We start from the raw sequence: 53,637 nt of genomic DNA on the forward strand, positions 1-53,637 counted from the left end.
ATAACTTGGTGTTTCATGAACTTCATCAAAAGTCGAGATTGTCTATTAAAGAAGTAAATGAAGTGTTAAAGGCGTACGGGCTTTACAGCTCACAGTATTCAATTTTATTTTGTTTAAAGCGATTCGGTTCGATGACGCAAACAGAGATTTGGCAGTATTTAAATGTCGAAGCGCCAACGGTTACCCGCACGTTAACAAGACTTGAAAAAAGCGGATGGATTGTGCGAAAAGCAGGCAGTGATAAACGAGAGCGCATCGTTTATTTATCTCCTCAAGCGAAGAAAAAGCTTCCAGAAATTCAGCAAGAAATTGAACGTTTGGAAGAAAATTTGCTGATTGCTTTATCCGACAGCGAACAGGATCAGCTTATTTCGTTATTAAAGAAAATTTGTAAATCTACAGAAAAGGGTGAAATGAATGACGAACCAGCAGGAGCCAATCTGGACTAAAAGCTTTATCAGCATTGCGATTACCAACTTTTTTATTTTTGTCGTGTTTTATGCATTGCTGACGCTGCTGCCGATTTATGTATTAGACGCCTTGGACGGCACGAGTACGCAGGCAGGGCTTGTTGTTACCATCTTTTTATTATCTGCGATTATTGTTAGACCGTTTTCAGGGAAAGTCATTGAAAACATTGGAAAGAAAAAAACGCTTGTATTTAGTACCCTCATTTTTGCGCTTTCTTCCTTCTTATATATGTTTATCCACCATTTTAACATGCTTTTATTACTGCGCTTCTTTCAAGGAATTTCATTCAGCTTAGCGACAACCGTCACCGGAGCGATTGCAGCGGATTTAGTTCCCGCTAAACGACGAGGAGAAGGGCTTGGCTACTTCGGAATGTCAATGAACTTAGCTGTAGTTGCAGGGCCGTTTTTAGCATTAACGCTTCATCAATACATGGCATACAACATTATTTTCCTTGTATTTGGCGTGATTATGCTCGTTGGCTGGCTGTGTGGAATGATGGTCAAAAATCTTCAAGAAAACGCTGCTTCGCCAGTGAAGAAATCATTTTCACTGAGCGACTTGTTTGAAAAGAAATCCATGCCGATTTCATCTGTAGGTATTCTCGTTTCTTTTTCGTATGCAAGTATTATTTCGTTTATTTCTGTGTACGCACAGTCGCTTGGATTAATTAAAACAGCAAGCTTTTTCTTTGTCGTATTCGCAGCTGCGATGCTGATTTCACGACCGTTTACAGGAAGATTATTTGATAAATCTGGCCCAAACATTGTGATTATTCCATCGTGTATTGTCTTTGCGATTGGTCTACTTAGCTTAAGCTTTACACATTCTTCTTGGATGCTGCTGTTTTCAGGTGCGTTAGTAGGACTAGGGTATGGAACGCTGCTTCCTAGCTTCCAAACGCTTGCGATTCAAGCGGCGCCTGCTCACCGAAGCGCATATGCAACTGCTACATTCTTTACGTTTTATGATAGCGGGATTGCAGTTGGTTCGTTTGTATTAGGAATTGCAGCAGGCGCTTTAGGCTATTCGAAACTGTACTTTGCGCTAGGAATTTTTGTTCTGTTAATTACGCTTTACTATAAGTGGATTGCAAATTTACGTCAAAAACAAAAAGTAGCAAATATCCAGGTGGGCATGAAATAAAAAAGCTCGGCGTAATATGCGCCGAGTTTTTTTATGGATTTTTTACAGGACTTTGGAAGGGAAGCATATTTAAGTCAAAAGGTACTAGCCAATTCCCATCCATCTGCACCATACTTTAACAGGGGAACCATTTAAATATAAAACTTCTTGGATGAAATAAAAAACAAAGGAGAACAAACATGAAAGTAATGAAACCTCTTATGGTCACAGCGTTAGGGCTTAGTCTTGCCACTTTTTATGAAGGCGCTTTTCCTACAGAAAAAGCTGTGCAAGTACAGGCTGCTACAGATGAAAACGTGATTGCTGGTAAAGCAAAAACGTATGAAGGAGCCGATTATACATCTGGAGGAGAGACGCTAAGCGAAGGGTTTGACAGCTCTGGCTTCGTTCAATATGTGTTTAAGCAAGCGCTGGATACAACGCTGCCTCGTTCCGTGAAAGAACAGTCAGAGCTTGGGACAGACGTTGATAAAAACGAGCTGCAAGCGGGTGATGTATTGTTTTTTGACACTAATGAAAACGGTGAAGTGAACGTAGCCGCTATTTATATCGGAGACGATGAGATGATTTATGCATCTTCTTCAGACGGAAAAGTCGTGGTGAAAAACATTTCAAGCAGTGATTATTGGTCATCACATTTCGCCAAAGCAAAGCGCATTACAGGAGCACCGGAAATTGCAAAAGATAATGAAGTCATTGCAGAAGCATTAAAACATCTCGGCACGCCATATGTATTTGGAGGCGAGTCGCCAACAGATGGTTTTGACTGTTCCGCATTTGTTGCCTATGTATTTCAACATGCATCGGACGTCTACCTTCCGCGATCAACCGATCAGCAGTGGCAAGTTGGAGAAGAAGTTGCACGGGCAGATTTAAAGCCAGGAGACGTTATCTTTTTTAAAGACACGTATCGTGAAGGGATTTCACACGTAGGCATTTACGCAGGCGGCAATCAGTTTATTCACGCCAAGCGCAGCGAAAATGTGACGGTTGATTACCTAACAAGCAGCTACTGGACGTCTAAGTACGCCGGAGCAAGGCGCTACGATGGCTTATCGCTGTCAAAAGACAATCCATTTGTGACGGAATCTCTTAAATATGTAGGAGAAGTACCTTACGCACAAGGTGGGACAAGTCCTTCTACAGGCTTTGATACAGCTGGTTTTGTTCAATACATTTATAAAGAAGCAGCTGGAAAAGACATTCCGCGCTATGCAAGTCAGCAGTGGGAAGCAGGAGAAACCATTTCACAATCTGACTTGAAGCCGGGAGATCTCGTCTTTTTTGAAGGAAGTTCACTTATTCCATCTATCTATATTGGAAATGACTATGTCGTTCACGTATCCACATCTGAGGGCGTGAAAATTACAAACTATAAAGTAGACAGCTACTGGGCGCCTAAATACTACGGAGCAAAGCGCATGCCATAAAGGTAAAAAACTAAGACAGTCTGGGGCTGTCTTGGTTTTTTAATAGGTAGCCAATTGTTTTTGTATATCTTTGATTCGCTCTAGCGTTATCCCTTCCCGCTGCTCGATGGCTAAAGGATGATCGGTTGGTTCTAATTCAATGAGAGGTCTCGTTCCAACAGGTCTTGTATGCACATTTGTTTTTAAATTTAACGTTTCAGGATAGCCTGGAATTGAAACTGAAAACCAGCCGAAATAAGGCGGTTCATGTTCTCTTTCGTCACTTTCCCATAAATTTATCATTCGATGAAAATTTTCTTCGCTTAAAGAAACCCAAATGTTCCAAATGAAAGGGTCTTCTTCATTAAGAACGGGAATTTCAACGCAGCCTCTGACGAAAAAATGTTCTTGATTCATGATGCAAATCTCTGAATATAGTTCAAAGTCGTTTTGTTTTTCATCTTCTGACGCCTCATAATAGTAAAAAGGAGCTTCACTTGTATAACTCATAGGCAAAGCGGGCGGAGGGTGTTCACAGGTTAAGTCTTTATAGTGAAGTTTGTTCGTTTTCTTTTTGCCGTATAATCGTCTTCTTCGCATATCATTTTAGACTCCTCAGATAAAAGTATCTTCATTATAATACAAATAATACAAAAAAATGGCTGCTTAAGCGTATAATGTATAAAAAAGTTTGATTCCCCGTATCTTTTGAACTTCCTTTAATCGTTTAGTAAATAGAGAGTGCAAAAGGAGTGAAAACCATGTCACATTCAAAAAAAATTGAAAAACAAACAGAAAGCTTTGATGAGGCTTGCTGGAACGAGCATTACCCAAAACTGCAGCAGTACTGCCGCTTTTTAGCACAAAATGTGTGGGACGGAGATGATATCGCGCAAGAAACGTTTTTAAAAGCTCAGCGATATAAAGGCGAAGAGCACAATTTGTCTTCTGCGCTGTTAAATAAAATTGCGTACCACCACTGGATTGACCTGCTGCGAAAACGAAAGCGTGAAGGAATAGTCGAAGAAAAAGCTTTGGAACAACAAGCCGATAAGCATGCGTTTGATAGTAAGGGACACTCGGTCGAACTGCTGCTTAGTCAATTTACGCCGAAGCAAGCGGTTATCTTTTTCTTAAAAGAAGGCTTTCGCTATCAGCTGAAAGAGATCGCTTCGATTTTACAAACGTCAGAAACAGCGGTAAAAAGCAATTTACATCGTGCTAAGCAGCGGTTAGAAAAAGACAGTGAGCCGTTTTCTACAGATTCTTTTTGGAATGAACAAGAACGCAAAAAGCTGTCAGAGCTGTTTTACAAAACGTTAGAATCGCAGGATCCAGCTCTTTTGATTCAAGCTTTACCTTCCTTAAAAAGCATCATCCAAAAACCGACGTATACTCCGACATGCACTCTCTGCATGGCTGCATAGCCATATTACGTGTGATAGGGAGGATATATATGAGTACCATTCCATATGTAATTGAACAAAGTAACCGCGGTGAACGTTCGTATGATATTTATTCAAGGCTGTTAAAAGACCGAATTATTTTAATTGGTGATGAAATCAATGATCATATTGCTAACAGCGTGGTCGCGCAGCTCTTATTTCTTGCGGCAGATGATCCTAAAAAAGATATTTCACTGTATATTAACAGCCCCGGAGGTTCGACTTCAGCAGGGTTTGCGATTTATGATACGATGCAGTACATCGAGCCGGACGTTCAAACGATTTGCACGGGCATGGCCGCTTCTTTTGGCGCACTGCTTCTCCTAGCAGGAGCAAAAGGAAAGCGCTATGCGCTTCCAAATAGTGAAGTTATGATTCATCAGCCTCTAGGAGGAGCTAGAGGGCAGGCGACTGAAATTGAAATTAGCGCCCGGCGGATTTTAAAATTGAAGCAGCATATTAATGAAATCATATCAACACGAACGGGGCAGCCGGTTGAAAAAGTGGCAAACGATACGGAACGAGATTATTTCATGAGCGCTGAAGAAGCAATGACTTACGGAATTATTGATGGTATTCTGTTGCCGAAATAAAGAGGTGATAAGGAAGCATAGACGGCAGCGTCTATGCTTGCTTGTCTATAGAAATAAGAAAAAAGACCTTAGTATTATCTTTATTTTTCTTTAAAAGGTAGGTATTATATAAAATATAACAGATTTTAGAAAGAAGGTTTTACACATGCAAGAAGTGATTGGAGTAGAGCAGCGGTCTCTGTTTCAAAAAGTATTAGTCACATTTATTTTTTCGTTATTTATTTCAACAGTTGGCTTATATGTAGGTCAATATGTGCCGCCGGCTTATTTCCTTCCATTAGCGATTGCTGAACTTGTGATGCTGGTTGCCGCATTTATGTTACGAAAGAAAAAAAGCGTAGGATATGGCTTTACATATGCTTTTTCATTTATATCAGGCATCACGCTGTTTCCGATTGTCAGCTACTATGCATCAGTAGCGGGAGCGCAAGTCGTTCTTTATGCGTTTGGAAGCACGTTCGTTATTTTTACGGTGATGGGTGTAATTGGCGCAAAAACGAAAAAAGATCTAGGGTTTTTAGGCAGCTTTTTATTAGTGGCGCTGTTAGCATTAGTGTGCATCAGTATTTTCTCGCTGTTTAGTCCCTTAACAACGCCTGGACTCATGGCATTCTCAGTGATTGGTACCATCGTTTTCTCACTTTACGTACTATATGATTTTAACAAAATGAAGCATGGTGAAATTACAGAAGAGCTTGTTCCACTGCTGGCACTATCTCTTTATTTAGACTTTATTAATCTATTCATCAACTTGCTTCGCTTTTTTGGTATTTTAGGCAGCGATGATTAATAAGAAATAGGCTGGGACAAAAGTGTTCTAACTGAAGGGCGATCCGAACGGTGAAGATTCTTGATGGAGAATCAACTTCGTTCGGATTTTTTATTGGTAGGATGAGCGTAGGTGTCATCCATTTAGATGCTTCTAGCTGTTGATTGGAGGGCAAGGCGGAGACTCCTGCGGGAGAAGTGGAATAGGTGAGACCCCGCCCGCAGGAGCGGAAGCGACGAGGAGGCTCAGCGGCCGCCCGCGGAAAGCGAAGCCTTGCACGGAAATCAACAGCGGTATAATAAGCAGTCCACCTCATGTATCCAATCTGTTGATCTTTAGATGGGATTGATGTAGTTATATCACAATCTCTTTTTTTGTTTTAGTTATTCTCCGCCATCCCCATCTCCATCCTCGCTAACGTCATCCTCTGTTTTTTCATAGTTTGGTCCGGTAGCGTAAAGTTCTTTCAAAAACTTTTCAAGCCACGTGGAGCCTGTAGCGACCGCGCCGTTTTTAGCATGAATAAATTCACTGATTGTATATATTTCAACGACTTGCTTTCGGTATTTACGAAATAAAAATGCGCTGGCAACAACGCCAATACTGATGATTACATACGTATTCATGGAATCCTCCTTATAAAAGGGTTAGTGTTACGTATGACGCATAGTAAAAGAATATGCATAAGACGTTGTAACCAAACAGATTGATGTAAATCATAATTGTGACGATTTTTCATGGTTTCTCTTATGGATATTTTTGGTATTATATATTTGTGATGAAAAATAAGATGAGGAGAAGAGCGAGTCTTAAGAGGAGGGGAAGTATGAATAAAGTAGTTCTTACATCGTTATTCTTTTTCTTACTAGTTGGTTGCAACCAAGAAAAGGTCAATGTATCTACACCTAATGATGAACAAGTTCCAGTGTCAGGAAGCATTGTGGTTAATGACAAAGAGTATGAAATGCGAGTAGGAGAATATGAATGGAACGGTGACGATGGTGCGCACATAACCAAAACGGATTCTTACTCACCAAAAGAGGTTGCTAAAGAATTTGATGACCTCACGCTAGAGAAAGATACCAAAGTTACAATTCTACTAAAAAACAATCCAAAACTTACAATTTACCAACTAAACAAAAATAATCAAAAAGAAAAAATTAAAATAACGGATAATCATATTGAAGTGTCTTCAAAGAGCGGTTACTATCTTTACGAAGTATCGGGTAAATGGCCTCATGGAAAGGCAACTTATTTATTTGATGTGAATGTGAAATAGCGAACTGATCGGATATTTGGGAGTTATAGTGAACTGCTATACATGCATGAATTTAAAAGAAGTTCGTTTAGTGGTGCGAGCCTTTGAAAAAATGGTAGTATAGAGCAGGTACATAGAGAACGCAAATTTTTTGGAAGGATGCATGCTAGTGGTGAATTTTAACGAGTTTTTTACCATTTCTTCGTATGAAGTAATGGAGCATTCGAGTCGAAAAGAAAACGGAAAGAATATAGATGAATATGAAGTGATGTTGTATAACGAAAACGTTAGTCAAACAGAAAATGTGATGATTAAATTTAAAAAGGTGAGCGATGAAATAGCAGTGGAAAAAGTACAAACTCTCTCTTACTTTAATCAACAGCGTCCTAAACACCCCTGTAAGATTTGCGGCAGTGAAGTGATGGTAAAAGAGAACAGCACTGAAGAACTGGATGTTTACGCGCATAATTGTTCATTTAACGATGAAGAAATAGAGGATTGTTTAAGAGAACTAGTACAAAATGAACTTTTGCAGGATGGGTTTACTCAAGAAGAATTTGAACGGAACTATGGAGTTAACTACCGTGATGACAGTAATAAAGAATATGGCTTTTACGACGCGCAGCAACGAAATACTTTTTATACCATCTTTAATGATAGTGTTTATCACACCTCATACGCAGGACCACAAGAGCTCCGCTGCAAGTTTTGCGGGATGGACGAAGAGCTGCTTGTTGTAGACGGAGCCTTTTATCAAAAGTGCGCAGTGCTAACTCCACATACCAATCGAATTATTCATATGATTGAAGCAAGAAAACAAAACGAACCAGACGTAACAAAACGTTGATGAGAGAAAAGGGCCGGAGCTTGAGAAGAACATAAAAAAGAAGCTTCCTTTTGAGCGAAAGGAAGCTTATCAAATTTGTACCTATAGGGTTGAGTGGTGCATAATTAAATAGCTATCGGAATGACCGATGAATCATTAAAGTAAGCAACTTCTGAAAGAATACTGCAGCCTTTCAGCTTTTTGAGCTGAGAAAGCGCTTCTTCTTTACTATCAAACTCATACATTTTTATTTCATCTTTTCTGACATAACATGTAATCACATACATTTTAGAAGTACCTCCACCTATCATGTAAAATTTATTAATAAAAAGCTATAGCAGCTTTTATTCCCTATTAAAATAGCGTAAGTGCGCCTGTGACAATAGCAAGGACAATGAGAACAAGAGACGTTAAAACGGCCCATTTAAATGCAAAGCGCTGATGTTCACCAAGATCAACACCTACCATACCTACAAGTAAGAAAGTAGAGGCAACGAGTGGACTTAATAGATGAACAGGTTGTCCGAGTACTGAAGCTCGCGCAATTTCCATTGGATCAATTCCGTAAGAAGCAGCAGTTTCAGCGAAGATTGGTAAAACACCAAAGTAATAGGCGTCGTTACTCATCACAAATGTAAACGGCATGCTTGTTAAAGCAACGATTGTTGGTAAAAACGAACCGAGTGAATCAGGAACTAAATGAATTAACAGGCTTGCCATTTCGTCCACCATTTTAGTGCCGGAGAGTATTCCTGTAAAAATACCGGCTGCAAAGACAAGGGCTGCAACGGTTAACGCGTTGCCTGCATGAGCCATTAAACGTTCTTTTTGATCCTCAAGTTTTGGATAGTTAATCATAAGAGCAAGCGCAAAACCAATCATAAATAAAACAGAAACGGACCAAATACCAGAAACTAATACGACCATAAGTGCAATGGTTAAAGCTAAGTTAATCCAGATTTTTTTAGGCTGCGTAATATCTTCTTGAGAAGTTAAAGACGCGTCTTCAGCAAAAGCAAGCGAGCTTTTTAATTCAAACTGCTCGATGTCAATAGCACCAAGTCGTCTGCGCTCTTTTTTTCCAAGAATATAGCCTGTAAAAATCACCCACAAAGCTCCGCCAATTAACGTTGGAAGAAGTGGAATAAAGAACTCTGATGCATCGAGGTGAAGGGCGACAATCGCACGAGTAGCCGGGCCTCCCCAAGGTGTCATGCTGCTCATAATACTAAGAGAAAGCATCGCAACCGTCGTTAACACTAACGGGCTCATATTCAGACGTTTATACAGTGGAAGAAGAGCAGAAACCGTAATCATATAAGTAGTTGTACCGTCTCCGTCTAGTGCAACTAAAAGCGATAGAAGAGCGGTTCCAATCACGATTTTGAGCGGATCGCCTTTTACGATTTTTAACAGCTGCTTAATTAATGGATCAAACAGGCCGGCATCAATCATAACGCCGAAGTATAAAATGGCAAACAGCAGCATCGCAGCTGACGGAGCTACTTGTTTTAACCCTTCTAGCATCATGTCTCCGACGCCTTTGCCAAATCCTCCAATCACGGCAAAAAGAAGTGGAATGACCATTAAAGCTACGATAGGAGACATCCTTTTTGACATAATGAGATACGTAAAGACAATAATCATTGTAAAACCTAGTAGTGCTAGCATTCAAACAACCTCCTTTATTTTCCCTCTTTTCTTTGAAAGCGTTTACTTTTAGAGTAAAAAAACGTGACTAACATCTCTCATCCCCATGTATGAGTTGTAGTTTGATTATTAAGAATTTTTAAATCCGCTCTTTACCCCCGCTGATGTTTCTTGTTTTCATGTTAGTACATTTTGAAAAATAAAGGAAATATAGGTTTTTTTAGAAAGTTCATAAAAAAATTTTATAATGATAGTCTAGAAAAAAGCTTGGTCTAAAAGAAAGTTTCTTCCAAGACCCAAACTTTTTTGCTTTTTGCTTTATTTTTCACTTAGCTTTAAAAAATCAATAAATGCTTTCACGACCGCTAGATTCAAATAAGAAGGATCATACATGAGCCAAGTGTTTCGAAGCAAAGGTGATTCATCTCGGTATGAAAGTCCGTATGTATATAAATTGTCGCTGGAGTGAAGACAAATTTCAGGCAAAATTGCAAAGCCTAAATCATTTTTAACCATTTCTTTAGCTGTTTCTTGCCGGTCAACTTCCATTGCCACAAACGGAGGCTCTGAAAACTTGTCATGCCACCAGTCTTGAATGAGATCTTTTAGCGACGTATCGGTTTTATAGTTAATATAAGGCAGGTTCGGCAAGTCATCGATCGCAATTTCTTTTTTTGAAATTAAGCAAAGCCGCTCTTTTGTCAGCAGTGATTTTTCTCCGTTCCACGGATAATTGCCTCGCAAAATACCAACATGAACACGCGAAGAGTCTAATAGATTCATAACTTGCGTACTCCACCCTGTATTTACGCTGAACTGTACATTTGGATAGTGAAGAGAAAACTGTTTTAAAATTTTTGGGAGCTTATGCTGTGCGAAGTTACTCGATACCCCTAGGCGAAGCGTTCCCGTAACGGTTTCGCTCATATTACGCATGCTGTCTTTTGTTTCTTGCAGCTGCTTCCACATATCTTCCGCATAGCGAACAAGATGCTCACCTTCAGATGTAAACTCAATTCCTTTTTTCGTTTTGAAAAAAAGCGTTACGCCAAATTCTTCTTCAAGATTTTTAAGCCGGTAGCTTAAAGAAGGCTGCGATACGTAGAGCCTCTCAGCCGTTCGCGTAATGTTCTTTTCTTCGTGAAGCGTTTTAATTAATATCCAATCTTTTTGATCCATCCCAATTCCCCCTTGTATTTAGATTATAAAAAAATTTTTAAAAAGACAATAAATTTTATGTATTTTACTTATGACCACCTCTATTATACGATAAATGGCAAATGAACCGGTTCTAAATAGTAAAAAAATAAAATGGTTTGATGAACGCCTCGGCGTTTGTTAGTAGGGGAGAAAGGTGATTAAGATGACGCGTATTCCTGTAACGGTTATGAGAGGTGGAACGAGTAAAGGGGTCTTTATCAATCATGAAGAAATGCCTGTGAACAAATCGGATTGGGAACCGTTTTTGCTAGATATAATGGGAAGTCCGGATCAACGTCAAATTGACGGGTTAGGCGGAGCTAATTCGCTGACAAGTAAAATTGCGATTATTAAAAAATCAGATTTAGAAGAAGCTGACGTAGATTACACGTTTGCGCAGGTCAGCATCAGCGAATCTCTCGTTGATTTTAAAGGAAACTGCGGCAATATCTCCTCAGCAGTGGGACCTTACGCAATTGAACAAGGACTTGTACAAGCTGTGGAACCGGTGACCAAAGTGCGGATTTATAATACGAATACTAAAAAAGTAATCGTAGCGGAAGTAGAAGTAGAAAACGGGAAAGTGAAAACAGAAGGAGAATGTATGATTCCTGGAGTGCCAGGTACGGGTTCACCTATTTATCTTTCGTTTGAAAACGGAGAAGGAGCCGTTACCGGAAAACTGCTTCCGACCGGGAACGCTATTGATCTTCTGCAAACATCTATCGGAACAGTAAAAGCATCAATTGTTGATGTAGGAAATCCGCTTGTATTTGTTAAAGCAGCGGATATTGGCCTAAAAGGAACAGAACTTCCACATGAATACACGGACAAACAGCTGAAGCTATTTGAAGAAATTCGCTCCATTGCAGCGGAAAAAGCGGGGCTCGCACCTCAAGACAAAGCAACTAAACTATCACCAGCGGTTCCAAAAATGACGATTATTGCTCCTCCAATGGACCACCGCGACGGGACTGGCAGAGAAAAAGCTGCTTCTCAAATGGACGTATTAATTCGCATGATGTCGATGCAAAAACCGCATCAAACGCTTGCGATTACAGGAGCAATTTGTACAACGGCGGCTATCTATACAAAAGGCACGCTTCTGTCAGAAATGGTTCAACTAAAAGGCGATACGGTTCGACTTGCTCATCCAATGGGAATTATGGAAACCAGTGTAGATCTAAAAGAAGGACAGGTTAATGGAATCAAAGTAGTGCGTACGGCCCGTCTTATTTTTGAAGGATTTGTTTATACAAAGCACGCGTACGATGTATGTTTATCAAGTTAATAACGTTCTCTAAAAAAAACTCTTTCTAGGAAACTAGGAAGAGTTTTTTTGTGTTAGAATATTTTTACTAAATATTGAAAAAAGTTGGTGGTAGTATGAAAAAAAGAACGTATATTGATTTAAGCCACGTCATTGAAGACGGAGTTATCACGCATAAAGGCTTGCCGGCACCGATTATTTGCGACTATTTAAGCCGAGAAGAGTCTAAAAAGCTGTATGAACCAGGGACTGAATTTCAAATCGGTAAAATTGAAATGGTCACGAATACCGGTACGTATATTGACGTGCCGTTTCACAGATATAAAAACGGAGCAGATTTGGCTCAAACGGCTATTGATAAAACAGCCGGACTGGAAGGAATAGTAGTTTCAGTCGACCCGACTTTAACGGCTATTGATGAATCTCATTTTCAGCATATAGACGTAAAAGGCAAAGCGATATTAATTCATACGGGATGGGATCGCTACTGGAATACAGACGATTATCTAGAAAACCATCCATACTTAACAGAAAGCGCGGCGGCTTATTTAGTATCTCAACAGCCCGCTCTTGTCGGAATTGATTCGATGAATATTGACGACACAAAAGGAAAAGCAAGACCAGCTCATACGCTGCTGTTAGGAGCGGACATTGTGATTGCTGAACACTTATGTCGCTTAGATCAACTAACGGAGTCCTTTTTATTTTACGCCGTGCCTCCTAAAATAAAAGGAGCCGGAACATTTCCGGTAAGAGCATTTGCGGAGGTAGAAAGAACATGATCCAATTACATAGATACAGGGAAGTGCAGGAATTTAAAAACCAAGTCGAGCCGTTTTTAGAGAAAAATGAAGTTCTTCACAACTTAGCGCTTGGCATTTTACAAAGCTTGCAGGAAAACAGCAAACCAAATTTTATGGGTGTTATTTTAAAAGACAGCCGTGCTGCGCTTGTGTTACTGCAAACCCATCCTCAGCAAATCATCCTGTCTCAAATACAGAAGCTAACGGATGATGAGCTGAACGAAGTAGCGGAGCTGTTACAAGAAACCGCCGTACCGGGCTTAGTTGGAGAAAGGCAAACGGTTTTATATCTTTCTCAAAAACTAGCAGCGCTAAAAAATCAAGAAGCTTCGTTAAAAATGGATCAACGTATTTACCGGTTAGACAAAGTGAAAAAAGCTGCGGACGCTGACGGAGTTCTGATAAAAGCAAAGTTGGAGCATCTTCCGCTCGTGACGGAATGGATTTGGGAGTTTATGGGCGTCATTGGAGAGCCTGTATCAAAAGAACAAGCTGTCAAAACAGGAGAAGCTTTTATTAAAGCAGAACGGCTATTTTTATGGGAAGTAAACGGCAAGTATGTGTCCATTGCTAATGCTACGCGTCCGACAACCCACAACGTTACGATTAACTTTGTGTATACGCCGCGGGAAGAACGTAAAAAAGGCTATGCATCAAGCTGTGTGTCCACGCTTTCTCAGCTTATGCTAGACAGCGGTTTTCAAACAACAAGTCTATACACGGACACGACAAACCCTACGTCTAACAAGATTTACATGGAGATTGGGTATGAACACGTAGCTGATTCAGCATTAGTTTTATTTCATGAAAAAAAGTAGCAGGCTGTCTGCTACTTTTTCTATTACTTAAGGTTTTTTAACTAAATTAACGTGATTTAACGTTTTGCTATCATCAAAAATAAATTCAAGATCATAGGCGCCGGCGTGATACGTGTATCTCGTTTGAGTCGCACCATCACCTTTTACTTTGCTTGTAAAGTTTGGCTGACCTAATTCTTTCTTTAAGTTAGCTTGCGTGATGGACCCTAAATTTGTTTGACGCTCTACATTTGTACCAAAATAGCGGATTTCGTTAATGACATTATTTTGGTCATAACCAAATGCATATCCAGGGTGACCCATTTCCGCATGATAGTAGTCAAAGTTATTTGATGAACCTTCAGGCGGAGGACCGAACTGATCTCGAACATCTTGACGCAGGCTTTTGCCAATTTTTAAGTCTGCTGTTAATCGCGGCACTTCACCTTGCACCGCCGCATTATAAATTTCGTTAATGTTCTTTACAGCTGTTTGACTTTGACTGCTTGTTTCTTGAGATGTAGCTGCATGTGCTGGTGTATCAAGCTGAGCGACAGGAGCAAATCCAAACGCAGCAATTCCTGTAATCGTCGCAGCAGCAGCCGCTTTTGATAGTCGTTGTTTCATTTTCATGATTTTTTCCTCCTATATATAACGATTTAGCAATCTCAGTCTACCTAAAAGAGAAGGTAGGCCAGAATGGTCAAGGAGTCTTAGTTGAGTTGGTAACTGATATATATAATGTAACACGCCTTTCAGAATATAAACGTCAGGTAAGGTGAAAAGCAAAAAACGATTCATTTATCATAGGTTAAAAGATTTGTTTTTATTCCTTTATTATGTAAAAAAACGTAATATAGGGAGGGTTCTAAGTCTTTATAAAAAACTAGATAATAACTGTAAGTATGATACAATAAATCAAGTATTTGTTAAAAATATAATATTTATTGCTGGAGTTTTGATGTATGGAAAAAAATTTGATGAGAGGTACGCTTTTGTTAACAGCGTCTTCTTTGCTAACAAAGATTTTGGGTTTTATTTATATTATTCCGTTTACAGCGCTAGTCGGAACGTCAGGTTACGCGCTTTATAAGTATGCATACGGTCCATATACCTTGATGCTAAGCTTATCGACAATGGGTCTTCCGCTTGCTGTTTCGAAGTATGTATCGAAATATAACGGGCTTGGAAACTACAGGGCAGGGCAAGATCTATTAAAAGCAGGCCTTCTATTAATGACGATAACAGGCATAATAGGATTTTTAGTCCTCTATACAATGGCGCCTTTGCTCGCTGAGCTAGTGATTAACGGAAAAGATTCCTCAGGAAATAGTCAAAAAGACGTGGTATACGTGATTCGAATGGTGAGCTTTGCTTTAATTATTATCCCGCCTATGAGTCTATTACGAGGCTACTTTCAAGGTAACCAGTCCATGGGACCATCCGCGCTGAGTACAATTATTGAACAAATAGTGCGTGTACTGTTTATTTTAGCAGGAGCATACGCTGTTATTCATCTCTTTCATAGCACGATGACAAAAGCTGTTGGAATTGGTACGTTTGGAGCGTTTATTGGAGGCGTAGGGGGAATAGGGATTCTCGGTGCGACGTATCTAAAGCGCAAGCGGCTGATTATGAAGGAAGTGAACAGCGGAAAGAATAATAAATCTGTTCCGTTCTCTTTAATGTTCAAAGAGCTTGTGACGTACGCTGTTCCGTTTGTATTAGTTGGTTTAGCTATTCCAATCTATCAAAATATTGATACGTTTACGATTAACATGCTTTTTCAATCAATAGGGTATGGACAAGCTAAAGCCGAAACAATCAACTCTGTCATTGGGTTAGCGCAAATTTTAGTAATGGTGCCGGTATCGCTAGCGACTGCCTTCAGCATGTCGCTGATTCCAGGTATTACATCTTCTTTTGTGCAAGGAAATTTACGAGAAGTAAAAGGAAAGATTACAAAAACGCTGCAGCTGCTGTTGTTTTTTACTCTTCCTTCTGCGGTGGGGCTTTGTTTATTGGGTAAGCCGGTATATATGATGATCTTTGGAGCGAAAAACAGTCCTGAAATCGGTGGAGTTGTTTTACAATGGTATGCGCCTGCTGCCATTTTATTTGCTCTTTTTACCGTAACAGCCGCGATTCTTCAAGGAATTAATCAGCAAAAAAAATTAATTTTTGGCTTGGGCTTAGGTATTGTTATGAAGATAGTATTAAACGTACTGTTGGTTTCAAGCTTAAAAGAAATTGGACCTGTTGTCGCGACGTACGGAGGATATGGTGTATCGGTTATCTATAACTTTTATTTAATTGAAAAATCCATTTCTTACCGAGTTCAATCACTAGGAAAAGCCGCGTTGACGCCTGTTTTATTAGTAAGTGTGATGTCAGCCGCTGTGCTTATTGGCAATTATGCTTCTCACTATTTTCTAGAAAATAAGCTGTCTGCATCTTCACTTGCGATTAGCACGTCTTGTATTTCAATAGCTTTAGGTGCTGCTGTGTATCTAGGGCTTGGCGTCAAAACAAGTTTAGGGCAATCTGTTGTGTTAAATAGAAGAAAAAGAATGTAAAGGAGAGAAAGAAGTGTCAAAACGATTTGTACTAACCGTAGCCGCTGGAGGATGTATCATAATCTTCAGCGCGCTGCTGCTACTAAACTGGGAAAAGGTGTTCGGAGACTACCGTCCCATTCAAACAGCAACAGCCGTATTCAAGTTAGAAGTGGGAAGTCAAGATGTAGCAAAGACTACGGATTCAGATAATGTTCTTTACTATATGGTGAAAAAAGGACATTTAGATGAATATATTCAACTGATGGATGAAAAAGGCTATGTGTTAAAAGAGAAAGATATTGATCATAACCGACTTGTTTTTAACAATGGACAAGAGGATGAGCAAATTTACTACAAGCGCTTTGCTAGGAAGTATACGATGATTGATGGAGAAGGGTAAAAGCCTTCACTTGGAATTACTACATACTAAAATCATTAAAAGAAAACACCACCTTGCGAATAAAAGGTGGTGTTTTTTTGTTAGATTATCTCATCTTAGTTTTACTCTTGCTATCCCTGTTACGACCATACTCGTAATAAAAATAACTATGATTCCAATGTTGGTCGGGGTATCAAAAAATGTTTTTGAAACGGCTAAAGCGATAATAAGCCCAATAGCTATGCCAGATAGTTCTTTCATTAATTTCACCGTTAACACCTCTTAACAATATTACTAAGGAAAAGTCTAACATTATTGGTAAAGTGGTTTCAATTAATAACACATTAACCGAAGAGGTATAATAGAACTTATTTGCTACCACTAAACCCTCTTGACCGTCAACAGATTCAGTATAAGTGCTTTGTGAAGAAGTATAGAATGATTCAAGAAGTGAGGTAAAGGCTTTAACTTTTATTTTATATTTTAGTAGACTAAAACCGTATAATCCTATCTGTTTTTGAAGTTTTTTTGCGTGAAAAAGAAAAATAATATTGACAATTGTTGAAAAACTATTAATATTGACTATATTACATAAAACAAATAGCTATTGTTTTCCTTATCAAGAGAGGTGGAGGGACTGGCCCTGTGAAACCCGGCAACCGCTGTCTATGACAGAATGGTGCCAAATCCTTAAGAACAGTATGTTCTTGAAGATGAGGAAGAGACGTTTGGTTAACGAGCTCTTCCTTTATATAAAGGAAGAGCTTTTTTTATATTATAGGGGGAGTAAGTTAAATGAAGAGATTTCTTATTTTAGCAGTTGCGCTTGTACTACTCGTAACTGGCTGTCAGTCAAAAAGTACAAAAAGCAGTGGAAGTGAAGAGAAAGGAAAGAAGCGAATTGCTCTTGTTTTGCCTGAAAAGATTGGAGTTAACCCGTTTTTTCAGCAAATGGATGATGGAGCAAAGCGCGCTGGGAAGAAGTATAACATTGATGTAAAGACAATTGAATCTACGGACCAAGCAGCCATTGAAAGTAATTTGCGTGCTGCGGTAGCCGAAAATTATGACTTGATTATTACATCTTCTTTTGAATCCGAAGATGCGTTGAAAAAAGTAGCTCAAGAAAATCCGCAGCGTCAATTTGCGATTATTGATACAGTGGTCGATTTACCAAATGTAAGAAGCATTGTATTTCGTGAGCAAGAAGCTTCATATTTATTAGGAGCAGCGGCAGGATTGATTACGAAAACGAATAAAGTAGGAATGGTTGCAGCTGATGATATTCCATTATTAAAAAAATGGACGGTAAGTTTTAAAGAAGGATTACAATCAACAAATCCAAAAGCAGAGTTTCTAGTAAACTATGTTGGAAGCTTCTCTGATCCAGCTAAAGCAAAAGAACTTGCTATTTTACAAGCTTCAAAAGGCGCTGATTTTATCGCCGGAGCATCAGCAGTAGGCGACTTGGGTGTATTTGAAGCAGCAAAAGAAAAAGGTTTTTATACGGCAGGACAAGATATTGACCGTACGGAAGTAGATCCTGAGCATATCGTTTTATCGCAGTTAAAAGGATCTGATGCAGCTGCTTATGAAACGGTAGAAGCACTCGCAAATGACAAATTTAAATCGGGCGTAGTGACATACGGCTTAAAAGAAAAAGGTGTTGGGTTAACGTATGTGACTCAAGACAGCAAGACGCCTCTTAGTGACTTTGTAGGACAAGATGTGATTAATCAATTAAAAGAAATTAAAGATTCGATTATTGATGGAAAAACAGTGGTAAAAGATCCGTTAGCAAAGTGAGTTGAGAAGAGAAGTCGAGTAAGGCTGGCTTCTCTTTCTTATTTTTGAAAAAAACCTAAAGGGGAAAGGAGCAATGAATGGAATGAGTGAGCTGCTGCAGTTAACGAATTTAACGAAGAAATACGGTTCATTTTTAGCAAACGATAACGTGTCTTTTACGCTAAAAAAAGGCGAGGTTCACGCGCTGGTCGGAGAGAACGGTGCTGGTAAAACAACGTTGATGAGGATGCTTTACGGAATGGAAAAGCCGAGTTCAGGAAGTATTCAGCTACATGGGAAAACCGTCTCGTTTTCATCTCCTGCGGATGCGATTAAAAACGGAATAGGCATGGTGCATCAGCATTTTATGGTTTTTCCTCATTTTTCAGTGGCTGAAAATATTGTCTTGGGGCATGAGCCAAAGAAAGGTCTCTTTTTTAATAGAAGGCAAGCGAAAGAGGATGTTCAGCAATTAACCCAAACCTATCAGATTTCAGTAGATGTTCATAAAAAAGTAAAGCATTGCTCAATTGGAGAACAGCAAAAGATTGAAATTTTAAAAGTGCTGTATCAAGGAGCAGAAATCATTGTTTTAGACGAGCCTACCGCTGTACTTACTCCTCATGAAGTGAAGGAACTATTAAAAACAATCCGTTTTTTGGCTTCACAAGGAAAAAGCATCATTATTATTACACATAAGCTGCAAGAAGTGATGGAAGTAGCGGACCGCATCACGGTTCTGCGAAATGGTAAAGTAGCCGGCGTCACAAATAAAGAATCTACTAATGCTCACCATTTAGCCAAGCTGATGGTAGGACGAGAATTAAAAGAGCGTCCTGCAAGAGTGCCGTCACAAGGCACCTCTCATTTAAGCGTACAAAATCTCTTTTTAAAAGGAAAAGGACAAAAAAACGTATTGCAAAATGTGTCTCTTCACGTTTCAGCAGGAGAAATTGTCGGTATTGCAGGCGTTTCAGGAAATGGGCAATCAGAGCTGCTTCAAGCAATCGCTGGATTAGTAGAAACAGACAGCGGAAGTATTAAACTTGGAGAAGAAGATCTTACAGGGCAATCTGTGCGTGAAAGAAGAGAAGCAGGAATCGCTCATATTCCAGAAGACCGCTATATGTGGGGAGCCTCTAAAGACGATACGATCGAAGAAAATGCGCTGATGGGCTATCAGTATAAAGCTTCTCACTCGAAAATGGGCTGGCTGAAAAGAAAGATATTCAAGTCGAGCGTGGAGGGATGGATAAATGAATTTTCCATTAAAGCCACTTCATCTAAGCAAAAAGCTGGAGAACTTTCAGGGGGGAATCTGCAAAAATTGATTGTTGCCAGAGAGCTTGGCCAAAACACTTCTTTTCTACTTGCTGCTGAACCAACGCGAGGAGTGGATATCGGAGCAATGGAACGTATTCATGATGCATTGATTCAAAAACGGAATAATGGATCTGCTATTTTACTTGTGTCTTCAGAACTGTCGGAGATTATCTCACTATCAGATCGAATTTTAGTGATGTACGAAGGCAGTATTGTTGGAGAGCTTACAAGGGAAGAAGCAACGGAAGAGAAATTAAGCATATTAATGGCAGGAGGAACGGTAGAAGGTGATACAGTTGCAGAAACTTCTTAAATCATTAATCCAGCCAGTTATTGCAGTCATTTTTGGCTTAGCAATAGGAGGCATTATTATTTCTTTAACTGGTGGTTCGGTTCTTCAAACATATACAGAGCTCTGGAATGGAGCGTTTGGTAATTTTTATTTCTTCACCACTACGCTGGCTCGCGCTACACCTATTCTTTTAATTGCGTTAGGTGTCGGGTTTGCTTTTAGAGCAGGTGTGTTTAATTTAGGTGGAGAAGGGCAGATGGTCGTTGGAGCGATTAGCGCAGCGATTGTTGCTTATTACCTACCGGCTCCAGGGATGGTCAAGCTTATAGCGGCTATTGCAGCTGCTGTTGCGGCAGGAGGGTTGCTTTCTGTTTTAGCAGGCTGGATGGAAGCCGCGTTTAAAATTCAGCTTGTCATTTCGACGCTTTTATTAAATTATATCGCTGTTTTATTTGCAAGTTATTTAGCAGGTCACCCATTTCAAGATAAAACAGGCTCAGCAGCTCTCGCTCAAACGCCTATGATTGAGCAATCGGCGTGGCTTGGAAAAGTGTTTCAAGGAATGCCTCTTCATGTCGGATTTATCATTGCTTTAATCGGTGCGCTACTGCTATGGACAGTGCTTCGCTACTCTGTGTTTGGGTACGAAGTGAACGCATCAGGAAAAAATCCCTTGTTCGGAGCGTATGGAGGCATTCATCAAGTAAAAGTCATGCTGTTCAGTATGTTCATTAGCGGGAGCTTGGCTGGATTAGCAGGAGGGTTTGAAGTGCTTGGTTCACAGTACCGATTTGTAGACGGTGCGCTTACCGTTCCTGGATATGCATGGACTGGAGTGATGGCTGCTCTGTTAGCAAAATCGAATCCAATCGGCATTATTTTTACGTCTCTTTTACTTGCCGCTTTGCAAACAGGAGCGATGGGTCTAGAGCGTAATACAGAAATTCCGTTAGAAATTGCGAGTATTATGCAAGCTGTACTCATTCTATTTATCTCAGCAAAATTTACAAAGCAGTGGTGGAAAGCAAAAAAGAAAGGAGCTGATATTCGTGGAGCTGCTTGATTGGTCACTGTTAAATGCAACGCTGCGAATGGTTGCGCCTATATTATTAGCGGCGCTAGGCGGAATGCTTTGCGCGCGCGTGGGCATATTTAATGTAGGGCTAGAAGGTCTGATATTGATTGGGGCTTTTAGCGGAATTGCCGGTAACTATTATACTCACAATGTCTTTTTTGCGATCGTGATTGCGGCTGGAGCAAGCTTACTTTTTGCGTTGCTGTTTGGGATGATGGTCGTGATATTTAAAGCGAATGAAATTGTTGTTGGGGTGTCTATTAATTTTTTAGCACTGGGCTTAACGACATTTTTACTCCGGACTATTTTTCATACAAAAGGTGCCTATTACGATAAAAACATGCATGGAATAGGCACATGGGATATTCCTTTAATTAAAGACATACCTATAATCGGCGACATTGTTTCCGGGCAGTCACCGCTTGTCTATTTTGCATTTTTAGCAGCTATTGCTTTTTATATCTTTTTTTATCGAACGATTTTTGGTTTTCGTCTTCTAGCAGTAGGCTACAATCAAGTAGCAGCAAGTACGCTTGGGTTAAAAGCAATAAGATATCAGCTGTTTGCGATTGCAGCATGCGGAATTCTGTGTGGGATTGCAGGAGCACAGCTTTCATTAGGGCAAGTCACGATGTTCTCAGAAGGCATGACTTCAGGGCGTGGATTTATTGCACTTGTTGCGATGATGCTCGGTCAGTCTCATCCGATCGGTATTTTAGCATCGAGTATACTTTTCGGTTTAATGGATGCGGTGAGCACACGACTGCAAGGTTTTTCAATACCGACCGAGTTCACGATGATGGTGCCGTATGTACTTACATTAGCAGCGATGTTTTTCCTGCGAGATAAAGGAGTCGAAACGAATCAAACAAGTCAGCAAAGTGCACGCTGATAAAAAAATAAAGAGGTGGTACCTATGAACAAAGCAGACCGTATTAAACGAATGAAAACACCGGAAATTGATCCAAAGTATGAAGGACGAGTGCCTCCGGGTCAGGTAGTAACAGAGCGCTTTCCCATTTTACATGAAGGCGACGTGCCGGAGTATAACTTAGAGGAGTGGACGCTTCGCGTGTTTGGGTTGGTAGACAAAGAAGTGACGCTTTCGTATCAAGATATATTGAACATGCCTCAAACAACGGTGAAATGTGATATTCACTGCGTAACGAGATGGACAAGACTTGATAATGAATTTACGGGCGTGCTGTTTACAGACTTTTTAAAAGCAGTTGGCGTGGAGTTGAAAAGTAAATATATCATGCTGCACGGAGATAATGACTATACGTCAAATATTGAAGTAAAAGATTTACTGAGAGACGATATTCTTCTCGCTCATTCCTTTAACGGAGAGCCGCTTACACCTAAGCATGGATATCCGCTGCGATTGGTTGTGCCGCATTTGTACTTTTGGAAAAGTGTCAAATGGCTTCGAGGCTTTGAAGCTATTGATGAAAACCATCCGGGCTTTTGGGAGCAAAACGGCTTTCATCTTAGAGGAGATCCGTTTAAAGAAGAGCGTTTTTCTGGAGAAGATTTAGGCATTCCAGAAGATGAGTGGGTACATAAAGACTATGATTAATAAAAATGCCTATGCGTGTGCATAGGCATTTTGTTAGCGCTGGCGGTTTAATTCCCACACAACGTGGCGAAGTTCAGGCAAAATCAGTTTGGTCATAGCTAGGCGAACAGCACCGCTTGATCCTGGTGTAGAAAAAACGGCTTTTTCGTTAATCGTCCCGGCAATTGCCCGGCTCATAATCGCTGCGCTGCCAATGTCTTCGGTGTAGCTCAGCATGCGAAACAGCTCCCCAAACCCGACGATTTCTTTATGAATCAGCGCTTGAACGGCTTCAATTGTGACGTCTCGTTTTGTAATGCCGGTGCCGCCGTTTGTGAGAACAACGTCAATGTCCTCAGCACTGCATCCGGTAAGTATCGCTTGTTGAATCGACGTTTGATCGTCTTTTACAATTTCATAAGAAGCGACCTGCATCTCGTGTTCTTTCAGAAGTTGAATCATTAGCGCGCCGCTTTTATCGGTTTCTTTTGTACGTGTATCGGATACCGTAATGATTTTGCAGCGAACGGGCTGAGTTGCTTTGGATTTATGTTCGTGTACGCTCATTATGTACCTCCTTTATGATTCCGTACGCTTATAGTCACCGTTTTTGCCGCCTGATTTTTCAAGCAGATACGTTTCGCCAATAATCATGCCTTTATCAATGGCTTTGCACATATCATAAACGGTTAATGCGCAGGCAGAAGCGGCGGTTAAAGCTTCCATTTCAACACCCGTTGATCCTTCGGTTTTAACCGTTGCTTCTATTACTAAACGGTATTGATCATGGCTTGTATCCCAGTCAAATGAAAGGTTTACGCCTTTTAATAAAAGAGGGTGACACATCGGAATAATGTCAGACGTGCGTTTTGCTGCCATAATCCCTGCTACTTGTGCGACAGCAAGCACGTCACCTTTTCCGATTTTATGTTCTACAATGGCTTCGTGAATTTCTTTGTTAACGAGTATGCTTGAACGAGCTGTTGCAACGCGGCAAGTGATAGATTTTTCGCTAATATCGACCATATTGGCACGGCCTTGGTCATTAAAATGTGTAAAAGAAGACATCGGTGTTTTCATCCTTTTTCAGTAAATTTTGTTGTATGATAGAAATAGTGAGATATGCTATGATTTTACACCATAGCGTAAAAAGTGAACAGACATAAAGGAAGTGAAGAATGTATGTTAGAAAGCAGAACACCTATTTCAATTCCTGAAGCAATTGAAAAAGTTATGACATATAAAAGAAAAGGCAGCATCGAACGCGTATCGATCACCGAAAGCTACGGGCGCTATTTAGGAGAAGATATTATTGCCGACCAAAACGTGCCTCATTTTAATAAATCGCTTTATGACGGCTTTGCGGTTCGAGCACAAGACTGCGTAGAAGTATCAAATGAACATTCTGTAGAGTTCGAAGTTGTAGGTGAAATCGGCGCTGGCTCTGTTTTTGAAGAAGAAGTAAAGCCGTTTCAAGCAGTGCGCATTATGACAGGAGCGCAAGTGCCTCATTCATGTGATGCGGTTGTGATGCTTGAAGTAACGAAGTCGTATGAAAAAGAAGGCAAAACATATATGGCGTTAAGCAGGCCTGCTTCAAAGTGGGAACACATTGCGTTAAAAGGAGAAGAAACAAAAAAAGGAGACGTGCTCGTTTCAAAAGGAACGCGCATTAATCCGGGCGTCACGGCTTTTTTAGCTACGTTTGGCTATGCGGATGTAGCCGTGATGAAGCAGCCGGTGGTTGGCGCGTTAACAACGGGAAGTGAACTGCTTGATGTAAATGAGCCGCTAGAGCCAGGAAAAATCCGCAACAGCAACTCTTATATGGCACTTGCGCAAATCGTAAGAAGCGGGGGAATTCCGAAATATTTAGGAAAGCTTGAAGATGATTTTGACCGCTGCTATGAAGCGGTAGAAAAAGCACTTGAAGAAGTGGATATTTTACTGACAACCGGCGGGGTATCCGTTGGTGACTATGATTATTTGCCGGCTATTTATGAAAAGCTTGGTGCCAATGTTCTGTTTAACAAAATTGCGATGCGACCGGGAAGCGTCACAACAGTCGCAGAACGAAACGGACAGCTGCTGTTTGGATTATCAGGAAACCCATCTGCTTGCTATGTCGGGTTTGAACTGTTTGTACGTCCGATTGTTCGCAGCTTTTTACATTCACCGGCGCCTCATTTACATAAAACAAAAGCGGTGTTAAACGGCCGTTTTAAAGAGCCTAACGCATTCACAAGAATGGTGCGAGGAGAAATTACAGACGAAGGGGGAAGGCTCTTAGTAACGCCTGTTGGCATGGACAAGTCGGGTGCTATTTCGTCTTTAGCTGCGGCGAACGGCTTGATTGTTCTTCCGGGTGGAGAGCATGGATACGATAGGGGAATAGAAGTGGATGTGCTGCATCTTGAAAAAGAAGGTACAAGTTCGCTTTGGGTATAAAAGCAGAAGTCTGCTTATTGCTTGTCCTTTTTTTCAATAAGAATTTGAAGCAGTTCTGTAATTCGATCTAATTTGCTTTCAATGCGCACGAGTAAGTAAAAAGATAGCGCAACTGGAAAGCCTAATTCTTTAATATAACTAACCAAGTTTTCTATAATTGCATACCTCCTTCAATTAGAAGATACACTATAATATGTGATTTCTAAGTATTTGTTCACAGGGTATACGTCCATTTTTAAGACAAAAGTCCTTAAGAAATAAGAAAAAGCAGCCTCGGCATTGGCAAGCGAGGCTGCTTTTTATAAGGGTTCATTCACACGTATTCAAGTATGAACGATTATTGGAATTAAACTATAACATATTTTAAAATATAAATAATACTTTTGATGTGTTCTAACATATGAATAAGAGGTGCACTTTTAATTCATCGATTTAATTGGTCCTCCTAATGAAAAATCAACTAAATGAAGGATGTATAAAAAGTTGCATATTCTATAAAAGTGACTTTTTCAGAACTCTTACTTCCCTAAGGGTTCTCTTTTTTGCTGTGTGCCTAAGAGGGTGGTTTGTGTACACGGTCTTAATCCTGAGATAAATAAATCCAGTTGATTTCATCAAATTCTTCAATACTATAATTTGAACCTATATTCTTTAACATTTTATTGAAGAATTTTAGGTTAACTTCATGATCATACAAATCTTCTTGAATGTATTCCTTAATAATAAAGTTTGTTAAATTTGTATTATTAACAAAGTCTGAAAAGAACGACGTTATAAGGTCTGAATCTTTTTCGTTTAATTTTTCATCATTAATAATCGAAATCCTAAAAACGTTTAAAATCGCGTCAATATCTTCTGCATCCATATAACATAATGGATCTAGTTTTTTATCTTCTTCTGTAAATGGATTTCGAGTGTCTTCAATAACTACATAAGATATAATTCTTCCATTCCTTGATACATGGAAGATTTCTAAATCACGCAATTTTAAATTTCTATGAAGCGATATCATAAGTTCCTCCTGCTAACATGTTGATGTACGATATTTTTATAAATTAGATATTGTTAAATCTGTAGTATTCAGTTTACAGTAAAATAGTCTTGTGTGGTATTAATTAACAAATATATAAACATATACTTTGTTAAGGAGGAGTAGATAAAATGTATTATTTAGAACCAAAAGATTATGATAAGATACATAACATTTTAAAAGCGTCATTTAAGACTCCTACATTTGCTTTTTCTGTCGTTAATCACGTTATTGAAGGATCTGTGTATGTAAATGATCGTATGAGGCCAACGTCAGGATTTCTTAGAATACCTGCAGGTGACTATTATGTATTTGGTAAAGGAAATGATGGGGTGTTTAATAAATCTCTCTATCGTTACTTTGTTGAGAATGTTTATGGTAAGGAAAAACGTTTTACTGTTTTTACTCCATCGACCGACTGGGAGGCTTTTTTTGACGAGACTTTCGAACCATACGTAAAGAAAATGATGCGTTCTAAGTATAGATTTGTTCCTTCAAAAGTTCCTTCTAAGTATAATCTTCCCGATCTTTATGAGTTAAAAGATTTTAACTCCGATGCTTTAAGAAAAAGTAAGAATTTTAATGAATCATATATAGTGGATTACTGGGGATCAGAAAGTCATTTTCTGAAAAACGGATTAGGTGTTTGTGTTATCCATAAAGAAAATATTGTCGCTGAATGTGTGTCGATCTTTCATAGTGGAACAATAGCTGAAATCGATATTGTGACTAATCCTAGCTATAGAGGACAGGGACTGGGAAAGATAGTAGGTCAAGAGTTTGTAAAAAAGTGTTTAGAAAAGAACGTTATGCCTGCTTGGGATTGCGATAATAATAATGAAGCGTCAAAAGTATTAGCTAGTAAACTTGGATTTTCTAATGAAGAGAGTTACGCTCTATATGTATTAAAATGAAAAGCCCTAGAAATATGGTTTTTTTCTTTGTACCAACAACATATTTTAAGTTAACTAAGTCTAATTATGATAGGTATGTTTAAATACTGTTCTAAAGGTATGTTGAAATGTAATTATAAGGAAGAAGAGGTGGATATAGGGATGTTGACGGCAGTAGTTGTAACTGTTTCAATTTTATCTTTAGCTTGGATTGTAGGGGAAAAAGAGCAGCCGAGGAAACAATGATTAGAAGAAAAAGCATCTGAGGTGGTATATATGCAAAGACAGCAAGGCATTACTGTCCTTTTATTAATGTTAGGAATGGCAGCTATTTCTTTAGGGATGGCTTTGAAAAATGTATTTGAGTACTCTCCTACGGTAGGATGGCTTCTAGGAACCGCAATATTAACAGGTAATTCTATTTATACAGGTGTACAAAAGTTTAATTCCATAATCATTTCTTGTTAGGTTTTAATCGTATTTGAAAAGGGTATAGTATCTTTTAGTCAAGCTGCTAGAATAATTGTCGCAAACGTTTGCAATCAATATAGATACACTGTTCTAAAAAAGCTGTCCACCCCAAAACAAAGGGAAGAACATCCAATTTTGACATGCAGGAACGCAAAGCGTAGAATCTTTCTAACAGATAAACAAATTACTATTTTAAGAGGCTTAAAATTTAGGTTGATTTTATATAAGGGAGCGTACATATTTGAAAAATCAGTTTGCTCAATTAATACAGAATAATGAAAGCGTTCATATTTACTACAACATTGACGATATGAAAAGTTACTTAGACAATCTTGTGTCTTATATTGTTTCGGGTATTGAACAGAAGAGACATACTTTAGTTATAGAAAGTGAAAGATTAATTCCATTAATTTTTGAAAAATTAGAGGGAATTCTAACTAAAGATCAATTAACCTATATACATACTATTAATAATTTTGATTATTACTGTTCAAGTGGAAGTTTTCAGCCTGCCATAATCTTTGAACACCTTTCTAGACACTTAGATCCTTTCTATAAAAACAATACATCTTTTCAAATATGGGCTCATGTAGAATGGGGGCAGCAAGAAGGAATTATACCTATTCTAGAAGAGTTTGAAAATGAAGCCGATAAATTAGTAAATAAAGGCGGATTGTATTTAGTATGCGCTTATGATGAAGAGAGAGTACCAGAAGTTCTTAAGCTCGCTTTAATGAAATGCCATCCATACGTAATTTTAGAAAACAAAATTGCGCCATCCCATTTATATGTAATGACAGATGCAGTGTAATTGCTATTTTTGTTGGGATTTGCTCATAAAAACACAGGTGAATAGAGAACAAATAAAGAGCCTTATACTTTAAGGCTCTTTACTTATTGTTTTCGAAAGTTATTATGTTAACTAAAATTGCATCTTGAATAGCTTGTTTAAGTTTGTGAAAACTTATGAACAGAAGAAAAAAGCCTGCATAACTGTGCATGAAATGTCGGATAGCTCTATTCAAATCCTGCTATTCTGATAATAAGGGAGGTCATATAAATGGATTTGCTTAGAAATATGAATAGAGCTTTAGACTATATTGAGGAGAATTTAACCAATGATATCGATTTTAGAGAAGTAGCAAGACTGGCTCTTTGCTCTGAGTATCACTTTAAAAGAATGTTTTCTTTTCTTGCAGGTATTACTTTATCAGAATATATTCGCCGAAGACGACTTACACTTGCAGCATTTGAACTTAAAGATAGTAACATCAAAGTCATTGATGTTGCGATCAAGTACAATTACAGCTCACCAGATTCGTTTACAAGAGCTTTTCAAAATTTGCATGGTATAACTCCTTCCGAAGCTAAAAAGAGCGGCAGTTCACTTAAAGCATTTCCAAAAATGACCTTTCAGTTATCAATTAAAGGGGGAAATGAGATGAATTATCGCATTGAGGAAAAAGAGGCCTTTCATATAGTCGGTATTAAAGAAAGAGTTCCAATAATCTTTCATGGAGTCAATCCAAAGATTGCTGCTATGTGGGAAAGTTTGAACGATGAAACAATACGTGAATTAAAAGAACTTTCTAATGTTACACCACTGGGTTTGCTTAGTGCATCTGTGAACTTTTCTGAAGGGAGAATGGAGGAAAAAGGGCAGCTGGACCATTATATCGGTGTAGCCACAACTAAGGATTGTCCCGATCATTTAGTACAACTTGAAGTGCCAGCTGGAACATGGGCTGTATTCGAAGCAGTCGGACCATTTCCTGACACATTACAAGATGTATGGGGACGAATTTATTCAGAATGGTTTCCGGCCTCAACTTATGAACAAGTAGAAGGACCGGAAATCTTATGGAATGAACATAAAAATGTAACGTCGCCAACCTTTAAAAGTGAAATATGGATACCCGTGTTAAAAAAGTAATGATGACTCCGTAATGGAGAGCAAAGGTAGATCACAAATGTGATCTACCTTTGCTACTTTATAGCTTTCTATCAACTACATTACGTTGACTAAATAAATATGTACCGTCCTTACATAAAAAGCAGAAAAAGCTCCCTATTTCCGTAGGGAGCTTTTCTGCTAGGAGAATGATTTCTCACATAGTCGATACGTTGCGGTATCTTGAGTAGTTTAAGCAAACACTGGAATATTATTCGCTTTTTAACTTACAGCTTTTAATTTTAATCTTGCTTTAGAGTTCAAGCTCCATAAACTAAGTAATACGGTCATTAACCCAAGTATGACGCTAGACCAAAGCACACCGTCTGTTAATGAATAAATAAAGGGAAAAAGAATAAACCATAATCCGGTAATGAGCGAAATCCAATGTTGCCATGAATTCCATCCGGGTTTAGTAACTCCCCAAAAAGACATAATCACTTGAAGGGTTCCAAATACAATACTTGCTGACGTAGCCCCTGCATCGTATGAAAACCCAAGCATCCACGGGGTCATAACAAACCAAATACCAATTACGGCGTTAGCAATTCCTCTTGCTTTCATCATTATCCCTCCTCAAATTATGACACTCGTAGTGATGTCATGATTAAACTATATGTTTGTAAGTAACGTGTGTTGAGTATTCATCAACGCCTGTTGAGATTTTTTCAACTTTTCATGTAGGAACAAGCACTTCTGTTGATGAGTTCTCATAAGATGTTTCAAAATCAAGTATAAGAAAGAGAGTGAAAACAAATGTACTATTGTGTTAATTGCTGCAGATTGCAAAATGAACATCTTATTAAGAGTAAGTTATTTGAAAATGGAGTCTATATAGATCCATTTGTAGGAGAGAAAATCCCTTTAGGTATGTGTGCACATAGATGCAACCATGAGTCATGCGAGCCATGTAAAAAAGAAAAAATTATTAAAAAGATTGTGCCAAAGGAATTATCTAAATTAAAGAAGGCAATAGAGTATTTACCTGCTCATCATCATGGTTCAGAAAAAGTTCCATTTTCACAATAAATAGCGGCATGCCGCGTTCAGTTCCCTTAATAAAACTCAGTTTTTATTCCGTAAGTTGATTCATCACTAGTTGTACAGCTATTGCATCGTCTAAATAACCGATTGGAAAGACGTAGTCTGGAATAATATCGGTAGGCAAAATAAAATACAATAGCGCACTTCCCAATATAGAGCGCTTGGCGGCTGAGGTTTCTTCGCTACAATATTCAAGATACATTTGCTTTAATTGGTCGATGAAAGTACCAACGCTTCCTACTTGCTCTATTTTGGATTGAAAGTTATTTATGATCATGCTGTGTCCTTCGTCTGTCTGTGCATATTGCTTATATTTTGTTAGTTCTTGTTTTACACGTTCAATCGTAAAGTTGGTATCTGCTATATTAAAAGATTTAAGTATTTCTTGAATTTTATCGATGGAGTAATGAATGCCTGTTTCTAGTTCATTTTCTGTATGGTTTGAAGCAGCTTCAGCAGGATCAATCAATGCTTCAAGAGGCGTATTTAAATAGTGTGCAAATTGCTTTAAATGATGTAGATTTGCTTGCTGCTTTCCATTTATAATCCGTGAAATAGTTGCCGTATCAATCCCCGTAAGTGAGCTTAGTTTCCGCATAGATAAAGCATTTTCCTTTAATAAAGACCTTAATAACAGACCAAGGCTTTGTTCATTTTGGATGTTAGACATTGCGATTCACCTCTTTATATTTTTCAACGCGCAGTACTCATTTTATTGAAGGTTTATCAACAATATATGCAACAAGTAAGCAAATTTCCTCAATATTATCATCAAAAGGAGAATACAAAATGGAATGGTTATTCATTTTAGGTTTTGCCCTATCATCAAGTATAGATAACTTTGGTGTAGGAATATCTTATGGAGTACGAAAAATCAGGATAAAATGGCTTTCTAATTTACTAATAGCAGCTATTTGTTTCCTCTTTAGCATGACCGGGATTATGTTTGGCCGATGGCTTTCAACGATTTTACCAGGGGTGTTCCATGTTATTGTAGCCGTCGTATTATTAACGCTAATTGGAATTCGAATTATTTTATTAGTTGGTTCCCAAAAAAATAATGAAATTGATGAATTAGATAGTAGTGGTCAAGAAAACGTACGATATATTGGCTGGGTTGAAAGCAGTGTGCTAGGTGTTGCACTTTCAGCCAATGCACTTACAAACGGTCTAGGAGCGGGTTTACTTGGTTTATCACCTTTAGCTATTTCGCTTACATCAGCATTTGGTAGTTTTATAACGGTATGGCTAGGAGTAATGGTGGGGCAAAAAGCAGCAAATGTTCAAATTGGGAAATTTACATTAGGTCAATTTGGAACGTTAATCAGCGGGATTACGATTTTAATTGTAGCTTTTACTCAAATATTCTAAAAGAAGAGACGCCACTTACTAAAGCAAGTGGCGTTTTTACCTTATATTTTATATTAGCTAAATCTAAATACATTACGTTGATTGAGTTGGTATACCGTACACATTTTATCTTTATATTTAATATGAATCTTCAATTAAAATCTCTATTCCTTAAAATGAAGCTTTTGCGTATCAGCTCTGTTTCATCCTCTGTAACTTCCGGATAGTACCTGGATAAGACATTAGCTAAACTTTCTTTTTTAGGCACGTGTAAAAAACGTGAATATACTTCCGAACCATTTGGTAACTCCTCTTCTTCACATAAGAGGAAGGCATCTAAACTCTCAATCAATTGGAAGTGCACAGTCTGATCATAAACGTTGGTATAGCTTTCTTCACATTCTTTTGCTTTCTTTTCTGCAATTTCATAGGCTTGATCAAATGATGGGGCTTTAATTAATAAAATACTTTCTTCAAATATCTGATGTTCTTCATAATTTTCGTCGATCTTTTCTGTATTAGGTTTACCCACTATTAAGTGCTTATAAAGAACCTTTACTCCATACCATTGGTCACCTAACTCTTCGCTATTAGTTGTTTTCATATCAACTCTCCATTCTTAACTAAAGGAACCATAATAATTAATTTTAACATCGTATTCCTTATCGTCCTTCTTGCTTATATAACTAAGTTGGTATATCGTGTTCATCCACTAACCTATGATAAAATGGAAATATAATCAATATATTCTTTATATTAGGGGGGAGGGACATAGTGATCAACTCACAAATGCTGCAGTGTATTTACTTACTCAGTATTTAAATAATAAAGCGTAATATATATTAGGAGATTTTACGTTAAAACAAACGCATAATTAGTGGAAGTTTGGACAAGGGAGGGAACGCTTATCATCAGTTGGTTTCGCCACTTGCCACAAATAAGCAGGGACTTTTCTGAATGGACGCCTTTTATCCAGAATACGTGGTATCGAAAACACTATATGAAGTTTGTATATTTACTTCAAATTATTATTCTATTGATACCTTATTTCTTTGGAGCAGACTTTACTCACATCAATCTCTTTTATCTTATTATAATGGGTATGATTGTCTTTGCTATTCATGAATGTCTGCACGTTTTAGTCGTATATAAAAAAGGTGATGTGAGCTTGACATTTAGCGGAATATTTTTCTGGCTCAATACAAATGCAACTCTATCTAAAACGAGATATTGGATCTTTATGAGCTTGCCTTTTCTTGTATTATCGATAGTTCCTGCTATTACGTCGTTCTATGTATCAGGAAATATTAGATCCATCCTATTATTTGTATGTTGGATAAATACATTCATTTCTGGCTCAGATATCTATAACTCATTTTTAATTGCGATTAAACCGAAGAACTCGTTTTTTTGCAGAGGTTATTATCAAGTGAAGCAGTAGGACAGGGGTCTAGTTGTACTAATACCTAAAAAAGGAGCACTTATAGTAATTAGATGCTCTTTTTGTGCTGGTAATCCGTTTTATACTAGTCAGTTTCGTATAACCTCCGTTCCAACAGTATTCTAAAATTATGTTAAAATGTAATTATAAGGAATAAGAGGTGGATATAGTTATGGTGACTGCAGTAGTTGTAACGGTTTCTATATTAGCGTTAGCTTGGAGTGCTGGACAAAGAGAACAGAGGGAGTAACTATATGTATTATTTGTATATAGAATCGAGATGATTGGATAAATGAGCAAAAGAAGTGTTTTAGTCAAGTTGATGTTCTTTTTAGGATCATTTTCTATTATAATCTTTGGGTTTATTTTAAAACAGGGATTAACAGGGTTGCTTTTATCTGCTGCCTGTATTATATCCGCAGGGTTTTTAATGAAAACTGGAGTTACAAAAAGAAGGGCAAACTAACATAGCTTAGCTTCTCCTTTTTTTGATAAGTGAAATAATTATAATTATGTTAAAATATAACTATATTTATTTTTTTGGTGGTGAAATAGATGGATAATCGAAGCTTGGGATTATTTTTAGTCGGTATAGGAACAGTCTTTTTGATTTTAGCTTTAACAGTACATATAGCTGGATTATTATATGGTGTTATTTTAGGTAGCAGCATATTATTAAATGTTTCAGGGGCAGGTATACTTATGAAGTTTATAGCCGATGAAAAACTGGCTAATTTGTAGAGATCTTATAAAGTAAGATCTCTTTGTTATGAATCTTACGCTAGAATGTATTTATTAGAAATGTTTGGGGGGTATCCTGTTTTGGAAATGAACTTTTTTTGGTTAGCGTTAGGATTAGCTGCCCTTGGTTATTTTATAGGCGATGGTTTAAAAAATTTTAGTAAACCTCAAAGGAAATCAAAATATCCTTATTTGATTAAAGAAAAAGATCTGCACTATCACTTTCATTTGAGTAAGGGTGAAATTGAAGAACTGTTAACTAAATATCCTGGAGCTCCAAAAATAGAGCTGAAAGGGACTACATATTATCCGTATCATCAATTCGTTGACTGGCTGTCGTCTAATGAAATTTATAAGGTGTAAAGGAGGAGAAGCATTTAGTCTTTAAAGGCTAGATGCTTCTTTTTTTGAAGATTGGATTCTAATGCCATTGCCACTAGAAATAAACGCTATATAAACTACAAACACTAATAAAACGAAACTTTAATTTATTAGTGTTTTTAATTTTATTTAAAAAAACTTTAACTTTATTTAAGTTCATGGTATATTAAAAAAAGGAAGAGGTGGTTATATATGGATAATAAGGATGTTCCTTCATGGATACTGTCGTTAGAAAGTGATGATGTAGAGTTTATAAGAAAATTTGTATTAAATTCAGGCTCTTTAAAACAGCTTGCAAAAGACTACGAAGTGTCCTATCCAACTGTTCGTATACGTTTGGATCGTTTAATACAAAAGATTGAGATAAATGAAGAACACGATAAAGAAGAATTAATTAGCCTTGTTAAAAAGCTTGCTATTGAAGAGCGCATTAGCTTAGAAGACGCCAAGGTGATTATAGAGAAATATAAAGATGAAAAGGGGATTAAGTAATGTCTGAGTGGAGTACAATTGCAGCTATTTCTATTGCAATTTTAAGTCATCATTTTTTATCTACTAGAGCAAACATGTATTGGGGAGCTATCGTTCCAACGGCTTTTCTATCCTATTGTGGATGGAGATTGTTTACAAATCATCAAATACTAATGGATCATCCTGTAAAAGCTCCTTTAGCAATCCTTTTTGTACTGTTTATATTTATTGTGGATTGGGGAACAGGGAGAGATTCTTATAAACAGAAGCAGCAAAATGAATTAAATAAGATGAAAACTCAGGATATATAAAGGAATCTTTGAAAGGGAGATTAAATCATGCCTCATCATTTGTTATTTTTTGTACTGATATGTGCCGTTCATTACTTTTTATCTACTCGAGCAAGTGTATACTGGGGAGCGATTATGCCAACAGCTTACTTAGTATACTGCGGATGGGTATTTACAGCTCACCAAATAAATCACCCAATCAAATTAATTTTATTGCTTTTATTTGGTTTAAGTATATTTCTCATCGAATGGGAAGAAGGAAGAAAGATTTTTAAAAAGAAGCAGCAAGATGAATTAAATAAAATGAAAACTCAGGATATATAAAGTAGCATAAAGGAAAAAAAGCAAAGAGAACATTCTCTTTGCTTTTTTTCTTTATCACGATTCACCATTATAAAGTGCAAAGGTAGAAACGCCTAGAAATATAAGAATATACGTATGTCATCGTTAGCTAGGTTATCTTTGCCTGGAATCGTTGTGGTATATTACATAAACTTTCAATTTTAGGTAATAATATTTACGAAAATAAAGTTTGAGGAGACAATTCATGCGTAAGTATAAAAGAAAATTGATCATTTCTTTAAGCGTGCTAATCTTTCCATGGTTAACCGCGCCTTTTATAGGAACAAAATCATTTGTCCGTTTTTTGCCTGTAGCTACTTTCGCTAACTTATTCATCATTGTGTTTACCGTCATTGCCAATCAGAAAAAATGGTTTAGAAATAACAATCCTTTATTTCCTAAAGCACCTATAGATTTTACTTATATTTTAGGTCCGCACTTAATAGGAACGCTTTGGATATTTAAGCTAACGTACGGCTCTTTTCTAAAATACATACTTGCCAATACGGTGTTAGACTGGTTTAATATTTTCCCTTTTGGCGGTGCTTTGAAAAAAGTGGGCATCTTTAAAATGAAAAAGATGTCGCCAAGCATGTACTGGGGGATGACTACGGTTTTAGCCGTTGTTTTATATGGATATCAGTACATTGTGGAAAAAGTAATTAGGCAAACCAATGATTCTCAGTCAAGATTACAAGTGCTTAAAGCAAATAAAGGAAAAAGGGTCTTCTAATCGCTGAAGATCCTTTTTCCTTTATTTTTAACACTTCATCTGGTTGTTTTATTCTGAATATTTAAATTTATTTTCGAGTAAAGTGCTATACTAGATAGTAATAAAAATAGAAAGAGAGGAAGAAATATGTTTAATCAATATCCGATTGGGAAATTTACTGTGAAAGAAAATATTCAGAAAGAAGATATTCAAGGTTGGATTCATGACATTGGAGATGCCCCAAAGCAATTAGCTGATGCTGTAGAAGGACTGACAAAAGAACAATTAGCTACGCCTTACCGAGAAGGCGGCTGGACATTAAGTCAAGTTGTCCATCATTTAGCTGACTCCCATATGAATGCTTATACTCGTTTTAAATTAGGCTTAACAGAGCAAGCACCTACTATTAACGCCTATGATGAAGTAGCTTGGTCAGCTCTGCCTGATAATGATTTACCGATAGAAGTTTCTCTTCAACTTTTTTTAGCTTTACATAAGCGTCTTCATAAAGTGTTAAACTCACTTGATGAAAAAAAATTGAAGAAAACGATCCACCATCCTGAAAATGGGGAAGTGACGATTGAGCAATTAATAGCCACTTACGCTTGGCATGGAAAACATCATATTGCTCATATTACCACATTAAGAAATCAAAAAGGATGGTAGAATAACATTTAATATATGTCACTTTTGAAAAGAGGCTGGGACAAAAGTATTTTAGTTGAAGGAAAATCAGAAAAATTAACCAATAGTATCGATTGATTTTTCTGATTTTTCATTGTTAGGTTGAACAAAGATTTCATTTATCCTATTTGTTCGTCCGTAGACTCCATTGATTTAGCTATGTCTAAATCTCTTTTTTTATTAATGTCAACAGCGGTGAGTATACTAATTAAGGATGTATGAAGTATACAATAAAGGAATTTAGTTTTTATGCGTAGAATTGTTACTCAACATTAATTTTAGAAAACGGTGATTATAAATGAAATACGGTGAGAGAGAATTTACATTACAGCTAAAAAACAAAATCAATAAAACCGAACAAGAATTAAGAGATGTCACGATGGAACTCGAACAAACATATACGCCTTTATTTCAGAAACAAAACTTAGATCTTTTTGTGAAGTTTGAGGTTACGAACGGTGATCATTTTGATGAAGGGTATGAATCTGTAGTCATTATATTTATCAATGATGATAAGGAAGGAGATATGCTTGATTTTTATAACGTAGCAGTTTGGAAATGTAGCCGTACGTTTTTAGGTATACCCCTCTCGAAAAAAATCTTTGGAAGCAAAGTAATAGGAGAACTAGTTGATGAGTCACCTAGCGATATAAAAGTTGAGCTTGAAACACACTTAGATGATTTTTTAGAACTTCCCGATTAACAGTGTTTTTTCTTGAAATATTTCAATAAGTTGCCTAAAAGTAGTTTTATAATTTGTTTTTAATCTTTTAATTTTAATTAGAAGGTTGTGAAAATTAAATGTTATAGAACATGATTAGTTTATTTTTAGACAGAATAAGTCCTCTTTTAGAATTAATTAATACTGTTTCTTTGATATCGATTGTTATTTTATTAAGAAATAAAAGGAAATTGTAATGACATTTAATAAATTCAAATGATATGGGAAAATATGCAGAAGTTAGAGAGTCGCAATCCATAAAATTTTAAACAGAAGACTACCTGAACAAGATTCTTCATACAGCTTTTTTGGTTCTAATAAATGACATTATGCTAATTAAAGAGTATACAGCTTGAAAACAGGAAAACTACCTCAATCCGTCAAGGAAGTTATCTCTAATCCTGAATATTAATTCATTCATCCTGCATCTCGCTATTATATTGTACGGTGATAACTTATTTTTATAAGCCATCAGGTCTGACTTTTGAAACACCTAAGGCAAGGTTTTTCCACAAAGTTTGTTCAACCACCTCGGCGTCCACCGTACGACAATCAACAATGAGTATGACTTCCGAATGTTTGCCGCGTAAAAGCCGTTGATTTTTCCTGATTACTTTAAACATAAATAGTTTAATTCCTAGTCCTAAGATAAATCCGATAAAAGCACTAATTAGTCCCCAGTAGATGGGCCCCCAACTTAGTTTAAAACCAATGCTTGCACCAATGACTGAAAAGGCTGTGGCTAGAGTCATTCCTAAATCAATAAGAGAAACTCCATCGGCTCGATGAAGGCTATCAAAAATCCGGCGATCTTCCGTTCGATTATTGAGAGGAACAATAAATATATCTTCTTTCTTTATCCCTTTTCTTTCTAGCTCCGAAACAGCTAACTCTATGTAACTGGAGTATTCAAATGTAGAAAAGATCTGCATGTTTTCACTCCACCTTTTTTCCTTTCACAATACAAAAGCTTGGATGTTGATACGTTTTCTCGAAGAAGTTTTTTTGCTCTCTTTCCACAAGTTTATTGTTCTCAACAGTATTCATGTAGGAATCAAAAGTAGCAAAACCATATAGGGAAGGGAAAAATAACAGCCATTCTTTATTTAAAGCGGAAGTAGCCTGTTTTATTTCTCCTAAAAATAGAAGAGAAATCCCTTCAAGCAGGTGAGAATAATAAAAGAAAACAACTGCCCAGACAATAACAAAGAAAGCACCAATGATCCGATGAATATAAAGTTGTCCTAGACCTGGCATCAAAAAGGACCAGGCAACCGACAAGATGGGATTCCGTTTATCTAAATAGTTTATTTCCATGGCTCCTATACTAAAGGAGTTGAACCGATGATTTTCTCTTTCAGCTAACACGTATATTTTATTTAAATCAACGGTTGTTCGGTAACTATCCCATATAGCAAAAATATAAACGGGAATATAAATAAGAAGCCATCTTGTATTAAGCACGTCTTTGGCCATATCAATGTTTCCTTGAAAAGAATAAATCATTGCTAAATTTACATGAGATTTAAGGTTTATGACGACCTCCCATATAAATAACACAAAGCCGCGAAGGTATTTAGACAGTAGCAAGTGTCCAAACCCAGGAAAAGCTGCTGACCACCAAGCAACAATATAGGGGTTTCTTAAATGAATTTGAGTCGTTCCAAATATACTAACATGAGCAATATAGCGTCTTGCAGTATTGTCATTTTTATAATTATTCATATACGATCTCCTATGATTGGAAGAAAATACACTTTTATACCTATCATTCATATTTAATATGGTCTTGTTTACTTATTTTATGCAATATCCATTGATATACACTTAATCTTTGTCAAAATGGAGAACTCGTTGATAAGAAAAAGCTCTTTATTTTTCGATAGAGAGCTTTTTTACATGTTGTTTCTAACAATTGGTATTATGTTAATAAAGAGATGGTTATATGCTTCATGGCGTCTTGATTCGTTTGTTCAAGATATAGAAATATATTCAACTTTATGGCATTGGACATATTGGGTTGCTTTCAAATAGTCAGGTTAACGCGTACATAAAAGAAGGGCTGAATGGCGAGGGACAAAATACAAACTAATTATTTTTCAGGTGGACAAGGCAGGCTTGCCTTTTATACATTGGGGATTAGACCGTTTGCCTTTGTGTTTCACCAGTATAGACCTGATGAAACACACCCGAAGTCACAGTATTTCCCCCGTCGAAATAGAGTAGACTGCTAAAAGTACCTCGGTTAATTGAGGTACTTTTATAGGTTCTTATACAAAGAGTCCGTGATTAAAAACTGCTTAAAGTGTTTTTTTAATCGCGCATTGCGCCTGCTTCTCGAGAAGTCATTGCACCTTGTCCTTCATTTATGTCTCTTTGGATTTCTTGTTTTACTTTTTGAGCATTTGTTGCAGAAGCTGCTGATTTTTCAGTAAAGCCCGCATTTTCTTTAGCCGGTTGATTTTGCTGCATATAATCTCTCCTTCCTTTTTTATTCGTACAAAAAGGAAGAATGGAGATCCATTCTTCCTTCAGCCATCAATTATAAAGTTGTCTTAGAAGCGTCCGCCGCCAAGTTGTTGCTGAGCTAATTGAACAAGACGTTTTGTGATTTCGCCGCCTACTGATCCGTTTGCACGTGCAGTTGTATCAGCACCAAGGTTTACACCAAATTCGCTAGCGATTTCATATTTCATTTGATCGATTGCTTGTTCAGCACCGTATACTAATAATTCGTTGTTGTTGCTGCTTTTGTTGTTTGCCATGTTGTGTCACCTCCTTGTTTTCCTTAAGTTTCCTAGAGGACAAGAAGTATATACATGGTAATTTGTGGGTGTTTAGACCTTATCATTTAATGATACTAAAGAGTAGAAACAAGTTACGCTGTGAAAAGTGGAATTACATGTTTCATTTCCTTGTGAAGAAAACTATACGCTTGCCATGTGTAGGAGAAAGAATGACAGTTCATTTGTCATTCTTTTTTCATGTTCAAGAGTATACTAATTGAATGACAAAGGACTAATTCTTTAAAGAATTAGTCTTTGGATTAATAAAAATGATTGCTTTTTATAGCTATTTTAAGAAGTGTGTTTAGTTATTCTTCCTCTGTAAATTCAGTTTTGACGTTTTAGTTTCCCTATTTCGTAAAACAATTAAACATGTTGTACATATCTCTTAGCAACAAGTATCTAATTAATTCTGGGGAAATAAAAATATAACTTAACCTTCCACTTATTTTATCTTCAAATTTTCAAACAATAGGGCTAGGAGGTGTTTTTATGCCAAAGAAAGACTTTAAAGACGTTGATAATTCAGGAATTGCAGAAAGAGTTGATTATAACAACTATAAAAATAAAGATAGCAATAATGACCCTACGCTTAACCGTATTGTCGAAGAAGACGGACGTGCTCTTGACCCAAGGGAATCTTTAGAAAATTTCTTTACTGACCTTGAAGGCGAAGAGCCACAAGAAATTACAACGTAATAAAAAAAGTAGAAAACGGCGGATCTTTTTTAGCGAAAAGACCTATGAAACGTAGCTATTTTTATTAGAGGATCTGCTGTAAACGAGTTAACATGATTTAAAAAAACGAGGGCTATTAATAGAGGTGAAGTTAATGTCGCATACAGAAACTGAACGAACAACGTATATGTATGATCCTTTCACTATACAAGGTCTTGAAATGAATATACCTAAAGAAGACAAAGGCAGCCAACCGCTAATAAATCGTTCAGGACTGAGTACCTCTACGTTCAAAACAAATATGAATAGAGAACATTTTGAACGTTATATTTATTAGCAGGAATATTCTGCAGCGTTTTATTTTATAAAAAGATCCTTCTATTTTATATGTTAGAAGGATCTTTCCACTAAATATTCTCATTTCAGTGTAGTAATCAATTGCTTGTGCCTAAGGTATTGGAAAATTCATCTTGGTTTTAGGCGTGGATAGGTAAAGCGGTTAGTATTTATATATATATATTGTCTGTACATCCATTGTAGAAAGGATTTCACGAAATGCAGAAGCAAACCTTACTTTTTAATTTAGACGATACGCTTGTTCACTGTAATAAATATTTTAGAGACACCATAAATGCTTTTGTGGCTCAATTGCAGGAATGGTTTGAGAAGCTGACTAAGGAAGAAATAAAACAAAAGCAGTTAGAGATAGATTTAAAAAGCATCGAAAAGTACGGCCTTCACTCTTCCCGTTTTCCAGAATCATTAGTAGCTACTTATTTGTTTTTTAGTGAACAAAATCATCAAGATATTCATGAAGATAGAGTCGAAAGAGTCAAAAAAATTGGCCAAAGTGTATTTGAAGTACCGATAGAGCCTCTGCCAAATATGTATGAAGTATTAGATAAGCTTAAAGAACAAGGACATGATCTCTACTTACACACAGGTGGAGACGAGGAAAATCAAGGTAGAAAAATTGTTCAGCTAGAGCTAGCTAAATACTTTGAAAAAAGGGTATTTATTTCTGAATAAAAAGATACATCTGCATTAAAAGAGATACTAAACCAAATTAAGTACGATCCAAAAAAGACTTGGATGATTGGCAATTCATTAAAAACCGATATAAGACCGGCAGTAGAAGTTGGAATACATGCGATTCATGTACCTTCTGAACTGGAGTGGAGCTATAACCAAGTTGAAATTGATATTGCGCCAAAAGGTAAAATGATAACCGTTCATTCACTGCTGGAAGTTCCAGAAATCATTCAAAAGCACGCTCAAGAAACGGTTGTGTCCACCTAAGGTCATATGTAAACAAAATATACAGAAACAGCTAACCGTTGATTAAACCTTACCTAACAGTAGCCAGATAAAGCTCTTATGTTTTTTCTAATCAACTCACATACTATACAGAGGAGGTGACTGATATGGGAGGTCAATCCAAAGAATCAGAAAAAATGATATGTGAAGATCATAATTCTCCAGTTGATGAAAGAAGCTACGATTTATACGAAGCGACGCGTAATTCACTTTTACGTAATGAATTAGACGATAAAAACAAAACCATTTTAAATAATATTGATAACGGAGCGATGGATGTTAATCTTGAGGAATAATGGGCATTAAAAAACCTTTTATTTCTTAGTATCATAGCTATGTTACTAAGGATAGACATTTTTTCTCTTAGTAAAAAAGACCCTAACTATTTAGGGTCTTTTTTAGGTATTTGTCCAAACATTCTATGGTTGTTTCACATACAGTAATAGGAGTCTACTAACAGAAAGGAGAAGATTTTTAATATGAGAAACAACTATCCTTATCAGCACTCTAATTACGGTGGTTATCACGGGGCTATGTATCCTCAGCAAGGTAACTGCGGTTATCCTCAAGCTAAACCTTGTGGTCAATTGCCTCCTCAAACCATGCCTGCTCAGTATGACCCAGTTAAACAAAATACATCTTTTACTGGTCAAGATGTGTTTGTGCCAGTGGTGCATCCGAGTCATACTACAAATGTTTATCAAAAAAATTATAAATATATGCACTCATTCCCGCATACAGAATCCGTTGTATGTCAGGAAACGCACCAACATTTTTGTGCTCCAAGCTGTCCTCCTAGACCTCGTCCGTGGTGCTGATAGCCAAAAAAGCCCCTTCATTTTAACAATGAAGGGTTTTTACTATGTGAAACTTAGGATGTTATTTAGCTATCGTTAAACAAAATAGCCCATTTTAGACCAAAATCCAATCGATATGAGCTATGTCTACATATAATACCTTAACCCATGTAAGTTTAAAGTTTTTTCCTTTAGTTAAATATCACGAAAGGAAGTGTTTATATGTCTAGTTATGGTGGAGCTGGTTCTGGTTTTGCTTTATTAGTTGTTCTGTTTATTCTTCTTGTCATTATTGGATGCAGCTGTTACGGTCGCGGATTTGGCTGTTAATAACAATAAAAAAGTCTTTCTCTAATTTGAGAAAGACTTTTTTATTCGAGGTTGTGAGGGAGTGCTTTTATACGCAATAGAACTGATTGGGCGGAATTCAAGCAATCTATTGCAGAGGGTGTACCACTCATATATGGGATCTGAGGATGCTTCATTGTATGTAAAAGAAACTAAAAGGTTATTGTTTTTTTTATAGTGATATAAAACGTAGTTTATCCACTTCGTGGAGCACATTTCGTTTTTCATCATATGCTAAATGTATGAAGAAGAAGGAGGTGGAGTTTATGTTCTTTGGCGGTTATGGCGGAGGTTGTGGCTATGGTTATGGCGGCGGCTGCGGTTACGGCGGTGGCAGTGGTTTTGCTTTAATTATCGTGCTGTTTATCTTATTAATCATTATTGGCTGTGCTTGTTGGGGAGGATTTGGCGGTTGCTAATTATTAGCCTGCCTTTATCTCTAACTTAAAAAAGTTAGCTTTATGCTAGCTTTTTTTCTGTGTTGAATTTGTACATGTCCAGTGATTACGCTTTATATTTGCCGCGTTAACCAATGGTTTACAGCTTGTTACTAAGCGTTTATGGAATTTTTTACATATTTATTGTAAGCTAAGCCTTAGAGGTGATGAGAGTGAATTTAGGGGAACAGCTGCAGAAGTTAAGGGAAGAAAAAAAGATGTCCAGGGAAGACCTAGCTGGGGAAATGAATGTATCTAGACAAGCCGTCTATAAGTGGGAAAATAATAAAGGGTATCCGGATATTGAGAACCTTATTAAGTTAAGTGAGGTTTATAATGTGACGCTGGATGAATTAATTAAGGGAGATCAATCATTTCAAAGCAAAATAGCAATTGATCGAAAAAAAAGTGAGGATTTTTCAGATCCTGGTTTTGTGGTTGGAATCATTCTTGTATTCGTAGGATTATTTTTAGATTTAGGTAAATTTTCAGCGGGGGTTACCATACTAGGTTTTCTAACGATGTTTTTTTATGAGGATTTAATGAAAACGTTTTGGAATATAAAAAAAGATTTTAAGGAAGAAAGGTAAGTGGACAGGCTTTAAGGAACCTTAAAGCCTGTTTTTGTACTTGTAGTCATAAAAACATTAACATTGGTTATTATTTTCTTTTAGAGGGTTTATTAAAAATGTTAGTAGTAAGGAAATGAGCGGTTTTCCCCAAAATTTTGTAGTCTAATTCACAGTTTCGTCTGTAAACGAATGGTTTACGGGCGAGTACCATACGTTTTCGACTCTATGATTTTTTTGTATGATTTAGGTGTTTATGTTAAGTTATGGGTATCCTCTAATTGTTTTAGAAAGGAGTGAATTTATATCTTAAAAACAGCAGTTGCTTCAATCATTGCGGGGGTTTTATTTAGCCTATGTGCAAAAGTAATGATGCATACAAGATGGTCAAAGTATTTTCTAAAAGCAAATGAAGCTACTCATAGGCCAATAAACTTTGTTCTTCAGGGAGCTTTGTTTGCGATTATCATGTTTATTATGCTTTTAATTGTAAAACCTTTTACATAAGAAAGTAGTGTGATAGCTAAAGGTATCAACTCTTAAACATTCCTATTGGTTACCAAAATATTTGCCCGGGAAATGGGGGGATGTTGTTTTCTCTACTGAACCAGATATATACGGATATTAACAGTTTTTAGAAAGGAGTATTGGATGTTAGTTAAAGCACTAATTACAGCAATCATTGGAGGCATTCTGTTTCCATTGTTCTTCAAGCTATTTACCCGAAAATCCTTAGATAAAAAGACTACTAGCCCTGTCAGTCAAGGATTTTTCTTCGCGGTTATCTTCTTTATAATCCTTATGGTTACAAAAACCTTCAGTTAAAGTTATATTACAGATAATCTCTGTTCTATTATGGATTGCTCCAGAAGGAAATTAAGTGAATTAAAGGAACTCAAACTCAAGGAATACGTATATTCTTTGGGTTTTTTATAAGATTTCAAGAGTAAAGCCTCCTTTGACTTAGAAATATTAAAGCGATGATAATGAGTATGTACGCATAGTGTCACGAGATTCGAAGGTCTTTAAATATTTAAAAAATAATTTGTGCAAACGGTTGCATTAAATTATTAGTTTAGTATATAATGTTCAAATAAAAGTATTCTAATGTTTTTAATAATTAGATTTTATGAAACTTTTAAGAAGGTATAAGCGATAGTCAGCAGCTTACGGATGAGCCGACAGTGAAAATTCTTACATACTCAAACAGCATTTTTAGACAGGACTATTAGTTATGCCGTATTCCTGAGGTAATCTAGCAAAATAGAAAACAGCCAGCCAAAGACACTAACATTTACAGTATTCATCGTTGTTTTGAAAACGTTCACAACGAATGTCGTAGCACTTTACATCAGAACATCTATCTTTTGCGGCTGTTAATTGAATCATAGGAGGCAGTTATGTTAGAAGAAAGAATCGTTGAAACCAATGAAAAAAGCGTTCAGCCAAACTTACCTTATCTACCGATCAGTACCATATGGTTAATTAGTTTTGGATTTTTAGGTGTACAAATGGCATTCTCATTACAGAGTTCAAATATGGGACGCATATTTCAAACAATCGGTGCTGATCCAACTACATTAGGCTTTTTCTTTATTTTACCGCCGTTGGCCGGTTTAGTGGTTCAGCCCTTAGTTGGTTATTTTTCAGATCGTACCTGGATGCCAAGGCTTGGCCGTCGTATCCCCTATCTACTGATTGGCGCAATTGTAGCCGTAATTGTTATGTGTTTGCTGCCAAACGCCGGCAGTTTTGGTTTTAGTGCGGTGGCTGCTATGACTTTTGGCGCCATCACTATTTTGTTTATGGATGTATCATCAAATGTAGCCATGCAGCCATTTAAGATGATGGTTGGAGACATGGTCAATGAAGAGCAAAAAGGTTTTGCCTATTCTATTCAAAGTTTTCTATCAAACAGCGGTGCTGTGCTAGCCTGTATTTTCCCTTTTGTTTTAACGGTATTAGGCGTATCAAATAGTGCACCAAAAGGGGTAGTACCACAATCAGTTGTTATTTCATTTTATGTTGGAGCCGTTGTGTTAATTATTTGTAGTTTATTTACAATACTTAAAGTAAAAGAATATTCACCTGCAGAATTTGCAGCATACCATGGTATTCCAGATGAAGCTACAAAAGAAAATGTAAACGTTTTTAAACTGCTTCGCAACGCTCCAAAGGTTTTTTGGACGGTCACACTTGTTCAATTTTTCTGCTGGATGGGCTTTCAATATTTATGGACATACGGTACAGGTGCAGTCGCTGAAAACGTTTGGTATACGAATCAGCCGTCTAGCTCAGGCTATCAAGCAGCTGGCAACTGGTTCGGCATTTTATCAGCTGTACAGTCGATTGCCGCAGTCATTTGGTCACTAGTTTTGTCACGCGTAGCCAACAACAAACGTAAGCCAGCGTATGCTTTTAGTTTACTGCTAGGCGGTATTGGTTTTGGATCTGTCTTTTTTATTCACAATCAATGGATGCTGATTGCTTCATTTATTTTAATTGGTATCGCTTGGGCTGCTATGATGACGTTTCCGTTTACGATGCTTACCAACGCCCTGTCAGGAAAGAATATGGGAACATATCTAGGATTATTTAATGGAAGTATTTGTTTACCGCAAATTATAGCTTCTTGCTTGAGTTTTGCTTTGTTCCCAATAATCGGATCTTCTATGCCGGGCATGATTTTAATCTCAGGTATTTTACTTGCTACGGGAGCAGCGTCTGTTTCGATTATTAAGGAAACATATACAAAGTAATTAGTAGCTGTACATGGTACAAAAGCAGCGTGGTTTCTTAGCTTTTTTGTGTTCGAGCTATTGACCGGAATCTATAAACATCTTATTTTTGTATTGACTATCATGATAAAATGTAAACGAATTCAATCTAGTGGGAAATTTGATAACAAGAATGGAGAATGAATCAATGAAAACTGAAAAAGAAAAAATGGTGGATGGCGAGCTGTATTTTCCAGCAGACCAAGAATTAGTAAAGGACCGGGAAGATGCAAGAAGGCTTGTTCGTTCGTTTAACGGTACAGATGAGACGAATTATGAAAAGCGTACCGAGTTACTAAAGGAACTATTCGGTTCAACAGGAGAACGCATTTACCTTGAATCTAACTTTCGATGCGACTACGGATACAATATCCACGTAGGAGAAAATTTTTATGCGAACTTTGACTGCACACTTTTAGATGGAGGACGAATTACGATAGGGAAGAACTGTATGATGGCTCCAGGCGTACATGTTTATACGAATACTCATCCTGTGGATGCAGAACAGCGAATTACAGAAGTTGAATATACCAAGCCTGTCACAATTGGAGACAATGTATGGATTGGAGGACGGGCTGTCATCAATCCAGGCGTTACAATTGGACATAATGCTGTAATCGCTTCCGGATCTGTTGTGATAAAAGATGTTCCAGATCATGTAGTAGTGGGAGGGAACCCCGCAAAAATTATAAAAAAGTTGGATTAATTTTTACTAGCTAAACATTGTTTATAAAGCAATTAGAAAATAAAGTATTCTCAATAGAAATGACTCCTTCTCTAAAAATCAATATCCGTTAAAAAAACAAAATGTTTGAGCAGCACTAAACCTATGGATACTCAGCAGGTTTAGTGCTGTTCTTTTATGTTGAGATGATCTCTTTATCTGACTGCAAGTCATATCATCTCTAACTCAGCTTATTAACATAATCTTCCAATAAGAAAGTTTCTGCCACTTTTACACTTTGGGGGAATTTTCATTTATGTGTACGTATAAAACGGATTAAATTATTCCAAATTCCGATCTAACAATATGCCGGTTTGCTCGGCTATTACATCGGTTGGAACGTGCATCCCGTTTTTAAACCACCACTCTACTGTCCCTACAACGGCCGAGGCAAAGAACTGAATAACAACCTCTTTACGCAACCCTTTGTTTTCTCCTTCAGTTGTATCAACTTCAGGACCATACTCTTGGATGACTAACTCGAGAAAACGGCTGCGGAAATAATGAGCGCCTTTACTTTCTAACATGGTTGAAAAGAAGAGATGGTGACGCTCAAAATATTCAAACCAAACATAATTTCCTTCTTGGAACGTCATATCAGCAGCCGAATGACATAGTTCTTCGAGGTTGTTCATATGTTCTTCAATCATCTTATCTAATAAATCATATTTATCCATATAGTGAAGATAAATCGTGCCTCGGTTAACATTTGCTTTGTCGGCAATATCCTGAATGGTAATGTCATCAAATCGTTTTTTGGTCATTAATTCAGTCACTGCGTTTTTTATAGCCTCTTGGCTTTTGAGTATTCTTCTATCCACTTTCGCCATTTTAAAAACCTCACTTTTTTTAAAAGATATTCAACAATACCTCTTCATTTGTTGAGTAATCAACGAATCGCCTTCAATTAACGATTGAAAGGATTTTATTTGCTTTTATAATTATAGACAGATGTTGATTAATCAATCAATGTTGATTTACTTTTAACAGGCAGATAGATACTTTTAAAGTATAGAAAAATAAACAATTCAAAGGAGATAAAAAACATGTTTAACGAAACGTATAAATTATCAAACGGTGTAGAAATTCCACTATTAGGTCTTGGTACGTGGCTGCTTGATGACGAACAGGCAGCTCAGGCAGTGCGCGATGCGGTATCTAGCGGGTATCGCCATATTGATACGGCACAAGCTTATATGAATGAAGCTGGCATAGGCGAAGGAATCCGTTCATGCGGTGTTGCAAGAGAAGAACTCTTTATTACAACAAAGGTTGCAGCAGAAGCAAAAACTTATGAGGAAGTTACGAATTCCATTGATGAGTCTTTAACAAAGTTGGGGCTGGATTACATTGATCTTCTAATTATCCACAGTCCACAGCCTTGGGCGGAGTTTAGAGAAGAGAAACGCTACTTCGAAGAAAACAAAGAGGCATGGAAAGCAATGGAGGATGCTTATAAGGCAGGGAAGGTAAAGGCAATCGGCCTTTCTAACTTCCTTCAGGATGATATAGAGAATATTCTTTCTAGCTGTGAAATCAAGCCTATGGTCAATCAAATATTGGCACATGTGAGCAATACGCCTTTGGAGTTAATTGAGTTCTGCCAGAAGAATGGCATCTTGGTAGAAGCATATTCTCCAATTGCGCACGGTGCGGTTCTTGATAATAAAGAAGTGAAGGTAATAGCTGATAAATACGGAGTGTCTGTTGCTCAACTTTGCCTGCGCTATGATATTCAGCTTGGTCTTGCAGTCATTCCTAAGACGGCAAATCCAGATCATATGAGAATCAATGCAAAGCTTGACTTTGTGATCAGCGATGCAGATATGGAAATTTTGAAAAATGTCAAACCTATTCAAGATTATGGTGAGCACAGCTACTTCCCGGTATTTGGCGGAAAATTAAAATAAACAGGTGAGCAAGGACTTTTTATAGCAATGAATGAGCCAAGAGATACAATTATGAATGATATTATTGGAGGAATCAAAATGGCAAAACATGAAGAAGTAAAAAATGGCGTTATTTTTCCAGCAGGTGAAAAGAATGAAGCATATGCACAATTTTTTGTTGGACAAAGCTATCTTCAAACCTTAATCGCAGATCCTAAAGTGAACGTTGGAGTTGGAAATGTAACCTTTGAACCTGGATGCCGCAATAACTGGCATATTCATCGTGATGGATTTCAGCTTCTATTAGTAACGGGTGGCGAAGGTTGGTACCAAGAAGAAGGAAAACCTGCACAATTCTTAAAAGCTGGAGATGTTATTGTGACGCATGATGGTGTCAAACATTGGCATGGTGCTGCAAAAGACAGCTGGTTTGAACACATTGCCATCACTGCCGGTACGCCGGAATGGTTAGAACCAGTAACGGATGAGGAATATAATAGCATAAAATAATAGATCGTATGTATCTTAGAAGCAAAAACCCTACGGATTATTCCTAATAATCCGTAGGGTTTTTATTATAAATTCAAGATGTCATAGGAAATAGCCTTAACGCTATAAAAGTTCACCAATCGATTTGTTTTCCGTCTTTAAAAAAGAATCCGGAAGGTCCTTCGGGTCCAATCGTTGCTAACCAAAGAATAGAACGAGCAGCTTGCTGCGGCGTTCTTGGAGCTGATGGTCCACCCATATCTGAGCTTACCCATCCTGGATCGACCGCGTTAATTTTGATATCTTTGGTGCTTTCCGCAGCTATTAATTGCGTTAAGCCATTTAGAATAAGCTTGGATAACTTATAAGCGCCCACTCCTGAAGAAGACATTTCACTCATTGCTCCATATTCGGAGGAAACATTAATAATTCTTCCGTAGGCTTGCTGTTCCATAAGAGGCATAAAGGAACGGATTACGTGGTAAGCACCGAAGAAATTCGTTTCTAGCGTTTTTTCTAGAACAGAAGGGTCCAAGTTCACTAATTTTTGATTTTTATCTAAATATATGCCCGCGTTATTAATTAACACATCTAATCGTCCATATTGTTCACTTACTGTAGCTGCAGCTTGGCGGATACTGGCTTCACTGCTTATATCCATCACTACAAACGAAACATCAAGATAAGAGTCTTTAAGTTTTTGCACGGCTTTATGTCCGGTTTCTGAATTTCGGCTCGTCAAAATGACCTTAAAACCTTTCATCGCCAATTGTCTCACTAGTTCATAGCCAATACCCCGATTTCCGCCGGTGACGAGTGCAACTTTAGTGTGTTTTTCCATTTCAAGTCCTCCATTTTTTATTTATTAATTCTGTAAGTATTGACTAGAATAGAATTCAGCTTTTCATAGATGTAATAAAAGAAAACAAAGGGATCCTACTAGGGATCCCGAAAGAAAGTTGCGTTGATGTCTTATTTTGAAAGTTGACTTACAGGACGTTTCATATAACTTCTTGGTAAAATAAATATTGCGCTCAATATTAATGACAAGATGCCTACTAGTACAACGTATTGTATACCCATTCCTGATATAAATAGTCCACCTACGGCTGTACCAATGGTTGTTCCTAAGTTAACGGATGCTAAAAATAGTCCATTCGCGAAATCAGGGGCTTCTGGAGCTGCTGATGAAATCCAATATTGATTAATATTCGTTCCTATACCAGCAAATATTCCCCAAACTAAAGTCATGATAGCCATTGGCCAAGTAAATTGTCCGATAAAGAATAAAATGATGTAAACGACTCCCAATGCGAAAGGAAAAACGACTACAGTTTTAATGGCATTTTTCGTAAGTAATTTCCCTGCGATAATGTTTCCGATAATATTTGCCACACCGTACAGAACCAGCATGAAACTAATTAATTGTCCAGAGAGGTTCGTAACGCTTTTAAGATACTCAGCAAGATAGCTATATACCCCAAATACTGCTGAATTCAGTAAAAGGACTGCAATAATAGAAAGCCAAGTAACAGGTTTTTTTAATACGCTTAGCTGTGCTCCGTATGAAAGTCTTTCTGTAACAGGCATAGAAGGGAAGAATGCCCACGTAGCAATAAATACTATCGCGTTAATAACAGCAAAAAACGTCATTGATAGTTGAAACGAGACTGTACTTGCAAGAAAACTTGCGATTGGCACACCAAGTACCATACCTGCAGATACGCCAATAAAGACTTTTGAAACAGCTTTTGGAGCCTCTTCCTTGCTGACTGAGTTCGCTGCCATTGTAAAAGCTGCTGAAAAATAAATTGGATGAAAAATAGCTGGAATCACACGCGCAATGATGGCAATAGCAAAATTAGAAGTAAAGATAGAGATAATGTTACCTAAAATGAAAATACCAAGTACAAGCAGCATTGCCTTCTTGCGATTGACTCCCGAAAATAATAACGGCATCGTTGGACCGGATATTGACACGGTAAGCGCGAAGAGACTAACCAGCCATCCTGCCTTTGATACACTGATATGAAAGTGATCCGCAATGTAGGGTAATATCCCTATAACGCCCATTTCAGTATTGATAATACCGAAAGCTCCTAAAGTTAAGACAAATATAAGTAGCTTGTTTTGTTTAGACATAAAATAAAGATCCTTCTTTCTAAAAAATGTTGTGCTCTAGTGGCTGTAAAGCGGGTGTTTAAAGGTGTATTGTCATGTTTTTACTTAGTCACTTTTTCAATTCTAACTGTAAAAGTACCGTCAATATTTTCAAAATTTTCCTTTCCTGATTCAATTTGACCTAGTATGATAAGGTCGTTTGTAGCATCCTCAAGACCTTTGTAAAAAATAGCTACATTTCCCCAAGGAGCGTAATAAGCAAAGTCTCCTTTTTTGGATAGGTCTTCGGCTTGTACACCATCTATAGATAATCTTTTTTGTAAAATACTAACTTTCTCTTTACCTATATAATCTTCAAACGTTACGGTTAAAGGCAGTTGAGCTAGAAAATCCTTACTTGCTGGGTTATCGTACGTCCTAACAAACACTTCTTTGTTGTTGAACGTTAACTTTATTCTTGTATTTAAAATACTATCTTCTTCTGTTTGTTCTGGTACTCGGTTTAAATGCTTACTGGCATTATGGTCGGTTGCAGAAGAATGATTGTTGCCGCAAGCAGCGAGTGCAGCGCTTATTACTAAGATAGAAGGCAGATATAACATTTTTTTCATCTTAAGATCCTTTCCACATTGAATTATTAAAGATGTTGATGGTGTGATATGAACTTCTTTGTTGTTTATTCTAACGGCTTCTTCCAAATATAAAAAATACTTATATCTTATATCATGATATGTTTGATAAGCATTTCTGGAGTGTATATACTAAAGCTTATGAAAGGAGGAGAGGGATATAGAAATTCGAGTTTTGCGGTATTTTCTTACGGTTGCAAGAGAAGGAAACATCACGAAGGCCGCTGATGTACTGCATGTGACACAGCCAACACTGTCTAGGCAATTAAAAGATCTTGAACAAGAGTTGGGCAAAAAATTATTTATTCGCAGCAGTCACAGTATCATTTTGACAGATGAAGGAATGCTTCTGCGAAACAGGGCAGAGGAAATTGTTAATATGGTCGATAAATTGGAGGCGGAGTTTAGTTCCATGGAAGAAACAATAGGTGGTGATATTTATATAGGGGGCGGGGAGACAGAAGCAATGAAACATATTGCACGAGTCGCAAAAGATGTG

At 37.4% G+C, this 53,637-nt stretch carries 71 protein-coding genes, 1 pseudogene and 1 riboswitch (2 of these 73 cut by a window edge); of the genes and pseudogenes, 50 read left to right on the forward strand and 22 right to left on the reverse strand.

What is annotated here, in order from left to right:
* From ACRPLQ_RS03545 to ACRPLQ_RS03555, 3 genes are all read left to right on the forward strand, one after another.
* On the forward strand, window positions 1-449 hold the 3' portion of the coding sequence (locus tag ACRPLQ_RS03545; RefSeq protein WP_013058498.1) for a MarR family winged helix-turn-helix transcriptional regulator. Its footprint begins 4 nt before the window's first position; only the last 449 of its 453 coding nucleotides appear in the window; its start codon lies off the left edge, out of view; its stop codon occupies window positions 447-449.
* The gene (locus tag ACRPLQ_RS03550) at window positions 418-1,617 is read left to right on the forward strand and encodes an MFS transporter (protein ID WP_432235672.1); all 1,200 of its coding nucleotides are present in this window, start codon (window positions 418-420) and stop codon (window positions 1,615-1,617) included. The genes ACRPLQ_RS03545 and ACRPLQ_RS03550 overlap by 32 nt, the downstream gene beginning before the upstream one ends.
* Window positions 1,618-1,796: 179 nt before the next feature.
* Complete coding sequence (locus ACRPLQ_RS03555; protein ID WP_432235673.1) at window positions 1,797-3,047, forward strand: C40 family peptidase; 1,251 nt, start codon at window positions 1,797-1,799, stop codon at window positions 3,045-3,047.
* A 39-nt stretch (window positions 3,048-3,086) separates the two neighbouring features.
* Here the strand turns inward: ACRPLQ_RS03555 and ACRPLQ_RS03560 are convergent, their stop codons facing one another.
* Entirely contained in the window at window positions 3,087-3,626 is a 540-nt protein-coding gene (locus ACRPLQ_RS03560) for a DUF2199 domain-containing protein (RefSeq protein ID WP_034271303.1), read from the reverse strand.
* 161 nt (window positions 3,627-3,787) lie between these two features.
* Here ACRPLQ_RS03560 and ACRPLQ_RS03565 point away from each other — a divergent pair, with 161 nt between their 5' ends.
* The 4 genes from ACRPLQ_RS03565 (at window position 3,788) to ACRPLQ_RS03580 (ending at window position 6,182) form a co-directional block, all read left to right on the forward strand.
* Window positions 3,788-4,453 (forward strand): sigma-70 family RNA polymerase sigma factor, encoded by a 666-nt coding sequence (locus ACRPLQ_RS03565; protein ID WP_033579985.1) that lies wholly within the window; start codon window positions 3,788-3,790, stop codon window positions 4,451-4,453.
* 29 nt (window positions 4,454-4,482) lie between these two features.
* Window positions 4,483-5,064, forward strand: coding sequence for an ATP-dependent Clp endopeptidase proteolytic subunit ClpP (clpP, locus tag ACRPLQ_RS03570; RefSeq protein ID WP_034271305.1), 582 nt, complete (start codon window positions 4,483-4,485; stop codon window positions 5,062-5,064).
* A 145-nt stretch (window positions 5,065-5,209) separates the two neighbouring features.
* A complete protein-coding gene (locus ACRPLQ_RS03575) occupies window positions 5,210-5,854 on the forward strand; it encodes a Bax inhibitor-1/YccA family protein (protein WP_028409806.1) in 645 nt (214 codons plus the stop codon).
* Between the two features lie 139 nt (window positions 5,855-5,993).
* Complete coding sequence (locus ACRPLQ_RS03580) at window positions 5,994-6,182, forward strand: hypothetical protein (protein ID WP_432235845.1); 189 nt, start codon at window positions 5,994-5,996, stop codon at window positions 6,180-6,182.
* 34 nt (window positions 6,183-6,216) lie between these two features.
* On the opposite strand, the gene ACRPLQ_RS03585 is transcribed toward ACRPLQ_RS03580, so the two are convergent.
* Window positions 6,217-6,459: a hypothetical protein gene (locus tag ACRPLQ_RS03585; RefSeq protein WP_432235674.1), complete on the reverse strand. Its 243-nt coding sequence runs from the start codon at window positions 6,457-6,459 to the stop codon at window positions 6,217-6,219.
* Between the two features lie 200 nt (window positions 6,460-6,659).
* On the opposite strand from ACRPLQ_RS03585, the gene ACRPLQ_RS03590 reads away from it, so the two are divergent.
* Together ACRPLQ_RS03590 and ACRPLQ_RS03595 are read left to right on the forward strand one after the other, a co-directional pair.
* Complete coding sequence (locus ACRPLQ_RS03590; protein ID WP_028414939.1) at window positions 6,660-7,112, forward strand: hypothetical protein; 453 nt, start codon at window positions 6,660-6,662, stop codon at window positions 7,110-7,112.
* Window positions 7,113-7,260: 148 nt separating this feature from the next.
* Entirely contained in the window at window positions 7,261-7,938 is a 678-nt protein-coding gene (locus tag ACRPLQ_RS03595) for a hypothetical protein (protein WP_432235675.1), read from the forward strand.
* 104 nt (window positions 7,939-8,042) lie between these two features.
* Here the strand turns inward: ACRPLQ_RS03595 and ACRPLQ_RS03600 are convergent, their stop codons facing one another.
* From ACRPLQ_RS03600 to ACRPLQ_RS03610, 3 genes are all read right to left on the reverse strand, one after another.
* On the reverse strand, window positions 8,043-8,204 hold the full coding sequence (locus tag ACRPLQ_RS03600) for a hypothetical protein (RefSeq protein WP_165636182.1): 162 nt from the start codon (window positions 8,202-8,204) through the stop codon (window positions 8,043-8,045).
* Between the two features lie 67 nt (window positions 8,205-8,271).
* Window positions 8,272-9,588, reverse strand: a complete 1,317-nt coding sequence (locus ACRPLQ_RS03605; RefSeq protein WP_034267599.1) for a CitMHS family transporter — start codon at window positions 9,586-9,588, stop codon at window positions 8,272-8,274.
* Window positions 9,589-9,885: 297 nt separating this feature from the next.
* Window positions 9,886-10,746, reverse strand: coding sequence for a LysR family transcriptional regulator (locus tag ACRPLQ_RS03610; RefSeq protein WP_071271746.1), 861 nt, complete (start codon window positions 10,744-10,746; stop codon window positions 9,886-9,888).
* A 184-nt stretch (window positions 10,747-10,930) separates the two neighbouring features.
* Here ACRPLQ_RS03610 and ACRPLQ_RS03615 point away from each other — a divergent pair, with 184 nt between their 5' ends.
* From ACRPLQ_RS03615 to ACRPLQ_RS03625, 3 genes are all read left to right on the forward strand, one after another.
* Window positions 10,931-12,058 (forward strand): 2-methylaconitate cis-trans isomerase PrpF family protein, encoded by a 1,128-nt coding sequence (locus ACRPLQ_RS03615; protein WP_063247156.1) that lies wholly within the window; start codon window positions 10,931-10,933, stop codon window positions 12,056-12,058.
* Window positions 12,059-12,153: 95 nt separating this feature from the next.
* Window positions 12,154-12,819 (forward strand): cyclase family protein, encoded by a 666-nt coding sequence (locus tag ACRPLQ_RS03620; protein WP_340843626.1) that lies wholly within the window; start codon window positions 12,154-12,156, stop codon window positions 12,817-12,819.
* Complete coding sequence (locus ACRPLQ_RS03625; RefSeq protein WP_340843625.1) at window positions 12,816-13,658, forward strand: GNAT family N-acetyltransferase; 843 nt, start codon at window positions 12,816-12,818, stop codon at window positions 13,656-13,658. The genes ACRPLQ_RS03620 and ACRPLQ_RS03625 overlap by 4 nt, the downstream gene beginning before the upstream one ends.
* 27 nt (window positions 13,659-13,685) lie before the next feature.
* On the opposite strand, the gene ACRPLQ_RS03630 is transcribed toward ACRPLQ_RS03625, so the two are convergent.
* Window positions 13,686-14,270: a YjgB family protein gene (locus ACRPLQ_RS03630; protein WP_340843624.1), complete on the reverse strand. Its 585-nt coding sequence runs from the start codon at window positions 14,268-14,270 to the stop codon at window positions 13,686-13,688.
* Window positions 14,271-14,602: 332 nt separating this feature from the next.
* Between ACRPLQ_RS03630 and ACRPLQ_RS03635 the strand changes: the two genes are divergently transcribed.
* On the forward strand, window positions 14,603-16,213 hold the full coding sequence (locus ACRPLQ_RS03635; RefSeq protein ID WP_340843623.1) for a putative polysaccharide biosynthesis protein: 1,611 nt from the start codon (window positions 14,603-14,605) through the stop codon (window positions 16,211-16,213).
* A gap of 13 nt (window positions 16,214-16,226) precedes the next feature.
* Window positions 16,227-16,595, forward strand: a complete 369-nt coding sequence (locus ACRPLQ_RS03640) for a hypothetical protein (protein WP_034267584.1) — start codon at window positions 16,227-16,229, stop codon at window positions 16,593-16,595.
* A 90-nt stretch (window positions 16,596-16,685) separates the two neighbouring features.
* On the opposite strand, the gene ACRPLQ_RS03645 is transcribed toward ACRPLQ_RS03640, so the two are convergent.
* A complete protein-coding gene (locus tag ACRPLQ_RS03645; protein WP_156830712.1) occupies window positions 16,686-16,835 on the reverse strand; it encodes a hypothetical protein in 150 nt (49 codons plus the stop codon).
* Window positions 16,836-17,187: 352 nt separating this feature from the next.
* A riboswitch (SAM riboswitch) is annotated at window positions 17,188-17,294 on the forward strand.
* A gap of 75 nt (window positions 17,295-17,369) precedes the next feature.
* Here ACRPLQ_RS03645 and ACRPLQ_RS03650 point away from each other — a divergent pair.
* The 5 genes from ACRPLQ_RS03650 (at window position 17,370) to ACRPLQ_RS03670 (ending at window position 22,628) form a co-directional block, all read left to right on the forward strand.
* Window positions 17,370-18,380 carry a BMP family protein gene (locus ACRPLQ_RS03650; protein WP_432235676.1) on the forward strand — a complete coding sequence of 337 codons (1,011 nt, stop codon included), beginning with the start codon at window positions 17,370-17,372 and terminating at the stop codon, window positions 18,378-18,380.
* A gap of 82 nt (window positions 18,381-18,462) precedes the next feature.
* Window positions 18,463-19,995 carry an ABC transporter ATP-binding protein gene (locus tag ACRPLQ_RS03655; RefSeq protein ID WP_034267605.1) on the forward strand — a complete coding sequence of 511 codons (1,533 nt, stop codon included), beginning with the start codon at window positions 18,463-18,465 and terminating at the stop codon, window positions 19,993-19,995.
* Window positions 19,970-21,037: an ABC transporter permease gene (locus ACRPLQ_RS03660; protein ID WP_034267581.1), complete on the forward strand. Its 1,068-nt coding sequence runs from the start codon at window positions 19,970-19,972 to the stop codon at window positions 21,035-21,037. Before ACRPLQ_RS03655 ends, ACRPLQ_RS03660 begins: the two co-directional genes overlap by 26 nt.
* A complete protein-coding gene (locus ACRPLQ_RS03665) occupies window positions 21,024-21,941 on the forward strand; it encodes an ABC transporter permease (protein ID WP_047750055.1) in 918 nt (305 codons plus the stop codon). Before ACRPLQ_RS03660 ends, ACRPLQ_RS03665 begins: the two co-directional genes overlap by 14 nt.
* Window positions 21,942-21,965: 24 nt before the next feature.
* Complete coding sequence (locus tag ACRPLQ_RS03670) at window positions 21,966-22,628, forward strand: sulfite oxidase-like oxidoreductase (protein WP_028414925.1); 663 nt, start codon at window positions 21,966-21,968, stop codon at window positions 22,626-22,628.
* A gap of 33 nt (window positions 22,629-22,661) precedes the next feature.
* On the opposite strand, the gene ACRPLQ_RS03675 is transcribed toward ACRPLQ_RS03670, so the two are convergent.
* Both ACRPLQ_RS03675 and moaC read right to left on the reverse strand, forming a co-directional pair.
* Window positions 22,662-23,174: a MogA/MoaB family molybdenum cofactor biosynthesis protein gene (locus ACRPLQ_RS03675; protein ID WP_432235677.1), complete on the reverse strand. Its 513-nt coding sequence runs from the start codon at window positions 23,172-23,174 to the stop codon at window positions 22,662-22,664.
* 12 nt (window positions 23,175-23,186) lie between these two features.
* Window positions 23,187-23,675 carry a cyclic pyranopterin monophosphate synthase MoaC gene (moaC, locus tag ACRPLQ_RS03680; protein ID WP_432235678.1) on the reverse strand — a complete coding sequence of 163 codons (489 nt, stop codon included), beginning with the start codon at window positions 23,673-23,675 and terminating at the stop codon, window positions 23,187-23,189.
* Window positions 23,676-23,789: 114 nt separating this feature from the next.
* Between moaC and ACRPLQ_RS03685 the strand changes: the two genes are divergently transcribed.
* Window positions 23,790-25,055 (forward strand): molybdopterin molybdotransferase MoeA, encoded by a 1,266-nt coding sequence (locus tag ACRPLQ_RS03685; protein WP_432235679.1) that lies wholly within the window; start codon window positions 23,790-23,792, stop codon window positions 25,053-25,055.
* 14 nt (window positions 25,056-25,069) lie between these two features.
* Here the strand turns inward: ACRPLQ_RS03685 and ACRPLQ_RS03690 are convergent, their stop codons facing one another.
* Window positions 25,070-25,201: a YvrJ family protein gene (locus tag ACRPLQ_RS03690; RefSeq protein WP_014458777.1), complete on the reverse strand. Its 132-nt coding sequence runs from the start codon at window positions 25,199-25,201 to the stop codon at window positions 25,070-25,072.
* 434 nt (window positions 25,202-25,635) lie between these two features.
* A complete protein-coding gene (locus ACRPLQ_RS03695) occupies window positions 25,636-26,067 on the reverse strand; it encodes a terpene synthase (RefSeq protein WP_432235680.1) in 432 nt (143 codons plus the stop codon).
* Window positions 26,068-26,216: 149 nt separating this feature from the next.
* Between ACRPLQ_RS03695 and ACRPLQ_RS03700 the strand changes: the two genes are divergently transcribed.
* From ACRPLQ_RS03700 to ACRPLQ_RS03715, 4 genes are all read left to right on the forward strand, one after another.
* Entirely contained in the window at window positions 26,217-26,999 is a 783-nt protein-coding gene (locus ACRPLQ_RS03700) for a GNAT family N-acetyltransferase (RefSeq protein ID WP_416420485.1), read from the forward strand.
* Window positions 27,000-27,254: 255 nt separating this feature from the next.
* On the forward strand, window positions 27,255-27,446 hold the full coding sequence (locus ACRPLQ_RS03705) for a hypothetical protein (RefSeq protein WP_182030019.1): 192 nt from the start codon (window positions 27,255-27,257) through the stop codon (window positions 27,444-27,446).
* Window positions 27,447-27,690: 244 nt separating this feature from the next.
* Window positions 27,691-28,260, forward strand: a complete 570-nt coding sequence (locus tag ACRPLQ_RS03710) for an MEDS domain-containing protein (protein WP_028414918.1) — start codon at window positions 27,691-27,693, stop codon at window positions 28,258-28,260.
* 249 nt (window positions 28,261-28,509) lie between these two features.
* Window positions 28,510-29,382 carry an AraC family transcriptional regulator gene (locus ACRPLQ_RS03715; RefSeq protein ID WP_049165969.1) on the forward strand — a complete coding sequence of 291 codons (873 nt, stop codon included), beginning with the start codon at window positions 28,510-28,512 and terminating at the stop codon, window positions 29,380-29,382.
* Window positions 29,383-29,622: 240 nt separating this feature from the next.
* Here ACRPLQ_RS03715 and ACRPLQ_RS03720 read toward each other — a convergent pair whose 3' ends face one another.
* Complete coding sequence (locus tag ACRPLQ_RS03720) at window positions 29,623-29,964, reverse strand: SPW repeat domain-containing protein (RefSeq protein WP_432235681.1); 342 nt, start codon at window positions 29,962-29,964, stop codon at window positions 29,623-29,625.
* A gap of 192 nt (window positions 29,965-30,156) precedes the next feature.
* On the opposite strand from ACRPLQ_RS03720, the gene ACRPLQ_RS03725 reads away from it, so the two are divergent.
* Window positions 30,157-30,429: a DUF3973 domain-containing protein gene (locus tag ACRPLQ_RS03725; RefSeq protein WP_034267529.1), complete on the forward strand. Its 273-nt coding sequence runs from the start codon at window positions 30,157-30,159 to the stop codon at window positions 30,427-30,429.
* Window positions 30,430-30,472: 43 nt separating this feature from the next.
* Here the strand turns inward: ACRPLQ_RS03725 and ACRPLQ_RS03730 are convergent, their stop codons facing one another.
* Window positions 30,473-31,114, reverse strand: a complete 642-nt coding sequence (locus tag ACRPLQ_RS03730) for a DUF1232 domain-containing protein (RefSeq protein WP_028414916.1) — start codon at window positions 31,112-31,114, stop codon at window positions 30,473-30,475.
* A gap of 119 nt (window positions 31,115-31,233) precedes the next feature.
* On the opposite strand from ACRPLQ_RS03730, the gene ACRPLQ_RS03735 reads away from it, so the two are divergent.
* A complete protein-coding gene (locus ACRPLQ_RS03735) occupies window positions 31,234-31,815 on the forward strand; it encodes a manganese efflux pump (RefSeq protein WP_063247141.1) in 582 nt (193 codons plus the stop codon).
* A 130-nt stretch (window positions 31,816-31,945) separates the two neighbouring features.
* On the opposite strand, the gene ACRPLQ_RS03740 is transcribed toward ACRPLQ_RS03735, so the two are convergent.
* Window positions 31,946-32,398, reverse strand: a complete 453-nt coding sequence (locus ACRPLQ_RS03740; RefSeq protein WP_049165967.1) for a DUF4288 domain-containing protein — start codon at window positions 32,396-32,398, stop codon at window positions 31,946-31,948.
* A gap of 396 nt (window positions 32,399-32,794) precedes the next feature.
* Here ACRPLQ_RS03740 and ACRPLQ_RS03745 point away from each other — a divergent pair, with 396 nt between their 5' ends.
* From ACRPLQ_RS03745 to ACRPLQ_RS03785, 9 genes are all read left to right on the forward strand, one after another.
* A complete protein-coding gene (locus tag ACRPLQ_RS03745) occupies window positions 32,795-33,235 on the forward strand; it encodes a DUF3267 domain-containing protein (protein WP_230624684.1) in 441 nt (146 codons plus the stop codon).
* A gap of 555 nt (window positions 33,236-33,790) precedes the next feature.
* Window positions 33,791-33,976: a hypothetical protein gene (locus ACRPLQ_RS03750; RefSeq protein WP_182030013.1), complete on the forward strand. Its 186-nt coding sequence runs from the start codon at window positions 33,791-33,793 to the stop codon at window positions 33,974-33,976.
* A gap of 81 nt (window positions 33,977-34,057) precedes the next feature.
* Window positions 34,058-34,339 carry a hypothetical protein gene (locus ACRPLQ_RS03755; RefSeq protein WP_025749994.1) on the forward strand — a complete coding sequence of 94 codons (282 nt, stop codon included), beginning with the start codon at window positions 34,058-34,060 and terminating at the stop codon, window positions 34,337-34,339.
* Between the two features lie 210 nt (window positions 34,340-34,549).
* On the forward strand, window positions 34,550-34,849 hold the full coding sequence (locus ACRPLQ_RS03760; RefSeq protein ID WP_182030011.1) for a DUF2089 family protein: 300 nt from the start codon (window positions 34,550-34,552) through the stop codon (window positions 34,847-34,849).
* Window positions 34,849-35,139, forward strand: coding sequence for a hypothetical protein (locus tag ACRPLQ_RS03765; RefSeq protein ID WP_182030009.1), 291 nt, complete (start codon window positions 34,849-34,851; stop codon window positions 35,137-35,139). The genes ACRPLQ_RS03760 and ACRPLQ_RS03765 overlap by 1 nt, the downstream gene beginning before the upstream one ends.
* A gap of 27 nt (window positions 35,140-35,166) precedes the next feature.
* Complete coding sequence (locus tag ACRPLQ_RS03770) at window positions 35,167-35,442, forward strand: hypothetical protein (protein WP_182030007.1); 276 nt, start codon at window positions 35,167-35,169, stop codon at window positions 35,440-35,442.
* Window positions 35,443-35,665: 223 nt separating this feature from the next.
* The gene (locus ACRPLQ_RS03775) at window positions 35,666-36,193 is read left to right on the forward strand and encodes a hypothetical protein (RefSeq protein ID WP_051137136.1); all 528 of its coding nucleotides are present in this window, start codon (window positions 35,666-35,668) and stop codon (window positions 36,191-36,193) included.
* Between the two features lie 126 nt (window positions 36,194-36,319).
* Window positions 36,320-36,838, forward strand: coding sequence for a YfiT family bacillithiol transferase (locus ACRPLQ_RS03780; RefSeq protein WP_432235682.1), 519 nt, complete (start codon window positions 36,320-36,322; stop codon window positions 36,836-36,838).
* 316 nt (window positions 36,839-37,154) lie between these two features.
* A complete protein-coding gene (locus tag ACRPLQ_RS03785; RefSeq protein WP_165636193.1) occupies window positions 37,155-37,559 on the forward strand; it encodes a hypothetical protein in 405 nt (134 codons plus the stop codon).
* Between the two features lie 479 nt (window positions 37,560-38,038).
* Here the strand turns inward: ACRPLQ_RS03785 and ACRPLQ_RS03790 are convergent, their stop codons facing one another.
* Both ACRPLQ_RS03790 and ACRPLQ_RS03795 read right to left on the reverse strand, forming a co-directional pair.
* A complete protein-coding gene (locus tag ACRPLQ_RS03790; RefSeq protein WP_432235683.1) occupies window positions 38,039-38,509 on the reverse strand; it encodes a hypothetical protein in 471 nt (156 codons plus the stop codon).
* A gap of 4 nt (window positions 38,510-38,513) precedes the next feature.
* A complete protein-coding gene (locus tag ACRPLQ_RS03795; RefSeq protein ID WP_432235684.1) occupies window positions 38,514-39,302 on the reverse strand; it encodes a hypothetical protein in 789 nt (262 codons plus the stop codon).
* Between the two features lie 265 nt (window positions 39,303-39,567).
* Between ACRPLQ_RS03795 and ACRPLQ_RS03800 the strand changes: the two are divergent.
* Window positions 39,568-39,669 (forward strand): annotated as a pseudogene (locus ACRPLQ_RS03800) (esterase); the annotation flags it as partial.
* Window positions 39,670-39,890: 221 nt separating this feature from the next.
* Here ACRPLQ_RS03800 and ACRPLQ_RS03805 read toward each other — a convergent pair.
* Complete coding sequence (locus ACRPLQ_RS03805) at window positions 39,891-40,049, reverse strand: hypothetical protein (protein ID WP_165636196.1); 159 nt, start codon at window positions 40,047-40,049, stop codon at window positions 39,891-39,893.
* Between the two features lie 83 nt (window positions 40,050-40,132).
* Complete coding sequence (locus tag ACRPLQ_RS03810; protein ID WP_047750082.1) at window positions 40,133-40,342, reverse strand: alpha/beta-type small acid-soluble spore protein; 210 nt, start codon at window positions 40,340-40,342, stop codon at window positions 40,133-40,135.
* Between the two features lie 513 nt (window positions 40,343-40,855).
* Between ACRPLQ_RS03810 and ACRPLQ_RS03815 the strand changes: the two genes are divergently transcribed.
* The 11 genes from ACRPLQ_RS03815 (at window position 40,856) to ACRPLQ_RS03865 (ending at window position 47,992) form a co-directional block, all read left to right on the forward strand.
* Complete coding sequence (locus ACRPLQ_RS03815; RefSeq protein ID WP_028414907.1) at window positions 40,856-41,062, forward strand: hypothetical protein; 207 nt, start codon at window positions 40,856-40,858, stop codon at window positions 41,060-41,062.
* Window positions 41,063-41,195: 133 nt separating this feature from the next.
* Complete coding sequence (locus tag ACRPLQ_RS03820) at window positions 41,196-41,378, forward strand: hypothetical protein (RefSeq protein ID WP_182030001.1); 183 nt, start codon at window positions 41,196-41,198, stop codon at window positions 41,376-41,378.
* A gap of 218 nt (window positions 41,379-41,596) precedes the next feature.
* Entirely contained in the window at window positions 41,597-42,070 is a 474-nt protein-coding gene (locus ACRPLQ_RS03825; RefSeq protein ID WP_432235685.1) for an HAD family hydrolase, read from the forward strand.
* A 24-nt stretch (window positions 42,071-42,094) separates the two neighbouring features.
* Window positions 42,095-42,340, forward strand: a complete 246-nt coding sequence (locus ACRPLQ_RS03830) for an HAD hydrolase-like protein (protein ID WP_432235843.1) — start codon at window positions 42,095-42,097, stop codon at window positions 42,338-42,340.
* A gap of 125 nt (window positions 42,341-42,465) precedes the next feature.
* The gene (locus ACRPLQ_RS03835) at window positions 42,466-42,654 is read left to right on the forward strand and encodes a hypothetical protein (protein WP_028414904.1); all 189 of its coding nucleotides are present in this window, start codon (window positions 42,466-42,468) and stop codon (window positions 42,652-42,654) included.
* A gap of 183 nt (window positions 42,655-42,837) precedes the next feature.
* On the forward strand, window positions 42,838-43,176 hold the full coding sequence (locus tag ACRPLQ_RS03840; protein WP_028414903.1) for a CotD family spore coat protein: 339 nt from the start codon (window positions 42,838-42,840) through the stop codon (window positions 43,174-43,176).
* 201 nt (window positions 43,177-43,377) lie between these two features.
* Complete coding sequence (locus ACRPLQ_RS03845; protein ID WP_081213975.1) at window positions 43,378-43,485, forward strand: YjcZ family sporulation protein; 108 nt, start codon at window positions 43,378-43,380, stop codon at window positions 43,483-43,485.
* Between the two features lie 284 nt (window positions 43,486-43,769).
* Window positions 43,770-43,922, forward strand: coding sequence for a YjcZ family sporulation protein (locus ACRPLQ_RS03850; protein WP_013058439.1), 153 nt, complete (start codon window positions 43,770-43,772; stop codon window positions 43,920-43,922).
* 191 nt (window positions 43,923-44,113) lie between these two features.
* Window positions 44,114-44,530, forward strand: a complete 417-nt coding sequence (locus ACRPLQ_RS03855) for a helix-turn-helix domain-containing protein (RefSeq protein ID WP_098112454.1) — start codon at window positions 44,114-44,116, stop codon at window positions 44,528-44,530.
* A gap of 1,379 nt (window positions 44,531-45,909) precedes the next feature.
* Window positions 45,910-47,268 (forward strand): SLC45 family MFS transporter, encoded by a 1,359-nt coding sequence (locus ACRPLQ_RS03860; RefSeq protein ID WP_367077840.1) that lies wholly within the window; start codon window positions 45,910-45,912, stop codon window positions 47,266-47,268.
* Between the two features lie 166 nt (window positions 47,269-47,434).
* Window positions 47,435-47,992 (forward strand): sugar O-acetyltransferase, encoded by a 558-nt coding sequence (locus ACRPLQ_RS03865; protein ID WP_221817750.1) that lies wholly within the window; start codon window positions 47,435-47,437, stop codon window positions 47,990-47,992.
* A 299-nt stretch (window positions 47,993-48,291) separates the two neighbouring features.
* Here the strand turns inward: ACRPLQ_RS03865 and ACRPLQ_RS03870 are convergent, their stop codons facing one another.
* Window positions 48,292-48,840, reverse strand: a complete 549-nt coding sequence (locus ACRPLQ_RS03870) for a TetR/AcrR family transcriptional regulator (protein WP_421545687.1) — start codon at window positions 48,838-48,840, stop codon at window positions 48,292-48,294.
* Window positions 48,841-49,056: 216 nt separating this feature from the next.
* On the opposite strand from ACRPLQ_RS03870, the gene ACRPLQ_RS03875 reads away from it, so the two are divergent.
* Together ACRPLQ_RS03875 and ACRPLQ_RS03880 are read left to right on the forward strand one after the other, a co-directional pair.
* On the forward strand, window positions 49,057-49,920 hold the full coding sequence (locus tag ACRPLQ_RS03875) for an aldo/keto reductase (protein ID WP_432235686.1): 864 nt from the start codon (window positions 49,057-49,059) through the stop codon (window positions 49,918-49,920).
* Window positions 49,921-49,998: 78 nt separating this feature from the next.
* The gene (locus tag ACRPLQ_RS03880) at window positions 49,999-50,409 is read left to right on the forward strand and encodes a cupin domain-containing protein (protein ID WP_047751802.1); all 411 of its coding nucleotides are present in this window, start codon (window positions 49,999-50,001) and stop codon (window positions 50,407-50,409) included.
* A 112-nt stretch (window positions 50,410-50,521) separates the two neighbouring features.
* On the opposite strand, the gene ACRPLQ_RS03885 is transcribed toward ACRPLQ_RS03880, so the two are convergent.
* The 3 genes from ACRPLQ_RS03885 to ACRPLQ_RS03895 all read right to left on the reverse strand — a co-directional run bounded on the left by ACRPLQ_RS03885 (window position 50,522) and on the right by ACRPLQ_RS03895 (window position 53,207).
* Window positions 50,522-51,229 carry an SDR family oxidoreductase gene (locus ACRPLQ_RS03885; protein ID WP_311264894.1) on the reverse strand — a complete coding sequence of 236 codons (708 nt, stop codon included), beginning with the start codon at window positions 51,227-51,229 and terminating at the stop codon, window positions 50,522-50,524.
* A gap of 131 nt (window positions 51,230-51,360) precedes the next feature.
* Complete coding sequence (locus ACRPLQ_RS03890) at window positions 51,361-52,530, reverse strand: MFS transporter (protein ID WP_432235687.1); 1,170 nt, start codon at window positions 52,528-52,530, stop codon at window positions 51,361-51,363.
* 80 nt (window positions 52,531-52,610) lie between these two features.
* Window positions 52,611-53,207, reverse strand: a complete 597-nt coding sequence (locus ACRPLQ_RS03895) for a cyclophilin-like fold protein (RefSeq protein ID WP_432235688.1) — start codon at window positions 53,205-53,207, stop codon at window positions 52,611-52,613.
* A 91-nt stretch (window positions 53,208-53,298) separates the two neighbouring features.
* Here ACRPLQ_RS03895 and ACRPLQ_RS03900 point away from each other — a divergent pair, with 91 nt between their 5' ends.
* Window positions 53,299-53,637, forward strand: partial view of a LysR family transcriptional regulator gene (locus ACRPLQ_RS03900; protein ID WP_028414894.1) — the beginning only. It continues 564 nt past the right edge of the window; only the first 339 of its 903 coding nucleotides appear in the window; it begins with the start codon at window positions 53,299-53,301; its stop codon lies off the right edge, out of view.

The organism is Priestia sp. TRN 1309 (genome assembly GCF_050846875.1).
Lineage (GTDB): Bacteria > Bacillota > Bacilli > Bacillales > Bacillaceae_H > Priestia > Priestia zanthoxyli.

Excerpts from the sequence above, each read along its gene's own strand:
- ACRPLQ_RS03550 (WP_432235672.1), top strand. The coding sequence starts at position 418 with ATGACGAACCAGCAGGAGCCAATCTGGACTAAAAGCTTTATCAGCATT.
- ACRPLQ_RS03555 (WP_432235673.1), top strand. The coding sequence starts at position 1,797 with ATGAAAGTAATGAAACCTCTTATGGTCACAGCGTTAGGGCTTAGTCTT.
- ACRPLQ_RS03560 (WP_034271303.1), bottom strand. The coding sequence starts at position 3,626 with ATGCGAAGAAGACGATTATACGGCAAAAAGAAAACGAACAAACTTCAC.
- ACRPLQ_RS03565 (WP_033579985.1), top strand. The coding sequence starts at position 3,788 with ATGTCACATTCAAAAAAAATTGAAAAACAAACAGAAAGCTTTGATGAG.
- clpP (WP_034271305.1), top strand. The coding sequence starts at position 4,483 with ATGAGTACCATTCCATATGTAATTGAACAAAGTAACCGCGGTGAACGT.
- ACRPLQ_RS03575 (WP_028409806.1), top strand. The coding sequence starts at position 5,210 with ATGCAAGAAGTGATTGGAGTAGAGCAGCGGTCTCTGTTTCAAAAAGTA.
- ACRPLQ_RS03585 (WP_432235674.1), bottom strand. The coding sequence starts at position 6,459 with ATGAATACGTATGTAATCATCAGTATTGGCGTTGTTGCCAGCGCATTT.
- ACRPLQ_RS03590 (WP_028414939.1), top strand. The coding sequence starts at position 6,660 with ATGAATAAAGTAGTTCTTACATCGTTATTCTTTTTCTTACTAGTTGGT.
- ACRPLQ_RS03600 (WP_165636182.1), bottom strand. The coding sequence starts at position 8,204 with ATGTATGTGATTACATGTTATGTCAGAAAAGATGAAATAAAAATGTAT.
- ACRPLQ_RS03605 (WP_034267599.1), bottom strand. The coding sequence starts at position 9,588 with ATGCTAGCACTACTAGGTTTTACAATGATTATTGTCTTTACGTATCTC.
- ACRPLQ_RS03610 (WP_071271746.1), bottom strand. The coding sequence starts at position 10,746 with ATGGATCAAAAAGATTGGATATTAATTAAAACGCTTCACGAAGAAAAG.
- ACRPLQ_RS03615 (WP_063247156.1), top strand. The coding sequence starts at position 10,931 with ATGACGCGTATTCCTGTAACGGTTATGAGAGGTGGAACGAGTAAAGGG.
- ACRPLQ_RS03620 (WP_340843626.1), top strand. The coding sequence starts at position 12,154 with ATGAAAAAAAGAACGTATATTGATTTAAGCCACGTCATTGAAGACGGA.
- ACRPLQ_RS03625 (WP_340843625.1), top strand. The coding sequence starts at position 12,816 with ATGATCCAATTACATAGATACAGGGAAGTGCAGGAATTTAAAAACCAA.
- ACRPLQ_RS03630 (WP_340843624.1), bottom strand. The coding sequence starts at position 14,270 with ATGAAAATGAAACAACGACTATCAAAAGCGGCTGCTGCTGCGACGATT.
- ACRPLQ_RS03635 (WP_340843623.1), top strand. The coding sequence starts at position 14,603 with ATGGAAAAAAATTTGATGAGAGGTACGCTTTTGTTAACAGCGTCTTCT.
- ACRPLQ_RS03645 (WP_156830712.1), bottom strand. The coding sequence starts at position 16,835 with ATGAAAGAACTATCTGGCATAGCTATTGGGCTTATTATCGCTTTAGCC.
- ACRPLQ_RS03650 (WP_432235676.1), top strand. The coding sequence starts at position 17,370 with ATGAAGAGATTTCTTATTTTAGCAGTTGCGCTTGTACTACTCGTAACT.
- ACRPLQ_RS03655 (WP_034267605.1), top strand. The coding sequence starts at position 18,463 with ATGAGTGAGCTGCTGCAGTTAACGAATTTAACGAAGAAATACGGTTCA.
- ACRPLQ_RS03670 (WP_028414925.1), top strand. The coding sequence starts at position 21,966 with ATGAACAAAGCAGACCGTATTAAACGAATGAAAACACCGGAAATTGAT.
- ACRPLQ_RS03675 (WP_432235677.1), bottom strand. The coding sequence starts at position 23,174 with ATGAGCGTACACGAACATAAATCCAAAGCAACTCAGCCCGTTCGCTGC.
- moaC (WP_432235678.1), bottom strand. The coding sequence starts at position 23,675 with ATGTCTTCTTTTACACATTTTAATGACCAAGGCCGTGCCAATATGGTC.
- ACRPLQ_RS03685 (WP_432235679.1), top strand. The coding sequence starts at position 23,790 with ATGTTAGAAAGCAGAACACCTATTTCAATTCCTGAAGCAATTGAAAAA.
- ACRPLQ_RS03695 (WP_432235680.1), bottom strand. The coding sequence starts at position 26,067 with ATGATATCGCTTCATAGAAATTTAAAATTGCGTGATTTAGAAATCTTC.
- ACRPLQ_RS03700 (WP_416420485.1), top strand. The coding sequence starts at position 26,217 with ATGTATTATTTAGAACCAAAAGATTATGATAAGATACATAACATTTTA.
- ACRPLQ_RS03705 (WP_182030019.1), top strand. The coding sequence starts at position 27,255 with ATGCAAAGACAGCAAGGCATTACTGTCCTTTTATTAATGTTAGGAATG.
- ACRPLQ_RS03715 (WP_049165969.1), top strand. The coding sequence starts at position 28,510 with ATGGATTTGCTTAGAAATATGAATAGAGCTTTAGACTATATTGAGGAG.
- ACRPLQ_RS03720 (WP_432235681.1), bottom strand. The coding sequence starts at position 29,964 with ATGAAAGCAAGAGGAATTGCTAACGCCGTAATTGGTATTTGGTTTGTT.
- ACRPLQ_RS03725 (WP_034267529.1), top strand. The coding sequence starts at position 30,157 with ATGTACTATTGTGTTAATTGCTGCAGATTGCAAAATGAACATCTTATT.
- ACRPLQ_RS03730 (WP_028414916.1), bottom strand. The coding sequence starts at position 31,114 with ATGTCTAACATCCAAAATGAACAAAGCCTTGGTCTGTTATTAAGGTCT.
- ACRPLQ_RS03735 (WP_063247141.1), top strand. The coding sequence starts at position 31,234 with ATGGAATGGTTATTCATTTTAGGTTTTGCCCTATCATCAAGTATAGAT.
- ACRPLQ_RS03740 (WP_049165967.1), bottom strand. The coding sequence starts at position 32,398 with ATGAAAACAACTAATAGCGAAGAGTTAGGTGACCAATGGTATGGAGTA.
- ACRPLQ_RS03745 (WP_230624684.1), top strand. The coding sequence starts at position 32,795 with ATGAAGTTTGTATATTTACTTCAAATTATTATTCTATTGATACCTTAT.
- ACRPLQ_RS03750 (WP_182030013.1), top strand. The coding sequence starts at position 33,791 with ATGGATAATCGAAGCTTGGGATTATTTTTAGTCGGTATAGGAACAGTC.
- ACRPLQ_RS03760 (WP_182030011.1), top strand. The coding sequence starts at position 34,550 with ATGGATAATAAGGATGTTCCTTCATGGATACTGTCGTTAGAAAGTGAT.
- ACRPLQ_RS03765 (WP_182030009.1), top strand. The coding sequence starts at position 34,849 with ATGTCTGAGTGGAGTACAATTGCAGCTATTTCTATTGCAATTTTAAGT.
- ACRPLQ_RS03770 (WP_182030007.1), top strand. The coding sequence starts at position 35,167 with ATGCCTCATCATTTGTTATTTTTTGTACTGATATGTGCCGTTCATTAC.
- ACRPLQ_RS03775 (WP_051137136.1), top strand. The coding sequence starts at position 35,666 with ATGCGTAAGTATAAAAGAAAATTGATCATTTCTTTAAGCGTGCTAATC.
- ACRPLQ_RS03780 (WP_432235682.1), top strand. The coding sequence starts at position 36,320 with ATGTTTAATCAATATCCGATTGGGAAATTTACTGTGAAAGAAAATATT.
- ACRPLQ_RS03785 (WP_165636193.1), top strand. The coding sequence starts at position 37,155 with ATGAAATACGGTGAGAGAGAATTTACATTACAGCTAAAAAACAAAATC.
- ACRPLQ_RS03790 (WP_432235683.1), bottom strand. The coding sequence starts at position 38,509 with ATGCAGATCTTTTCTACATTTGAATACTCCAGTTACATAGAGTTAGCT.
- ACRPLQ_RS03795 (WP_432235684.1), bottom strand. The coding sequence starts at position 39,302 with ATGAATAATTATAAAAATGACAATACTGCAAGACGCTATATTGCTCAT.
- ACRPLQ_RS03805 (WP_165636196.1), bottom strand. The coding sequence starts at position 40,049 with ATGCAGCAAAATCAACCGGCTAAAGAAAATGCGGGCTTTACTGAAAAA.
- ACRPLQ_RS03810 (WP_047750082.1), bottom strand. The coding sequence starts at position 40,342 with ATGGCAAACAACAAAAGCAGCAACAACAACGAATTATTAGTATACGGT.
- ACRPLQ_RS03815 (WP_028414907.1), top strand. The coding sequence starts at position 40,856 with ATGCCAAAGAAAGACTTTAAAGACGTTGATAATTCAGGAATTGCAGAA.
- ACRPLQ_RS03820 (WP_182030001.1), top strand. The coding sequence starts at position 41,196 with ATGTCGCATACAGAAACTGAACGAACAACGTATATGTATGATCCTTTC.
- ACRPLQ_RS03825 (WP_432235685.1), top strand. The coding sequence starts at position 41,597 with ATGCAGAAGCAAACCTTACTTTTTAATTTAGACGATACGCTTGTTCAC.
- ACRPLQ_RS03835 (WP_028414904.1), top strand. The coding sequence starts at position 42,466 with ATGGGAGGTCAATCCAAAGAATCAGAAAAAATGATATGTGAAGATCAT.
- ACRPLQ_RS03840 (WP_028414903.1), top strand. The coding sequence starts at position 42,838 with ATGAGAAACAACTATCCTTATCAGCACTCTAATTACGGTGGTTATCAC.
- ACRPLQ_RS03845 (WP_081213975.1), top strand. The coding sequence starts at position 43,378 with ATGTCTAGTTATGGTGGAGCTGGTTCTGGTTTTGCTTTATTAGTTGTT.
- ACRPLQ_RS03850 (WP_013058439.1), top strand. The coding sequence starts at position 43,770 with ATGTTCTTTGGCGGTTATGGCGGAGGTTGTGGCTATGGTTATGGCGGC.
- ACRPLQ_RS03860 (WP_367077840.1), top strand. The coding sequence starts at position 45,910 with ATGTTAGAAGAAAGAATCGTTGAAACCAATGAAAAAAGCGTTCAGCCA.
- ACRPLQ_RS03865 (WP_221817750.1), top strand. The coding sequence starts at position 47,435 with ATGAAAACTGAAAAAGAAAAAATGGTGGATGGCGAGCTGTATTTTCCA.
- ACRPLQ_RS03870 (WP_421545687.1), bottom strand. The coding sequence starts at position 48,840 with ATGGCGAAAGTGGATAGAAGAATACTCAAAAGCCAAGAGGCTATAAAA.
- ACRPLQ_RS03875 (WP_432235686.1), top strand. The coding sequence starts at position 49,057 with ATGTTTAACGAAACGTATAAATTATCAAACGGTGTAGAAATTCCACTA.
- ACRPLQ_RS03880 (WP_047751802.1), top strand. The coding sequence starts at position 49,999 with ATGGCAAAACATGAAGAAGTAAAAAATGGCGTTATTTTTCCAGCAGGT.
- ACRPLQ_RS03885 (WP_311264894.1), bottom strand. The coding sequence starts at position 51,229 with ATGGAAAAACACACTAAAGTTGCACTCGTCACCGGCGGAAATCGGGGT.
- ACRPLQ_RS03890 (WP_432235687.1), bottom strand. The coding sequence starts at position 52,530 with ATGTCTAAACAAAACAAGCTACTTATATTTGTCTTAACTTTAGGAGCT.